We start from the raw sequence: 57,671 nt of genomic DNA, 5'->3' as shown, positions 1-57,671 counted from the left end.
GTCGGACGGGTCGTAGATGCCGTTTCGGTAGCCCGGCAGCGACACGTCGATCGAGACGTCGACGTTCGTCGGTGGGGCAAGCGCCGCACGCGTTCCCTGCGTCACGAATCGGTTCGATCGGACGCCGTTCCGGCTGATCTCGAACCCGGGATTGGCGAGCACGACGACGTCGGCTTCGTCGCCTTTCGCGCCGTGGATCGTGCGGAATTCGACGTCGTGATCGGCGCCGGTAACGCTCGGCTGGGACGGGCCGAGACGCGGGCTGTCGCGGAAGGGCTCGACGAGATCCGTGAGCTCCCGGGGCGGGAGATGGTCGTCCGCCTCCCACTCCGCGATCGTCGCCGTGAGGGCGTCGAGGTTCGCAACCCGTTGTGCGGCGTCACGATCGGGGGCCAGATCGGCCGGGTCCGCCCGGAGCCCCAGCGCCTCGATGACGTCCTCCACGTACGTCGATGCCGGTCGGGAGAGGACGGCGTCACGACGCCCTCGAAGCGTCGCGAGCCCCTCGAGAAGGTGTCCCTGTGCCGTCGAGAGATCGCACGCATCGATCACGCGGTCGAGATCGCCGTCGTGGGCGTCAACGGCGTCGGCAAGCGGCCGTTCGTCGATCGGATCCTCGGCGAGGAGACGGCGCGTCCGTGCCGGATCGGCAGGCGCGATCAGCCACTCACAGACGGCGAGCACCGCGTCGACGGCGTCGCACGCGAACAGGTTCCGGCTCGCGTTCCGCACGCGGAGCCCCGCCTCGTCGAACGCCTCCTCGTACGCCTCCATCCTCGATGACCACCTGAACAGCACGTCGATGTCGAGCGGGTCATCGTCATCGTCCGTGAACGTGCCGTCGCCGAGTCCCTTCGAGATCAGCGTCGCGACCGCCTCGGCCTCGCCGCGCCCCTCGACCGGGCGACACCACGTGTACGAGTCCGGATCCGAATGCATCGGATCGAACGCCGCGATGTGGACGTTGGTCTCGGCGGTCGGCTCCCGGAACGCGTCAAGGCCGGGGTACGTCACGTCCAGGTCGCCGAGACCCCCGCGATCCGGGTCCGTGAGCACCGGGTCGGCGATCGCGGAGATCGCGGCGGCGACGTCGGGACGACATCGGTACGTCGTCGTCGCCGTCCGGTGTTCGTGCGTCCCCCACTCGAGGCCGAGATATCGGCCGTCCCGGATCGCGGACTCGAACAGCTCGGGGTCGGCGTTTCGCCACCGGTAGATGCTCTGCAGCAGGTCGCCCGAACAGAACACCCGCGTCTCCGGCGTCACGAGGTGTGCAAGCGCCGCGTGCTGGATCGCGGACACGTCCTGTGCCTCGTCGATGATCAGGCTCCGCATCCGCGTTCGGTACCGCTCACGAACCCGGACCCGATGCTCGTCGTCCTCATCCCCGATCCGTCCCTCGAAGTACGCGTCGATCAGGGCTGCCACGTCCGTGTGCGACACCACACCTCGATCCCGGATCGCCTCACGATACGCGTCGCGGTACGCTGACAGCACGACGCAGAAGTCGTCGACGCGAGCCATCCACTCCTCGTGAAGCCGTGCGTCGGCCGCGACGACGTGCCGGCGATCCGCGTCCGTTGGTGCCGCATCGCCAGCACCCTCATCGACGCCATCCACGTCCGCATCAACCTCTCCGGCGGCGACTTCGTCCGCATCGACATCCACGTCCGCATCTGGATCTACATCTGGATCTACATCGACATCGCCGCCGACGAATCGGCGGATCGCGTCGAGAACGTCGTCACACGATGCCGGCCGCCCTCCGGGATACACGCTCTCGATCGTCCGTTTCAGCTCGCGTCGGATGTCGGCGCTGGAGAGCCCCCTGTCCCGGCAGTACGCGACGGCGGTTTCCAGCAGGTCGGGAAGGCCGTCGCGATACTCGTCAACCGGATACGCCGCCTCCAACCTGGAGAGGCGGTCCGTAAGCGCCGGGTCGCGCCGGATCGTCTCATAACACGCGGCGTGCACCCGTCGCAATCGGGCCTCGGATCCGACCGCGGGCATCCCCTCGAAGCCGACGGCGTGAGCGATCTCCTCGAAAACGGTCCGCAGGATGCCGTCGATCGTTCCGGCGAAGGGGGCTCGTTGCACCCGCTGCGCCAGGTACTCGAGTTCGCGATCCGAGATCCGGTCGGCGGCCGGGACGAGCTCGTGGTCGACTATCGTCCGGAGACGATCGCGGATCGCCGGGACGATGTCGGCCGCCTCCCCACGGGTGAAGGACACGACGGCGACGTGCTGTTCGGGCGTGCGATCCCCGTTCACGTACCGGGTGAGAAGCTCCTCGGCGGCGAGGTGATACGCGACGACGGACTTGCCCGACCCGGGAACGCAATCGAGCGTGAAGAGCCCTGCATCGTGGGCGACGTACGCGTCCCGAATCGCGCGCTGTGCGCCCCGCAGTCGGATCGGCTCGTCGGTCATCGATCGCCTCCACTTCGGGTCACGGTCATCGATCGCCTCCGTCCCCACGACGACTCTCGGCCGTCGCCCCTCGATCCGCGACGAGTTCACGAAGGGGCTCCGGAAGCCTTCGATCCGGACCCACCAGTCGGCGCAGTGCGTCGTCGTCGACCGCGGTACAGTCGAGCTGGTCGAGGAGCGGCGACCGGCGGCGCGGATCGCCGTCCATCGTCTCGGTGTGTCGCGTCAGGACCAGCCCACGGCTGGCTGCCCGGCAGGCGTCGTCGAACTGGTCGCAGTCGCGTCCGTCCGTCCAGGCGGTGCGCGGGGCGAGCGTGCTCGTGCCCTCGGCGCCCGCAAGAACCACTTCCTGTAGCTCCGGCGGGACCGGGCTCTCGCTCGTCCGCGGCCACTCGCCGTCGACGAGGCCGACCACGACCACGTACGGAACGTCGAGCAGCCAGACGTCGTTCGCCTCGAGCACGTCGACGGCACGCGCGTTCGAGTGTTCTCGCCGCCCGGGACGCTGCGTGGCGATCAGCCGGGCGAGGTCCGCGACGTCGTCCCACGACTGCGTGAGCGTCCCCTCCGCGATCCGGTCCGCGTATTTATACGGGAGCTGCCGAACGAGCGCTTTGAGGCGGACCACGGCACGGGCGTCACGCTCCGTCTCGATGAGCGCCGGCGAATCACGCGCCTTCGTGGCGGGAAGCCCCGCCCGCTCGGAGGCATCGACGACGTCTCCGAACACGGCCCCGACGGCGTCCGGCGACGGGTCCGGACACGACCGTACCCACTCGACGTACGTCCGGATCCGGGCGTCGACGGAGGGCGTCTCCAAGAGCGTCTCGGCCCACTCGTCGATCGTCCGCCGTCCGTCCGGAAGCGCCGCGATCCCGTCCCGGATCGTCCGCGGATCGAGCGGCCACGCCGTGCTCGAGTCGGCCCGGATCTCGTCCGAGTCCGCGGCCGAAGCCGGGTGGGGGATGTCCGGCGGACACCATCCGTGTTCGAGCGGGCGACAGAGCGCCTCCGCGTCGAGGTCGGTTGCGGCGAGGACCTCACACACGGCTTCGAGGAGTGCGAACGGCGTGGTTCGCGTCACACGCAGCTGGGTCCAGAAGACGGGTGTGACGCCGTACTGTACCGCGGCGCGGTACAGCGGTTCCTCGTACTCGTCGAGATCGCGTGCGACGACGGCGACGTCACGCACGCCGACGCCCGCATCCCGGAGGGCGGCCACGGTGGCCATCGCGCTTCGGGCTTCCGCCCTTCGCGTCGTCGTCACCAACTCCACGGCGGGGACGTCGACGCCGGGAAGTGGGTCCGTCAGGGCGAGGCGATCGGTCGACGTCACGGCTCGAACACCACCGCTCCGGGCGCATCGACGTCGAACAGATCCGGCAGTCGCCGGGCGAGGTACGGCCCGGTGCCGCGACGGAGATGGAGGTGTACGTCGACGGAGGACCGCTCCAACAGCACGTGTAGCAGATCGGCATACACCGCCGACACGCTACTCACGCCGACGAACGAGACGCACGTCACGTCGGGGAACGCGCTCCGCCAGGCCACACCATCCGTTTCTCGAAGCAATCCGATCGCCCGTCGAACGAGCGCGACGTCGGAGACGTGTGAATCGGTCCGGTTCCGAAGGGCCCGCTCGATGTCGACGGCGGCGTCGATGCGTTCGCGCGCGTCGGCGTCGATGGGTGTCGCGATCGCCCCCGCCGCATCACGGAGGCGTCGAAGGCGTGCCGGGTGAAAGCCGGTCACGTTCTCGATCTCCGTTCGGAGCTGTTCGATGGCCCGTGGATCCTCGGGGACTCCCGGGCCGATCGACGACCCGGATCCGTCGGCGTGGACGGACCGAATCATCGAGAGCCGGTCGATGCGGTCGATGCAGTCGATGGACGGTCCCACGCCGTCGGCGTGGTCGAGGAGCCGCACGCCGACGTCGGCCGGATCCGCGAACTCGATCCCGTCCTTCGGCGCGTGTGCCTCCCGCAGCCGTCGCTGCACGTTTCGTCGATGGAGTTCGACCGGCGTGAGGACCAGCTCGGTCCCCGGCGACCCGTCACGGAGCCGCTCCAGGAGCGACTCCTCGTCCCCCACGTGGAGGGTGAGATCGGTCGGGAGTCGTGCGTGTGGGATGGACATCGTCTGGAACCACGTATCGTTGTCAGTTACCGCGTCGTATCGTCAGTGATCCGGGCGTCGTCGTGGCCTGCAGGTCACCGACCCGCGTTACGTGCTGGTCCCGCCTCCTCGTACATCAACCATTGGTGTGCTGGTCGTGGTCGTGCTGGTCGTGCTGGTCGTGGTCGTGCTGGTTGATGGATCGTCGAACCGGGACACGTCACCGATCGGAGACGGGACGGAGTAGTTGAGACCGAGCTCTCAATGCATAGGTGGCAGAGTTTGGCTGACCACCCACACTAGTTCACCCTATTCCGCCATCTCGAACTCGAACCGTGCTCCACCATCTGTTCCCTCGGTCACGGACAGCTCCCAGCCGTGAGCTTCCACGATTCGTTTCACGATGCTCAACCCGAAACCAGTGCCACCACTAGCCGACGAATGGCCCGGTTCGAGAACGTCTTCCCGCTTGTCCGCTGGAATTCCTGGCCCATCGTCTTCGACGTACAGTCCCTGTTCGCCGTAACATCCGACACGAACGGTTACGTCAGACTCGCTGTGTTCGACAGCGTTCCGGAACAGGTTCTCGAACACGTGCCGTAACCGGTCGGGGTCGCCCTGGAAAGTCATCTCGTCAACGATTTCGATGGTCGCGTTTTCAGTGTCTACTGTCGACCAACACTTCCCGACGAGATCAGTCAACTCAATTGACTTCCACTCATCAATCGTCTCGCCTTGGCGAGCGAGCGTCAACGTGTCCTCGACGATGGCTTCCATCCGGTTGAGGGACCGCAAGATCGGGTCGATATGTTCGCTTTCTGCTTGCTCGGCAAGGAGCGCCGCACGACCCTGTGCGACGTTGAGCGGGTTACGCAGGTCGTGTGAAATGACGCTTGCAAACTCGTCGAGCCGCTCGTTTTGCTGACGTAACTGTCGCTCCCGTTTGACGCGATCGGTGACGTTCCGAGTGACCCCGATGAGGCGGGTTATCTCATCACCGGTGACGACCGGCGCAAGCTTTGTCTGCCAGAAACGTGCCTCCTCGTTGACCCGTAGCTCCTCTTGGTACGAAATTGGCTCACCAGCGTTGACACAGCGGTGGTAGTTTGCTTCGAGGTCGGCCCCCGATTCGTCTCCGAATACGTCTCGTGGCGTCCGGCCCTGCACCTCTTCGGTCGTGAGACCGGTTTGTTGCTCGTAGGACGGGCTGAGACGTTCGAATTCGAATCTCACATCATCTGTCTCTTTGACATCGACGAGAAAGATCGCGTCCTCCACGTTATTCAACAGGGCTTCGTACTCTTCAGCGAGTTCCCGAACTTCGATCTCGTACTCTTTTCGCTCAGTGATGTCTCGACTGCTAAGGAGAATCCCATTGATGAGGTCGTCGTCAACTCGATTCCTCATTGTAGCCTCGATCCAGCGCCACGACCCGTCAGCATGCTGGAAACGGACTTCGACAGTCTGAGGTGTAGACGGGTTCGATAGAACGGTCTCGACTGTCTCGGCGTTTCGCTCTTGATCGTCGGGATGAACGAATTCGTATCCCTCGTGGCCAATCAACTCGTCGGGTTCGTAGCCAAGAATGCGTGTGACGGCTGGACTGACGTAGGCTATCGTCCCGTCGGTATCGACGACTGTTACAAGATCGTTCACTTCTTCAACGATCGTTCGATACCAGTCATCCCCGTGTTTATCATCCTCTTCGAGGGTCGTACCGTCTTCCATTGATCTTAATCTAACCAGTACATACAAAAAGAGTCCCCAATACCGATAAGTGTCATCGAATAATTCGACATCCCTGTACGGGCGAAGCTTTCTCAACGAGCTGATATCCAGTATCTAGACAGTTTTGTAAATTTGGTTCAAATACGATCGTCATGGATCGGCTGAGGCCCTCTGGTGGGTCCACGAAACCGCGCTAATAGGTGACGACGGCGCGTGTCTCCACGATCTCGGGACCCAAGAGCCGTTCGTCTCTCTGGATGAGGTGGTATGGACCCTGACGCCACACTTACGCATATACAACACGGAGAACAGATATGACCTCACAAAGAGTTCCAACGGGCCTCCCAGGATTAGACGACGTTCTCAGTGGCGGGTTGCGCAAAAATCATAATGCACTGATTCGGGGGCCACCAGGTGCGGGCAAGACGATCTTCGGCCTACATTTTCTCTCCGACGGCGTGGACAACGGGCAAACGGCGTTATATATCAACCTGGGTGAACCAGGCGAGTACGTCAAAGAGACGGTCGAACATTTTGATCTCAACCCGGACGGAATCCATTTCCTCGACCTTTCTCCATCTCACGAGGATTTCGACGAGGGCGAAAACTATTCCGTGTTCTCCTCAGCTGAAGTCGAACAACCCTCGTTTATCGAAGAACTCCGTAGCACCGTCGAAGACCTCAACCCGGATCGAGTACTGCTCGATCCGATCACCGAATTCCGCTATCTGACGACCGACGAACGCCAGTTCCGGAAACAGATATTGAGTTTCCTTGATTTCCTCCGGGACAACGGCGCGACAGTGATATTCACGTCCCAAGCGTCCGACTCGCTGTCTGACGATGATCTCCAGTTCCTCACTGATACGGTCATCAACCTGGAAACGGATATCGAGGGATCGACACTCCACGTCTCGAAATTCCGTGGCTCCTCCTACCAACGGGGAAAGCATTCCTACGAGATCACGGACGACGGAGTCACCGTCTTCCCGAAACTCCAGCCGGGGAAGTGGGAGCCCGAACAAATGGCTGTGACATCGGACAAACTCTCTTCGGGGATTCCCGAAGTGGACGAACTCCTCAAGGGCGGAATTGATGCCGGGACCGTGACGTTCGTCAGTGGTCCCACCGGGGCAGGCAAAACCACTACCGCATTACAGTTCATCAAAGAGGCCGCGGGTCGGGGGGAGCAAAGTGTGATGTATTCGTTCGAGGAATCACCAGGAACCATCCAAAAACGCTCCCGATCGATCAATCTCCCCATCGAAGCGATGCTCGAACAGGGAACGCTCTCCATCGAAGAGATCGCCCCGAACGAGTACACACCGAACGAGTTCACATCACTACTCAAGACTGCCGTCGAAGATGATGAGGTACGTATCGTCCTGATCGATGGCCTCCAGGGGTTCAAACAGAACCTTCGCGGGTACACGACGGACCCGGAAGACGTGCTGCTCCGAATCGTGCGGTATCTTCGGGCCGCCGGCGTCTCGACCATTATTACGAACGAAGTCACCAACATCACTGGGGAGTTTCGCGTCACCGAAGAGTCGGTGAGCAACCTTGCGGACAACATTCTCTACATCCGATACGTGGAAATGGAAAGCGAACTCGGCAAGGTCATCGGCGTGTTGAAGATGCGAACGGGCGATTTCGAGCGGAGTCTCCGAGAGTTCGAAATCACGGAGTATGGGATCCGCGTCGGCGAACCGCTCGAACATATGCAGGGGATTCTCACCGGAACGCCCAGTTTCCAAGACCACCAAAACGACGAACGGTCCCGCGATGGAGACTGAATTCCCCCTCACCGAGGACATTCGCCCAAATCGGGGGAGTAGAATCTCAACCGTTTTGGTTCGAACCGCAGACGAGGGGAATCGCCGCCAACTAACCAGGTGGCTCACCGAACAGGAATCGTATGACGGAGTGGAGACGGAAATTCGGACCGGCGAGTTCGATTGCTGTATTCTGGATTGGGCGACACTCCTCGACAATCAGGGCGCCATTCGAACTCGAAACCAATCGGAGCGAATTCCGCGTCCGTTCGTGTTGATCGTCCCGGAGCAACGGGCAGACGAGATAACCAAAGCGCTTCAGGACGATGCCCGTGACTTGCATTCGCTGGTTAACGAACTACTTCGAATGCCGGTCTCGGAGCTTGAATTAGAGCAACGACTCGAATCGGTTCTCAGAGCGCGTCATCAAACGGTTGCCCACGATGAAAAACACGAACAACTGCACGCAATCCGCGACAACCACCGCGGGCATGGGGTCATCGTCACGAACACGGAAGGCGTCATCGAGTACGTGAACCGTGGTTTCGAACAACAGTCGGGATATTCGGACGAGGAAGTGCTCGGAAAGACGCCGAACGTTCTCAACTCGGGCAAGCACGACGAGTCCTTTTTCGCAGACCTCTGGGAAACTATCACCTCGGGGGAGAAGTGGCACGGGGAAGTGATCAACGATCGCAAAGACGGGAATCAATATGTTGTCGATCAAGTAATCGTGCCGCTTACGGGGCCGGAGGGTAAAATCGAGCAGTTTGTCGCGGTGAACCACGAAATCACGAAATTGCGGGAGTTAGCGAACTCGCTGAACGAGCAGCGCGACCAACTCGAACTCCTCAATCGCGTGTTACGACACGACGTTCGCAACGATATGAGCGTGATTCTGGGATGGATGGAAATGCTGGATGCCCACGTGGATAGCGACGGCGAGGAGATGCTCGACCGGGTACTCACGTCAGGACAGCACGTCGTCGAACTCACGGACATTGCCAAGACCATCGTCGAGGCGATCTTCGAAGGAGAAGATGTTTCGCTCGAATCGGTAGAGTTGGGACCGTTTCTTGAAACCGTCATCGAAACCCGAAAAGAGACGTTCGATCAGGCGACGATACGGATGGACGGCCGACCACCGGCCGCTACTGTCGAGGCCAACGAGATGTTGTCGGCCGTCTTCCGGAATCTGATCAACAACGCCGTTCAACACAACGACGCGGACGAACCGAGGGTCACGATTTCCTCGCAAGTGGACGATGGCTCGGTTCGTATCCGAGTTGCAGATAACGGGGCCGGAATCCCTGACGACCAACGAGACCACATCTTCGATAGCAACGAGAAGGGACTGGACAGCACAGGGACGGGAATGGGGCTGTATCTCGTCACTAATCTGGTCACCATGTACGATGGCTCGATCTGGATTGAAGACAACGAACCGCATGGGGCGGTGTTCGTCGTGGAGCTCCCCACGAGTGACACATCCAGTGGTGATGCCAGTGAGTGAGAATACAGCAGATCTGTTCGGAAACTCCAGCATCCCGTCTACGCAAGTGCCACCGAACCGCTATGTCTTCGAAGAACGAGGTGACGGTGACTAATGGAGCAACGCACGGATTCTGCGGATGAGGTCGACTCTTGTGACCGGATTCTTCCGCTCCTATCCGAGTCGGGGGACCGACGGTTAGTCACTGAGTGGATCGAAGGGCATCCCTCCTACAAGCCTGTGGACCTGAAAAGTAGTATCGAGGATACTGCCTTCGACGTGTGTATCTTGGATACGGGTGCCTTTCAGGAACATCTCCCAGCGCTGCGCGCGAAAAAATCGGCCGCATCACCCGTGGTGCTCCCGTATCTTTTGTTGCTCGACGAGTCCGATTCCAATATCATCGACGTTGATGGCGGTGACCTTGCGGAAAATGTGGTGACGGAATCGATTGATGAAATCGTCACGATGCCGATCCAGCAGGCCGAACTGCACTGGCGACTGGCAGCGTTGCTCCGCCTCCGAGAGCAGTCACTCACATTACGCCAACGCGAGCGTAACCTCGAACGACAGGTCGATTTCCTTGAGAAGGCGCAGGACATCGCAGACGTGGGGGCCTGGGAGTACGACGTTCGGACGAACGAGAGCACCCTGACCGAGGAAGTGTATCACATACACGACTTCCCGGCAGACCGTGAGCTGACGCCTGAAGAGAGCATCGAGCACTACCACCCGGATGACCAGGAAACGATCCGAGAGGCCTTTCGGGGAGCTGTTGAGGAGAACAAGTCCTACGATGTCGAGCTGCGGCTGATCACCGCCGAGGGCGACCAGCGGTGGGTCCGCACGCGCGGCGAACCACAGCAGGAAGACGGCGAAGTCGTCCGCATCCGCGGGACGGTCCAGGACATTACGGACCGCAAGGAGCGCGAGCGTGAACTCCGACATGTCAACCAGGCGGTTAATGCCTCAGAACACGCGATATTCATCACCGATACTGACGGGACGATCACGTACGCCAACCCTGCCTTCGAAGAGCTGACGGGGTTCACTCGGCAGGAGGCTATCGGTGAAACACCGGCCATCCTGGACTCCGGGGAAATGCCCGAGGGGTATTTCGAGGAGTTCTGGGAGACGATCCTCTCGGGCGAGACGTGGGAGGAAGAGGTGATCAACCGTCGCAAGAATAGGGAGACGTACACTGCCCATCAGACCGTCGCTCCGATCGCCGACGACGGCGACATTGAGGCATTCGTGGCGGTCCAGTCCGACATTACGGAACGTAAGCAGCGAGAACAACGCCTTCAGCGACAATCACGAGCGATTGCGGAAGCCCCCGTCGGTATTACTATCTCCAACCCTGACCTGGAGGATAACCCGCTGATCTACGTGAACGATGCCTTCGTGGAGATGACAGGGTATCCGCGCAAGGAGGTCCTCGGAGAGAATTGTCGGTTCCTTCAGGGTGAAAACACGGATTCCGAGCGGGTGGCGCGGATTCGGGAGGCGATTGACGATGAGAGGCCGATTACCATCGAACTCCGTAACTACCGGAAGGATGGCACCGAGTTCTGGAATCACCTCGAAATCGCCCCTGTCACCAACGACGAGGGAGAGGTGCTCAACTACGTTGGGTTCCAGCAGGACGTGACCGAACGGCGGCAACACCTGCAGCAGTTAGAGACGATCGACCGGGTGTTGCGTCATAATCTCCGTAATGACATGAACGTGATTCGGGGACGTGCTGAGCTGATCCACTCCAAGACCTCGGGCGAGGTTGCACAGTCTGCCGCGAACATTATCGATACGAGTGATGGACTGCTGGAGACAGCCGAGAAGGAACGAGTGATAACGAAAATACTCGTGGAAGACTCGGTGGAAATGGAGATCACTCTCAAGCCAGTACTCCAGAATATTGTTTCGACTGTCGAGTCCGACTATGCTGAAGCGACAATTCGGGTCGAGTGCCCGAGGGGCGTGACTGTGAGAGCGACGGAACGGCTCGAAGAGGCACTCATCGAGCTCGTTGAGAACGGGATCATTCACGATAACTCCGGTGTTCCGGAGGTTTCGATTACTGTTACCCGTAGTGACGGGGCGACGCATATCGAGATAGCCGATACCGGACCGCAGATACCCGAGGTGGAGCAGAACATCTTTGAAGAGAACGCGGAGCAAACACCGGTGTATCACAGGAGCGGTCTTGGGTTGTGGCTCGTCAAATTGATCATAACCCGTTCTGGAGGGACCACCACGATCAACGAGAACACTCCAACTGGAAACATCGTCAGAATCACGTTCCAACAGTGAGACTCGTACCACCCTACAGCAGTCAGTCACTGGATCTCTCCTCTTGTGAGCGTCCAGGACAGTAGTGGCACACGACGAATGTCAAGCTGGCCGGGTCAAACTGACGTGAAGACGGAAACCCGTGGACGGATCTGCTGTCGAACAGTGAGACTCCGAACCCTGGCGGAGGCAAAGCGTTGGAGTGGTTGGCCGTGTGACTCATACATATGGACCAGCAGTGGACGGAGATTACCGATTCGATACGATCAAGCGACCCGGATCAAGTCAACGACGTGATCGATCGGCTCAAGGAGATGGATCGTGATCACCGTCTCCAGCTGTTCGACACCGGATTCGACGACCTGGCTACGATATATTCCGAAAGCGACGACGGCTACGTCAGACAATCCGTCGTTCGCGTCGTTGACCAGGTGACTCCCGGTCTTGCCGTCGTATTCATCCTCGTCGACGAGGACGGAGCAACCCAAGAGACCAGAGAGACCATCAAGAAACGGCTCGATACGGCGGCTGGATTTCTGATCGAGACGCTCGAGGACGATGACGGGCGAGTCCGCCAGTCAGCCAAACGTGCACTGAAGGACGTATACAGGGGATACGAAGCCCTCGAGGAGACCGAAACCATCGCTGCAGTGGCGTCCGAACTCGATTCCAGGGCTGACGAATACGAGGACAAGCGCCGAGATCACCTGCTTGACTCCAAGGCGGACGCGGAGTTCTTCTGTGAGCCTGTCGGAACCCGGATGATCGAGAACATCCACCAGGTGGCTCGCTCACACGATCCGTCGAGCCGAGAGTGACCTGCGTCGTTCCTCTCCGAACCCCGAACTCGGCCTCAAACTCGGCGATCGACGTGGACCGACTCACTCCGACGGGGGCGTCGCCGCCGCCTCGCCGTCGTCCCGCTGTGTCGCAACCGCCGCGCGCTGCAGGTCGTCGATCCGGGGGACGTCGGTGACGTTCGAGAGGACGACGAGCGCTTCGAGCGTGGACGACCGATCGCGGGGGTCGTCGCCGGCCAGGATCTCGACGGTGTCGGCCTCCTCCTCGAGCCACTGGCGAGCGCTCTCGAACCCGCGTCGGGAGAGCGCCGACGGCGGCCCGGACAACACGACCAGCGCCCGTTCCGCGCTGGCGACGTCGCAGGGAACCGTCAACCGCGACGTGGTCGCCTGCTGGACGAGCGAGTTGACCTTCGCGGCGTCGGTCGTCCGGTCGGCCGGCTCGTCGGAATCGTACCCGAACCACGACAGCAGGCGGGCGAACAGCCCCGACGTCCCCGACTCCACGTCGGTCGTGGCGTGGCCGATCGAGACGATCCCGCCCGGCTCGAGGGTCCGAACCACGTCACTCGAGTCGACCGCGTTCTCGGCGATCGTGTTCGAGTCGCGTTCGCCGGCGGCGAACAGGGTACAGATACGCCGCGCGAGCGCCCGCGTCGCGTCCTCACGGTTCTCGGCCTCCGGTTTGAGCCAGGCGTCGTGATCGAAGGTGATCGTGCTTGCCGCCGCCGGAACGATGGTCCGGATCGCGCGGGCGGCGTTGAGCGCCGCCGCGTCACCGTCCTCGTCGGCCGGCAGAACGCCGAGCGCGTAGACCGGTTCGTCGTAGGTCGCCTGCAGCTCCTCGACGAGCACCGACCCGGCCCCGCTGCCGGTCGCGCTTCCGAGTCCCGCGGCGACGAGGACGCCGTCGGCGTCGTAGACGTCGATCGCATCCAGCGCACGGCGGATCTCCGGCAGATCGCCCCGCGTCACCTCGGCGGCGATGTCGGGACCGCCGTCGACGCCGTCGACCGTGACCTGTGGATGGGTGTCGCCGATCAGGACGCGTCGGTCCTCGGGAACCGTCTCGACGTCGTCGGTCGGCGACCGGGAGATGTCACAGACGATCGCGTTCCCGCCGGTGAACGTGCGGCCGGTTTCGGCCTCGATCTCCCGGATGCAGTCGACGACCCGACTCCCGGTGGCGCCGACGCCGACGAGTGCGAGCTCCATCGGTTAGACGACGGGGTCGAGGTCGTTGTTCTCGTCGGTGATCAGGTCGTTGATCTCCTCCTCGCGGACGGCCTCCTGCTCGGCGATCTTCTCCTGGGCGTCGACCGCCTGGTTCTGGATCTCGTTGATCCGCGGGGTCTCCGTGACGTTCGAGAGGAGCACCGCCGCCGCGAGCTGGGGGGATTTCCCTCGCGGATCGTCGCCGACGAGCACCTCGACGGTGTCCGCTTCCTGTTCGAGCCACTGGCGCGCGCTCTCGATACCCTTCCGGGAGAACTCGCTTGGCGGCCCCGAGAGGACGACGAGCGCGCGATCGGCGCTCGAGATCTCGGCGGGCACCGTGAGCCGGGAGTTGACCGCCCGGCGGACGAGCCCCTGGATCTTCGTCGCCTTGCTGCCCTCATCCGTCGACTCCGCCCGGTCGGTGCTCCAGCGGTCGAGCAGGCCGCCGGTGGCGGCGTCGTTGTCCACCTCGGTGGCGGCGTAGCCGATCGTCGAGACGCCGCCGGTGTCGAGCGTCCGGATGATGTCGCTGGAGTCCATCGCGTTCTCGGCGACCTCGGAGTCGTCCGTCTCGCCGGCCGCAAGCAGGGTCACGAGCCGGGCCGCGAGCTCGCGGTTCATCTGCTCGTATCCCTCCTCGATCGTCTGTTCACGGGCGCGCCAGGCGTCGTTGTCGAAGCCGATGAAGTTGTCGACCTTGGTGACGAACGACTGCAGCGACCGGGCCGCGTTCAGCGCCGGTCGACCGCCCTCGTACTTGCCGGGCAGGACGCCGAGCCCGTAGACCGGCTCGTCGTACATCTCCTGGAGGGTGTCGATCACGACCGGGCCGCCGCCACTGCCGGAGCCGCCGCCGAGTCCCGCGACGACGAGGAGGGCGTCGACCTCGTGTATCTCGACGTCGTCGAACGCGCGGCGGATCTCCTCGATGTCGGCCTTCGCGACCTCGGCGCCGACCTCGACGTCGCCGCCGACGCCGTGGCCCTTGGCCTTCTGGTTCGTGTCGCCGATCAGGACGCGCCGGTCCTCGGGGATGTAGTCCGGCTTCGCGAGGTCCGTCCGCGCGGTGTTGATCGCGTGGACGTGCTGACAGAGGTTCCGATCGGTTTGGGATTCGAACTCGAGCATCCGGTCGACGATCTTGCTCCCGGCGTTCCCGACGCCGATCGTGGCGAGCTTCATACCCCCCGTTCACGCTCCAGGGGTTTTAAAGCCGATGTAATTTACATTTGATATGTTTGGTGACGAAACGATCGATCGATCCGGCGTCAAGTCGCCGCCCGGCTGGTGAGGTTCCGGTAGACCCTCGGGAGCGTCCCCAACTCGGGAGCGATGGTACGGCCCGTTCCGGGGATTGTGGTTCACACGCCGGGACCGGTACAACTACTGACTGCATATTGATACGTTTGGGCGACACGGGCGAATGATCAGCCGCGCTCCCGTCGGAACCCCTTTGGGGGCGGCTGTCCGACTCTCGCGGTATGATCGACGAGACCGTCGCGGAGATCCGGGCGATGCAGACCCACAGCTCCTCGGTCGCCGCGGTGAAGGCCGCCGAGGCGCTCGCGGACCTCATCGACCGGGAGTATTCCTCCCTCGAGGAGTTCGAGCGGGACCTCGAACACAACGCCGGCGTCCTCCGCCGGTCCGACACCTCCCACGCCGCCCTCCACAACGCGGTCCGGGACGTGGAACGCGCCGTCGTCGGCGGGGCAGACTCGATCCCCGAGGCGAAACACCGCCTGGAGACCGCGATCGACGACGCCGTCGAGGCGGTCAGGACCGGCAAGCGCCGAGCCGCGGAACACGCCGCCGCGACCATCGCGGACGGCGAGACGATCCTCACCCACGACTACTCCTCGACGGTCCTCCAGGCGATCGAGAACGCGACGGCGGAGGGCGCACATCTCTCCGCGTACGTGACCGAAGCGCGCCCGCGGTACCTCGGTCGGAAGTCGGCGCGCGAGCTGTCGGCGAATCCACGCGTCGACACGACGATGGTGGTCGACAGCGCGATGGGCCACGCGCTCCGGCAGTGCGACCGCGTCCTGCTGGGAATGACCTGCATCACGGACGGCACCTACTACAACCGGATCGGCACCTTCCCGCTCGTGACCACCGCCGCCGAACTCGGCGTCCCGGTGACCGTCGTCGGGTCGAGCGCGAAGCTGATCGAGTCGTTCCACTTCGAGAACGACTTCCGTGATTCCGTCGAGGTGTCGCGTGAGCCGATGGCGGACGTGACGATCGAGAACCCGGCGTATGACGCCACGCCGGTCGAGGCCGTCGATCGGGTCATCACCGACGAGGGTGACGTCCCGGTCGACTCACTGACCACGTCGTAGGAGAAACGGAACCGCTACGACACGACGGGGAAACACCCACGAGGATCGCCCTCGTGGGTGGGGTATGGCTGACCCCGATGACGGCTTCACCGCCCAGATCCTGTTGTACGACGGCTTCGACGAACTCGACGCGATCGGTCCCTACGAAGCACTCGCGATCGCCGGCGAGATCCTGGCGGAAGCCGATCCGGCGGACTCACCCGGCGCCGACGCGCCGTCGACACTCACCGTTGAGTACGTCACGCTCGAACCGCGCGAGCGAGTGGTCGCGAGCCACGGCACACGCATCGAGCCGGACGGCGTGCTTGCGGTCCCCTCGGAGGGCGAATCGGCGGCGTCGAATCCGGATATCCTCGTCATTCCGGGCGGCGGCTGGACCGCACGCGATCCGGACGCGAGTGCGTGGGCGGAGGCCCAACGCGGCGCGATCCCCGACGCGCTCGCAGCGATCGCCGGGACGGGCGTACGGCTCGCGTCGGTATGTACCGGCACGATGCTGCTCGCGACGGCGGGGATCACGGACGGCCGTCGGGCCGTCACGCACGCGAGCGCGCTCGATGACCTCCGGGAATCGGGTGCGACCGTGGTCGACGCCCGGGTCGTCGACGACGGCGACGTCGTGAGCGCCGGCGGGATCACCTCCGGAATCGATCTCGGGATCTACCTCGTCCGGGACGTTCTCGGGGAGACGATCGCCGACCGGGTGGCGACGCGGCTCGAGTACGCGCCACAGGGAACTGTTGCCGGTCGGGACGAATCCGCCTGACTGCGGCGTCGGGGAAGCGGCCTGACGGCGGTCGTCCGACGCCGTCACGATCGCGACCGCGGCGTGTGACACTCGGCAGGGATTCGCTTCGCCGGCAGCGATCGATCCCGTCACCGGCGGCCGATCCGATGTGAATGGCAACACATTTAGTATGCTACAGATGCGTTCACGGACTGATGCCGATTCGCCCAGCCGACACCGACCTGCTCGGGGAGATCGCCATCTCCATCGCGCGGGAGAACTACGGCTTTCTCTACGTCGACCGCGTGACCGAGGAGATCCGGGACCGATACGAGTCCGCGGACACCGGGCTGACGAAGGCGAGCAGCCTGAGTCGCTCGGAGATCAAGGAGTCGCTCCAGGAGATCGCCGGGCAGGAACACGAGGACTTCCGGCGGATCCGGTCGGGCGTCTACTACTATGACCTGTTCTCGACCGGTCACGACAATCGGGTCCCGAACCGACTCAAGGACCTGTTTCTGTCGACCCAACAGGTCGTCACCGCCGAGCAGATCCGCAACGAGTTCAACCTCGCCGTCGACGACGTGGAGTTCTTCGTCGACAAGCTGGTCTCGAACGACATGCTCTTCCGGATCGCGGCGGGCTCGCGGGAGTACTACTCGGTCGGGTCGTTGCTGAAAGAGCAGACGGGACAGAACCGGCTCGAGGACGAACTCAGGGAGCAGTCGCGCGGCAGCGAACCGCTGGGCATCCTGTCGCACGACGAGCTCGAGCAGATCATCTCGGTCAACGCGACCACCGACGTCATCCGATATCTGGAGGGCCAGCTCGGCTTCCTGGCCGATCTCGACGGCGAATACCTGGTGTGGGGCGCCCTCGAGGACTACGGCCGGTGGATGGCCGAGGAGGTCGCCGACGACGTCGTCGCGGAGTTCGACGACGTCGGTCACGCGATGCCCACGAGCGAGTACCGCGAGGTCGTCACCGCGCGGATCGAGGGACGGACGGACATCCTCGAGAACGTCAGCCGGGCGGAGCGCGACGACGTGATCGACGCGGTCGAGGAGGGCCTCCAGGCGGTCGTCGACGTCGACGTCGACGGCCGGATCGCGGTGCACCGCAAGCCACTCGTCGAGGAGATCGACGCCCACGCCGAGAAGATCGTCTCGCCGCTGCTTGCCGACACCGCCGCCGCGACCCCCTCGGTGATGAAGGAGGAAGCCGAAGCCGAGATCGAGGGGCTCCGGCTCGCCGACAGCGAGGAGGCGAACCGCTACCTGCGAGAGCAAGTCCGCGAGCGGGCCGACGCCAAGATCGAGGAGGCCTTTTAACCAATGCGAACCAGATTCAGCGACTTCACGACCAACGAACAGAACGGAACGACCTTCGTCACGGCGGTTCCCCAAAGCAGCGCGGACGAGCCCGTCCGCTTCGACGCGAGCATCGCCGATCAGGGCTCCGACGACGATCCGCAGGCCAACTGGGAGGAGATCATCGCCACGCTCGCCCAGGGACACCTCGGTAACGAACTGCTGATCGAGGGGGGCCGCGGCGTGATGGACAAGGAGGTCGCCATCGAGGCGCTCGTCGAGTCGGACGCCGAACACGTCCGGAACGAGCACGCCGCCCATGCCGTCCTCGAGTACCTCGACGACCAGGACATCGTCTCCATCGACGGCGAGGAGGTCGTCGTGTTGCTCTCCTACGAGCAGATCCGTGAAGAGGGCTCGAGCTCGATGCTCAACAACTGGGCGGCGACCCTCGACGCCTGCGTCGAGCGGATCGACTCCGCGATCGAGCGGGTCAAACAGAACCAGGAGACGCTCCAACAGCACTTCGAGGACCTTTCGGACACTCAGAACCTCGAGCAGGAGTACGCCCAGAAGGCCGACGAGCTGAAACAGGAGATGAAGGGGCTGCTGGCCGGACGGATGCCCTCCGAACTCGCCGACGACGAGAAACGGCGATTCGAGATGCTCCGCAAGCGGTACCACCGCTACGAGATGTTCGAGGAGAAGGCCGCCTCGCCGGTCGCCGAGACGCAGGGACCGGAGATCCTCGGAGCGGTCGTCGAGGATATGGAGAACATCAAGCTGCTGTTGATGGACCAAAGCCAGGAGTTCCGCAAGCTGGCGCTCTCGGAGAACTTCACCGAAAGCGGCGCGCTCCAGGACCTCGAGAACCTCGAGAGCTTCGTCGCGGAGTTCGGCGACGTCACCGAGCCGAGCGAGCAGATGGAGGAGAAATCCGACGACGAGTTCGTCGAGGATCTGTTCGATATGCGCGAATCGACGACCACCGAGGAGGTCCAACAGCTCGACGAGGACGCGACGCTCGAGACGACACGGTAAGGCGGGATGTTCGCTGCATCGTTCCTCGGGACCTTGCGGCACGCACGGAACCGGACCACGGCGGAGCTGCGGAAGCGACGGTATGACGACGCCGACGACGAGGCCTGGTACGTCGTCGAGGACGCCCTGGATGCGGTCTGTGACCTCGTCGAGCTGAGCCTCCACGGCGTTCCGCTGCCGCCGGCCGCCGCGACCGGCGGGACCGCCTCACGGGACGCCGACGAGGCGATCGCGGCACTTCTCGACCGGCGCTTCGAACGCGACCCCTGGAGCGACGGGGATCCCTCGCGGCCACCGACTGCCGCGGTCGAGACTGAGGGCGAGGACGTTGATGAGGCCGAGGACGGTGACGAGGCTGTGGACGGTGACGAGGCCGGGAGCGACCGTGAGGACCTGGCTCCCGACCGGACCGAAACGGTGGCGGGGACGACGATCGTCCCGCTATCGAGGACCGGCCCGCGGGCGGCAAACTGGGACGTCCTCTTCGATCGGCTGGTCACCCACGCGATCGCGGTGACGACCGAGTGTCGCAAGCTGGCCGGCAGACAACGCATCGACGGCGCCACCGATCTGGCGGCCGCCTGGGAGGGCGTCGCGGACCTGCTCGGCGATCTCGCGTCGTTCATCGCGTTCGTCCGCCGGGCGGCCGCCTGGACGAACGACCCGGACCCGGACACGATCGACCGCTCGGAGGCCGCGTTCTCGGCCGCCCGGGCGTTGACCGACGAGACGACGACCACGACATGACACGGAACAATCTCAACCCGATCAAGACCGACGACCAACCGACGTCGCACATCCGCGTCGGGGCGAGCAAGGTCGGCGCCGACGCCGAGCTCGTCGAGGTCATCCACAACGACCGGAGCGCGTACTTCCGCGTCGAGACCGAGGACGACCAGATCGTGAGCAACATCGGCAACAAAGCCTACATCAACGCCAACGTCGAGCACCTCTTCGGCGGGATCGACTTCTCGGGCGGGGACAAGTTCGTCGTGGACGGCAACGCGAGCCTCGCGTCGGTTCCCGCGGCGGACTCGGCGACCATCCACCCGAAGACGGTCGCACCGGACGTCCTCGAGGAGTATCTCCGGTCGGAGGAGTACCTCCTCCACCGGATCGAGGAGGTCGCCGAGATCCGGGGATCGCTCGTCCGGTTTACCGTCACCGAGGCGGATCCCGGTGCCTACTCGACGCTCCGGATCACGGAGGACACCGACCTGGAGTTCGTCGACGAACCCGCGGAGCCGCCCCAGCAGCCGGCCGGTGCGCGCGGCGGCGCGGGGCAACGCGGCGGTCCGGGCGCCGCCGGTGCGGGCGGCCCCGGCGGTGGCGGCGAGCGACCGGACGAGGGGACGACCGTCTCCGTCGAGCCGACCGTCCCGACCGTGAGCCTCGAGGAGGACGTCGCCGGCCTCGAGTCGGTCACGGAAACGGCGCGAATGCTGCTTGCCCTCTTCGACACCGAGGTGCGCGACCGGATCGTCGAGATGTACGGCGAGGAGTTCGCCGAGCGCGGCGGCAGTATGCTGTTGTACGGTCCGCCGGGCTGTGGCAAGACGCACGTCTCGGAGGCGATCGCCCACGAGGCCAAACACGAAACCGGGATCGAAGACCAGTACGGCGAGGTGGTCTTTCTGGAGATCCGCGGCAGCGACATCCAGTCGAAATACGCCGGCGAGGCCGAAAAGAACGTGAGCGCCGTCTTCTCGCAGGCCCACCGGATAGCGAAGGAGGAGGGGTTCGCGGTCCTCTTTTTCGACGAGATCGAGACGCTCATCCCCGACCGCAGCGACGACAACCTCCAGCGACACGAACGGGCGTTGACGAACGCGTTCCTCCAGGAGATGAACGACGTTGAGGACAACCTGCTCGTGATCGGCGCGACGAACATGCCCTTCACGATCGACCCGGCGGCGACCCGGCGGTTCCCGATCCAACAGTTCATCGAACAGCCGGACGAGCGCGTGATGTCGGAGGTCTGGCGCACGCAGCTCTCCTCGCTGCCGAACACCGACGACATCGACTTCGATCGGCTCGGCGAGGCGTCCGTCGGATATACCCCGGCGGAGGTGGCCGACCGCATCCTCGGCAGCGACCTCCAGCGTGAGCTCATCCGCAGCGTGATCGAGGGCGATCCCCAGGAGGTGACCACGGAGTACCTCCTCGACCGCCTCGAGGGGACCGAGCCGAAGACGGTCAGGCAGTACGTCTCGAGCGTCCGCGAGCAGCTCGACGACCTGGAGGGCTATCCGGAGATGCGCGATTACGTCCACGAACAGGCCGACGATCTCGGGATCGACCTGCAGGGTGGTCCCGGCGCCGGCGGTGGCGCGCTCTCCTCGCTGCTTGCCGACCAGGACGGGGGGACAGGCGAGGACGAGGGAGGGAGCGCGGCCGCGGGGTCCGGCGGTGGTGATGCCGAACCCGGTGACGGGTCAGCCGGGGATGGTGCGATCGGGGCCGAATCGGCCGAATCGGCCGAATCGGCCGGAGCGGGGTCACCCAGCCCGACCGGAGATGGTCCGGTCAGCAACGCGGGCACGGGCACGACCGATCGGGGTGACGAGTGATGCCGGCCGGGACGGCCGAGTACGTCCGGACGTCCTCCTTCGAGGTCGGCGAACTCGACGCGTGGGCGGTCTCCGGCGATCGCGTCTGCATCCTCGCCAACGGGACGGAGGTGTACGTCGTCGGCGAGGAACGCGATCAGATAACTCTCCCCGAACCCGCCGAAAGCGTCGCATTGAGCGACCACCTCTACGCCGTCACCGACGACGGCGTCGACGCCTACAGCCTGTCGGGGACGCGACTGTGGCGGGTCTCGCTCCCGGAGGCGGTCCGCGTGGCTGCCCCCGGGGAAAGCGGGTTCGCGGTCGTCGTGACCGAGGACGACGAGCTGGTCGGCCTGGACGCGACGAGCGGCCAGGAGCGGTTCCGCGTCGACCGTCCCCACTCGGACGTCTCGGCAACGCCGGCGGTCGTCTGCACCGACGACGCGCTCGTGTTGGCCGCGTGGTCGTTCCTGTCGGTGTTGGGGCCGACCGGGGAGAGCCGGCTGCAGGAGCGCGTCGACGGCGCGATAAGCGACCTCGGCGTCGTCGGCGACACGATCGTCTGTGTGATGAAGGACGCCCGCTGTGTCGGGATCGACATCGAGACCGGCGAGCGGAAGTGGAGCCACGACTGGCAGGTCGACCGGATCGATCCCTTCGGTCGCGAGGAGATCATCCTCCGAACCGAGGGGGAAATCCGCGCGATCGACGCCGACGGCGAGTGGACGCCGCTCGGGCTCGATGACGGCCTCCCGGTGACCGCCGCCGGCGGCGAGCCGGTCTGTGTGATCGTCGACACGGTCGCGAACGTCTACCGCCGCCTCTCCGGGGAGTGGACGCTCGATGCGACCCTGCTGTCGGAGTCGCTGACCGCCGGCGCGGAGGCGATCCACGCGGAGCTGCACAACGTCGGCGACACCGCCGCCTCGGCCACGATCGCGATCGAGCTGTCCGGCGCTCGGTGTTCGGATCCGTCCCACCGGGTGACGCTCCTCGAGGACGACTCCGAGCGGGTTCGGTTCCCGCTGTCGTCGATCGACGAGGAGACGGTCGATCTCACGATCACGGCGGACGAGGAGGTGATCCTCGAGGAACGACTCCCGGTCACCGGCGGCAGCGAGTCGATCGACGTGACCGTCGAGCCGACGCGGTTGACCCCGGAGGGACTCCGCGTGTCGGTGACGCTCGCGAACGAGACGAGCGTCCCCGTCGAGGACGTTCGGATCAACCCGATGGGTGAGCGCGTCGACCGGATCGACCCGAACGACGCGGTCACGCGAACCCTCGAGGCGCCGGCGGACGGAACGCTCACGATCGCCGATGCAACCGGCATTCGTCGGACCGTCGACGTCCCCCGTCCGGAGGATCCGCTCTCCGCCAGCGGGTCCGTCGAGGAGGACGTCCTCGCGGTGCGGGTTCGCAACGACTCGCGGGCGACGGTCGTCGACGAGCTGACGATCGACGGCGACGCGCTCCCGACCTCGGTCACACGGACCTTCGAGGGCGCTCCCGAGAGCGTGCTGGAGCTGATCGCGCCGCCCGTCGAGGACGGAACGAGCACGGTGTCGGTGGCCGGGCACTTCCTCGACGACGACGTCGACCTCGAGGTCCCGGAGTCGGCGGTCCTGAACGCCGCCACCGGAACGCACGCGCCACCGGCAGCCGCTCCCGACGGGAGTGCTCCCGGCGGAACGCCCGGAGGCCACAGCGCCGGCGGCGCCGGCGGCGCTCACGGCGACGCCGGGCCCGGAACCGGCGACCTCGAACTGGAACGCCGGATCGATCCCCTGCCGCCGGTCGTGGGCGATCTCTGCATCGAGCATATCGACGTCGAGAACGTCGGCCACGGCCCCGAATCGGTCACCGTGACCACGCCCGACGCCGCGCCGGTGACGGAGACGATCCGGCCCGGGGAGTTCCGCACGTTCACCCGACTCCACGCCTTTACCGGCGTGGGCGACGACGTCGTCCCGCCGGTTGCCGTCGAAAGCGGCGGCGTCGAACGGACGGCGGGCAAGCTCGACACCGAACTCGAGATCCCGGAGTTGTACTGCCGGGGACTGCTGCTCCCCGACCGTGACGGGTACACCCTTGAGGTGACGGCGGTCAACACCGCCGAGAGCCGGCTCCGCGTGCGCAATCTCGACCTCGAGCTCTACGAGTTCCGTGAACCGCCCGCGGAGATCCACGTCCCGCCCTACGAGGAGGTGACGGCGACCTACCGGGTCGATGGTCCCGACCCGAGCACCGTCGGCGGCTACGACACCTTGCGCTACGTCGCCGACGGGTCGGTCGCGCCCGCCCGCGACCTGGAGGTGCTCGTCGAGGCTCCGGTGGACGGGCCGGACGGGCTCGCCACGCTCACGTTCGCGGTCGATCCGGAGACGGCGCTCGATGCCGAGGGCGGGACGGTCGCGATCGCCGTCGAGAACGACGGCGGGGCGACGGTGACCGATCTGTCGATCGCCGCACGCGGCGATCAGGTCCGGACGATCCTCTATGAGGCCGACGACGTTCCCGAGTTCGGTCCCGGGGAGACCCACGTCCACTACGTCGACATCGAGACCGCCGAGGACGGGCTCGACGTGGCGCTCGACGTCGCCGGGACCGTCGGCGGCGCCGACCACGAGGAGACGCTCACGGTGGTCGGAACGCCGGGGTCGGTCTCGATCGACCGCGAGACGGGCCGGAGCGGGCCGGACCACTCCCCGCGCGTCTCGACCGACTTCGCGGTCGAGTAGGGATCCTGCACCGATCGCCGGCTTTCTTCCCCCGTTTCCGGTGCGGTGAGGCACTGGGATGTGCGGGATCCCATATCGATGGTATCAACCACAACACATATTATGATGTGGTGAACAACAACAGACGTCGACGGAACCCGATGGCGACGTGCGCGTGTTGGAAGACACGGAACGGCGCTTTGCGGACGGCACCGTTCTCCGTGTCCGCGTGCTGGCTGTGCCGGAGTCGGAGAAGTTTCCGGACGGCGTCAAATACCGTCTTCATTACGGGACCGAAGACGGCAAGACCCTGATCCGGTACGACAACTCCCACGGAGTGCACGAACGACACACGCCCGATGGGCTCGACGACGACTACGGCTTCCCCGGCTACGACGCCGTCCAAGAGCGCTTCTGGGTCGCGGTCGAACGGTTGCACGGGGAGGGAAGCCACCACAGGACGACAGCAAACCATGACACCGAACACGCTCATCGTGACGGTTGAATCGATCGGCGCCATCCAGCAGCGCACTACCGAGGCGTTCCGGCAGGCGCTTGCCGGCGACGGCCCCGAGGAAGACGCTCCACACCGGCTGAGCTTCGAAACCACCGACCAGCTGGCGACGGTCTTCACGCCGCGCGCGATCGACCTCCTCCAGGCGATCGCGCAAGCGGAGCCCGCGAGCATCCGCGAGGCCGCCCGGTTGGTCGATCGGGACGTCAAGCAGGTTTCGGAGAACCTCGAGCGGCTCGAAGCATATGATGTCGTGGAATTCGTTGACGAGGGGCGGGCGAAGCGCCCCGTCGTCCCCTACGACGAGATCGATATTCGGCTTCCGCTTCGGGGGACTGCGGAACGGGACGTTGCCCCGGCGTGAACCACCTCGGCCTGCGCCGCCTGTAGATGCAGTTGCTGCACATCTGACCGTCGGTGCTGGCGAGGAGACCGGTCGAGCGATCCGGCGAGGTGGATCGGTCTCCGTGCCGGCTGTGCTCCGTCCCGGCACTCGATGGAGCGGCCGTCCGACCGATTTCGGCGATCGAGTGATCGGGGAGTTCGCGGTCACATGACCGACGTCGATAGCCACCCGTCCGTCCACGAGGACGGAGAACTGTGAGGAACCGGACGCCCGTCCGGTTGCGAGCGGTTCGAACACACCCGTACTCGGTAAATACTGGCGCGCGAACATCCGCGGGGATGTTCAGCCGCCAGTATCTAGTACTCGATCGCGCCGGCGTACCGGTCCAGCAGGATGACGGCCGCGCCGCCGAGGACGGCCGCGAGGCCGAATCGCGGCGCGGCGGCGCTCCAGGAGGACCCCGTCTCCGCGAGAACGCGTCCCACCTCGACGATCGGCGCGCGCAGCGCGCCGACGATCAGGCTGACGAGGAACGCGACGGTGGCGGCCCGGTTGGCCGCGAGCGCGCGGCGGACCGCGTGCGCGACCGTGAACAAACCGACGATCCCGCCGCCGCAGAAGACGACGACCGGCGGGGCGGCCTCGACCAGCGCGTCCGTCCCCGCCCCGGAGACCGCGCCGAGGGCGGCGTCCGTGAACGTCGAGAGGGCGTCGGTCATCCGTTCGTACTGGCCGAGGATCACGAGCACGAGCGACCCCGAGACGCCGGGCATCACCATCGCGCTCACGGCGAGTGCGCCCGCGAGGAAGACGACGGCGAGCCCGTCGCCGAGCGCGCCCGCGGCGTACCCGGAGACGAGGAAGGCCACGAGGAAGCCGGCGAGTGCGGCGCCCTTCCGACCGGGCGTCGAGAGGTCGACCTCGTGGCGAAGGACGACCGCGGAGGCGGCGATCAGTCCGAAGAAGAACCCGAAGGTGGCGACCGGCGCCGTCTCGAGCAGGTGTTCGACGACGCGCAGGACGGTCACGATCGCGGTCCCGATCCCCGCCCCGAGAACGAGGAGGAACGGGCCGTCCATCTCCAGGAACGCCGCGCGGGCGTCCGGGAGGTTCGCCGGGCGGACGCCTGTGAGGACACGGCGGACGCGTCCGGGGCCGATCGCGGTCACCGCGGCGATGAGTCGCTCGTAGATGCCCGTGATCAGCGCGATCGTGCCCCCGGAGACACCCGGAACCGCGTCCGCACACCCCATCGCGACCCCGCGCAGGTAGACGCCGAGCCACTCGGGGGCGTCGACCATCTAGGGTGCGGCGGGCGCGGGAGCGGCGGTTGACTCCCCGAGCGCGGCCGGGGCGACCCGGGAGGTCGTCGCGTTCCCGTCGTCGGTGGTCGATCCGCCGTCGTCGGTGGTTCCGTCGGTCGTGGCGCCGTCGTCGGTGGTCACGCTCTCGGTGGTGTTCCCGTCGGTCGTGTTTCCGTCGGTGGCGTTCTCGTCGGTGGCGTTCTCGTCGTCCTGGAGCAGCGATTCCTCCTCGAGCTCGACCGTCGAGACTGCGTCGTCCTCGCCGACGACCTGGCCCTCGGTCACGGTGACGTTGCCGGTGGCGTAGGTGAGGCTGCCGTTGCTCGCGGTCGGCGCGGTGCCGATCTGGTAGGGGCCGGTCGCGCGGACGCTCACGTTGGTGTAGCCGTTCTCGGGGCCGTACTCGTCGTAACCGGTCGTCGAGTAGGGGACGTGGAACGAGAACTCGCCGTCCTCGTCGGCGGTGGCGAACTGCCGGTAGACGAACGTCTCGTTGGAGTGCGGATAGCTCATCTCGACGGCCGCCTCGACCTCCTGGCCGGGTTCGGCGCCGGAGCCCTCGATGGTCGCGCCGGGGACCTTCTCGAAGGTCTTCACCCAGTTCGCGGGGGTGTCACGCAGCTGCGCGTTGAAGTACCGGTCGACGTTCGACTCGGTGGCGTGGACCAGCCGGTACTGTTCGAGGGCGTCGACGCGCTCGGTGGGCACCGAGCCGATCCCGCCGATCTGCGCGGTGCCGCTCTGGTTCTCGACGAACGATTCGGCCTGGGCCATCGAGCCGAAGGCCTGCGCGAACTGCGCGTTCTCGCCCTCCGGGATCGTCCGGACCGTGGTCTGTGAGCCGTCGGCGGTCTGGACCGGCGTCTGGTCCCAGTTGAGCACGACCGGCTCGGGGTCCTTGGCGCTGCCGTGGTACTCGTAGAGCCGGACCATCAGGCTCTCGTAGTAGCGCTGCTCGCGCACCTGCGTGGCGACGCTGAAGCCGCCCTGCTGGTTCTGCCGGTAGATGGCGCCGAGGAAGTCCCCCTGCGTTTCGTTGCCGTCGTCGTAGAACGTGACGGGCGCGGTGAACTTCGACTGCGGGTGGACCATCTGCCAGTCGACCATCACGTAGCGGGTGTTCTCGCCCTCGGTGCTCTGGCCCGCGAGGACGTCCTGGGCGCGCTCCTCGCTCGGGGCCAGCAGGAAGTTGGCGGCCTGGACCGCGTTCTGCTGGAAGGGGTTCGCGTTGGGGATGCGTTCGGCCCGGGTGGTTATCCAGTGGCCGTAGTCCCACCACGACTGCACGCCGTAGGCGCCCGCGGGGTACTCGAAGTCGCCGTCGTCGGGGCGCTCGTAGGTGCCCTGGTACTCCATCGCGTTGTCGTGGCCCTCGAGCTCGCCGGGGTGGGGCGTCTCCTCGTTCATCCACTGGAGGCTCTCGTCCCACTCGACGACGCTGCCGGGGTTGGTGTTGGCGCCGGCGGCCCACACCGGGGTGACCATCGCGACCAGCGGCGCGAACAGCACGAGCACGACGGCGCCGAGGATCATCACCTGCCAACCCTGCACGGAGCCCGAGATCTCGGTGATCGACTTCCCGCGGACGTCGAGGGCGTCGAGCGCGAGCTGGAACGTGTAGCCTGCGCCGACCGCGACGACGACCGCGAGGTAGTAGTTGAACCGGCCCTGGGTGAACGCCATCGAGAGGATGAACAGCCCCCAGACGACGACGTAGAGCTCCTCGGCGTCGTAGCGCGCGAGGTAGGTCGCGCCCACGAGGAACGCGGTGGCAAGCGCCAGCCCGATGACCTGCCAGCTGAGCCCGACGACGCCGCCGATGGCGTCGTAGACGCCGGGCACCACGTAGACGCTGCCGATCACGACCGCGGCGGCGACGACGTAGCCCGTCTCGCGCGTGTCGTCGCTGCGGATCAGCGGGCGCGCGAGGATCGCGAGGATCGCGACCAGCGCGAAGAAGAACGCGAAGCCGTACTGCGAGAGGACGAAGGGCGCGAACTCGGACTGCAGCAGGGGCGGCTGTGCCTCGCTGATGGTGCGCGTGGCGGCGGCGGTGGAGAAGGCGATCGTTCGGAGGAGGTTCGTGGCGATCGTGTTCCACGCCGAGGGAACTGCGAGCGCGAGGATGCCCACGGAGGCGGCGATCAGGCCGCCGACCGCGGCGGGGTAGGCACGCGGGTCGATGTCGCGGGCGTTCCACTGGCGCGCGAGGAAGGCGAGGAACGCGCTGCCGACGGCGACCCCGAGCGGGAGGAACACCTGGGTGAGCGAGTAGGCGGTCGTCCCGAAGGAGTAGTCGTCCAGCGGGATCACCATCAGGAGGCCCGCGACGCCCATCGAGACTGCGCCGACGAAGGCGATCGGTTCGGGACTGTCATCGTGAACCACGTCGCTGGTGATCTTGATGACGAGGAAGATCCCGGTGAACCCGACGAGCATCACGCCGGGCTGCCAGGTGGCCATATATAGGGTGATAGCGAGGCCGGCGGCGGCTGCGACGCCGACCGGGCGCTTGAGCGCGTCCCAGTCCTGATCGACGACCAGCTCCCAGACGGGCTTGTCACGCTCGGCGACGCCGATCGCCGCGAGGAACGCGAGCACCGCCAGGGTCGAGAAGAAGATCTCGCCGGCGTGGTGGTCCGGGAAGCCGACGAGCGTCTGGCTGAAGAACGTGCCGGGGATGAGGCCGAGCACGGCGACCGCGACGACCGCCGAGAGACGGTCGACGAAGCGGCGGGCGATGAAGTACGTCGGGATCACGACCGCGGTGCCCACGATGGGCGCGATGACGAGCATCGCGCGCATCAACCCTTCCTCGCCGCCGCCGGTTATCGGCGAGGACGCGATTGCGAAGAGCGCGATGACGTGGTCCCAGAGGGTACCGAAGTGGCCGACGTCTGCTCCGTAGGGGAATCCGGTCCACACCTCGAAGGGCATCGTGTTCGGCCAGTTCTCGAGGAGGTACGAGGTCTCGCGGAAGTGGTACCATCCGTCGTTGCCGCGGAAGTAGGCCTGGCCGTCGACGATGAAGTTGTCGTACGCGCGAAGGCGCGAGTACAACATCACCGCGACGACGGCGACGATCGCGGGGACGTGATACCACCGCTCGAAGATATCGAGGACGGAGGACTCCCCGAGACCGTCGGGATCGGTCTGATCACTCATTGTGCGTTGTGACTCGGAAAACGCGCTTAAGGCTTGTTATATATCGTTCGACGCCGGCGTGACACCTTCGTCGCTCACTCCCGAAGAATCAAAGTACACCAGCGGTGACTGCACCAGTATGGACCTCAAACGGAAGCTGATACACACGCTTCCGCCGTGGGCAAAGCGAGCGCTTGCCGTCCCGTACGATATGTATCAGACGACGAAGGCAGATCGCCAGTTCGCACGAAAGTCGCTCCCCAACACCGGTCCAGAGCCTGACGCGCCGGACCACATCGTCTGTATCGTTGTCGACGCGCTGCGGGCGGACCACGTTGACGAATCAACGACCCCATATCTCGCGAGTCTCAACGGGACGGATGCGATCACCCCCGGTTCGTGGACCTTTCCGGCAGTCTCATCCGTCCTATCCGGACAGTATCCGCACGAGCACGGAGCGATGCGACGGACGGACGAGATCGACGACTCCGAGGGACTTCGACTGCCGCCGCGGATGGACGATGACCTCATTACGATCACCGAAGCGTTAGCCGGTGCCGGATACGACACCTACGGCGGCTTCGGGCACGATACTCCGTTCGTCGCGATCTCCGGGCGGTTCCAGACACACAAGTTGTACCACACGGTGAACTCGGATGCGGACGACGTGTTGTCGGAGTATCTCCAGTGGGTCGATGGCCGGGATCGAACCTTCGCGTTCCTCCATCTCGCTGACCCCCACATACCGGTCGATCCGCCGGACGAGTTCTGGGAGGCGTACGAGGTCGATCGCTCCATCGAGGAACTGCGGAACTGGCGGTACCAGACCGAGGTAGACTGCGATGAGACGTGTGAGACGTATCGCGAGCATCGACGTCGACTCTACCGGGCGTCGGTCGAGTACGTCGACGACGCGATAGCACGGTTCGGGGATCGATTACAGTCGAAACTGTCGGACCCGCTTCTCGTCGTCACCTCGGATCACGGGGAAGCTCACTGGGAGCACGTGGCCTTCGACGTAGAGCATTTCGACGGAACCGGCTGTGTCGACCATGGGGGTGCTCCGTACGAAGAGATCGCACGTGTGCCGCTATTGACGAACAGGGACTGGTCGTTCGATGCGCCGGTCTCGTTAGTCGATCTCGCGCCCACGTTTGCGGATGCCGTCGGGATCGATTTCGAGGGCACAACCGGGACGTCACTACGTGAAGAGGAACAGCCGGATCGGAGTCTGCTCGTCGAAGGGAGTCTGAGCGGCTACGAGAAGAAAGCGGTGTACGACGGGGAGTATAAACTGATCGCTTCCAGGGGCCACGACTTCGAGAAGGGGTTCATTCTCCCGGCCGAACGGGAAGTACGGGTTCCGGACGATCGGCTGACGGAGATGCGAGACGCACTTCCACCCTGGCCCGAGGAAAGCACCGAGGAAACGGAAGTGTCCGGGGTCGTCGAGGACCGGCTTGAACAGTTAGGATACACATAGTATCGCGTTACCTGTGTCAGTGTGGTACTGTATGACTGTGCTTCCGATCACCAACGGTTGATAACGCTCCTCTTGAAAGTGAGGTAAAGGTACCGCGAGAGTCCACGAGAGAGCCTCGTTCCGCTCAACGATACTCAGACAACATTACACAATCAGCGTACACGGACCGCTGAAGTTTTGGTCCCCGTCAGTGAAGGAAGGGATATGCGACGACTCGTTCGGGGACTGTTTCTCTCGATCGCAGCGTTGGTATCGCTGACGGGGCTCCCCTACGCGATCTATCTCCTGCTTGCGAAGGTGTGGAATCCGCAGGGTTCGCCCGCCGACAAACGGTCCGCCGAGCCGACGGTTAGCATCGTTCTCCCGACCTATAACGAGGAACGGATCATCGAAAACAAACTCCAAGATATCGTGTCACTCGACTATCCGATGGACAAGGTAGAAGTCGTGATCGTCGACTCCAGCGACGACGACACACGGAAGATCATCCGATCGTTCTTCGCGGACCGGCAGACGCCAGCGCTAACTCTCATTGAAGAAGACGAGCGCCGGGGACTGGCTCCCGCGCTGAACGACGCCTACGCGGCCGCCTCGAACGAGATGGTCGTCAAGACCGACTGCGACTCGAAGCTCGCGTCGGACGTCCTTCAGGAGGCGGCCGCGAACCTGGCAGATCCGGATGTCGGAGCGGTGACGGGCCGAAACGTCGACGTCCTCGGCGGGAGCGACGTGGAGGAAGGATATCGAGGCATCCAGGCGACGATTCAGACGCTTGAGTCGCACATCGACTCGACGCTCATCTTCCACGGGCCGTTCTCGGCGTTCGAGAACGACGAGATCGTTCCGATCGACCCGGACTCGATCGCGGACGACACCGAGCTGGCGATGAAGATCCGAAAAGGAGGACAGCGAACTGTGTTCGATCCCGAGATCAGATACAAGGAGGCGTCGCACTCGGCGTTCGGCAAGCGGCGGACACAGAAGGATCGACGGGCGATGGGACTGATTCGGCTGTTGATCCGGAACCGGGAGGTACTCGGTCGGTACGGGCTGTACGGGGGTGTAGTAATACCGTTCAACTGGTGGTTTATGCTGGTGTCACCGTGGCTGGTGGCAGCCTCGCTTGGACTGACGACGCTGTTGGGCGTAGTCGTTGCGGGACCGTTCGGACTGGCTGTGCCCGCGGCGGTCGGACTGGGTACGTTCCTCGGGTCGCGTGACCGTCTCGGGCCGTTGCAGTCCATCTACGCAGTGTTCGATACACAGGTATCGCTGCTGTTCGCGGCGGTGAAGCTGTGGCGTGGTGAGGGGTCAGCAGTGTGGGACATCGACGAGGAGCTGCGGGACGCCTACGATAATTAGAGACATCAGTTCAGTTAATCTCCCCAAGTGTTGACTAGATCGCTCCAGGAAGCTTACTCGGAAATACCAAGTACAAGTTTCGAGGACTTATTCAGGTCGCTCTTGTGTAGCACATTGTTGATGAGGGGTAGTCCGGCGATTCTGCGTCGATCAAACCCATCGAGAACAGACGGACCAGCTGTTCTGACAGCCGGTTACTGTGCGCGATTACAACAGAAGACTGTCTCAACATCAGCCACAGAAAAGTGTTCGAACGTTTCAGCTCCGCCGTGAATCGTTCCGAAAGCCGTGTGAAGAGTGCCCAAAACCATCCTCGAAACTGTGATGTGACTCACGAGCAATCTACCAAGAGCGTCTAAGTAAAATAACCCCCATTAACGAATGGATACTTATATGCACAGAACGGCCCGAATAGATAGATATTCGAATGTACAATTGATATATAGATTGTGTCTATCGGAGAAATAATTTAATACTATCACTAATTGAAATATGTCTATCAAAGATAAATATACGAAGACGAAAAGTAATGACGAGATCAGTGTATTGTGGCTTCGACCATCGACTGGAGAAAATGTTAGTACGCGCAGGGCACGTATTGCCGATCACTTAGAGGAGTCGTTTGTTTCAGTCACATTTTACAATGTAAGCCTTTCAAATCCATTTAACGGACTTAGATCGATTATTTTTGACGACTATGATGTTATAATAGCGAATGTTAGGTTTCCACTGTATATGAGCTATCCAATTAGCAATATTTTACAAAACCCATTGGTTGCGGATGTGAGTGATCCGATTTCACAGATCGATGACCTCCCAAAGCCAATATTTGATATGATATCTAAATACGAATGGTGGATACTTGAACATACAGATATGGCCGTATTTGCAGAGACGGAATCTTATCAGAAAGCACGCAGGCAGGGTATAGCTTCCGTATTAGCTAAGAATGCGGTTAATTACGATATGTTTGCGAAACCATCTACTGATTCAAAAGAATTTGCTCAAAGTGAACTTAAAAATGCAGGTGTTAATATAGATTCCCCGATCGCGATTTATCCGGGACGCTTCTCACCATCCTATCATATAAAAGATATACTTGGCGCAGCAGAGATCGCCAACGATTGGGAATTTGTATTTATTGGAGAACAGATGGAACAGAAAAATATAGAACGTGCAGCTGAAGAGAATGCCAATATATATTACCTTGGATCATATGAGCACGATCGAGTTCCTGGATTTCTACACTATGCTGATGCTGGACTCTGTCTTGTAGACGCTGAAAGACCATTGAAGATTCTAGAATATGGGGCCGCTATGCTCCCAGTACTTGGAATTCCAGGCGATCTCGAGGAGGAATTTTCTGAAAGTCAGCTATGGTTTGTTGATCCTACTCCTCAAAAGATTGTAGCAGGGTTAGACCAAATAATAAATAATCCAGAGGAAGCGGATCGCCGATGCAAAAACCTCAATCAAACTGCGCGAGAAAACAGCTGGAAGGAAGTAGCGGAAACCTACTTAGGGATTATTCAACGCATACTTAACGAACAGTAACATTAATATCTAAAGTATAATTAATATTTAATAATGATCATATGATATATCTAAGTCGACACCAGTATATGAAAGTATGAACAAAGGGGATTGTTAACATCAAAATGACGGAAATAAGCCAAGGAAACGGTTGTGAGATTGATTCAGGAGCTACCGTGGGCTATGAATACTCCGAAGATACAACGCCAACTGAATTTGGAGACGATGTTATCGTTCGAGCGGGTAGTATAGTGTACAACGATGTTGAGATAGCGGCTCGAACTCAAACGGGACACAACGTATTGATTCGAGAGCACACCAAAATCGGAACCGATTGTGTCATCGGAACGGACACAGTTATTGATGGGCATACACAGGTCGGTAACAATGTGAGTCTTCAGACGGGTGTGTATGTTCCTTCTCACACCGAAATCGGGGATCAAGTGTTTATCGGCCCCCGTGCTGTTCTGACAAACGATCCTTACCCTGTAAGACAAGATGTCGATCTAGAAGGGCCAACTGTCGAATCGTCAGCGTCAATCGGAGCGAACTCGACGATCCTTCCAGGAACACACATCGGTGAACGGTCGTTCGTCGCTGCGGGGGCTATCGTGACTGAAGACGTTCCGCCGGAAACGCTAGCAGTCGGCGCACCCGCGACATTCAAACCGCTTCCCGAGCAATTACGGGACGAGAACGATATTTGATGATCCCGATCGCTGATCCACAGTTGGATGACGCAGAACTCGAACGTGTTCGCTCCGTCGTCGAGAGTGGAATGATAGCTGACGGTCCGGAAGTACGTTCCTTTGAAGACGAGTTCGCATCTTTTTGCGGTACGGAACACGCAGTTGCGACCTCAAACGGGACCACAGCACTCCATACCGCGTTGGAAGCTCTCGGACTGGGGGAGGGAGACACCGTCCTCACAACACCGTTTTCATTCATCGCAAGTGCGAATGCGATCCGTCTCGCTGGTGCAAATCCGATCTTTGCGGATATCGACCCCGAAACATATCTTCTCGATCCTGAAGCCGTTCGCAACGCGATCGAAAATCACGGTGATGTTGATGCGATCGTCGTGGTTCACCTCTACGGTCTGGCCGCCGATATGAGCGAATTCCAGTCGATTGCCGACGAGTACGACCTTTTATTGATCGAAGATGCGGCTCAGGCGCACGGAGCAGAATACGGCGGATCCCGCGTCGGTTCGTTCGGAGACGTAGCTTGTTTTTCATTTTATCCCACGAAAAATATGACGACTGCTGAGGGAGGGATGATCACGACGGATCGCTCTGACGTTCGTGATAAAGCAAAGCGTTTCATTAATCACGGTCGTTCTGATAACTACGAGCACATTGAGATCGGTCATAACTTCAGAATGACCAGTATTGCCGCAGCAATCGGCCGTTCTCAGTTGGAGAAGCTCCCCCGATTCACTAAATCCCGTCGTCAGAATGCAGCGAATCTGAGTGACGGATTGTGTACGACTCCAGTCGATACGCCAACGGAGCCGGAAGATCGAAAACACGTCTACCATCAGTACACCGTTCGTACGCGTCACCGAGACGCTCTCGCGGACCACCTCGACAACCGTAACATCGGATCGGGAATATACTATCCGACGTGTATTCACGAGCAACCCGCATATTCACACGTGTCGGCTCAATTCCCAACAGCCGAAAGAGCGGCCGAAACCGTTCTCTCACTACCCGTCCATCCGGCAGTGAGTGATTCAGACATCGAAACAATCACTACCGCCGTAGAAGAGTTTTATTCCGATGACTGACTCGTCTCTCTCAGTCGGAGTAATCGGCGTGGGAAGTATGGGACAACACCACGCCCGCGTCTACAGTGAACTCGCGAATGCAGACCTGATTGGCGTATCGGACGTAGATCCAGATCGGGCAGAACAGATCGCTACCGAGTACGGAACCGATGCGCTATCTATGGACGAACTGATCGGTGCTGTTGACGCGGTTTCGATCGCTGTTCCAACTGAGTATCACTACGAGGTTGCCCGCAAGTGTATCGAAAACGGAGTTTCAATCCTCGTCGAAAAGCCATTCGTTTCCGATGTAGAAGAGGGGGAAGAACTGATCGAACTCGCCGAGCAGCACGGTGTACAGATACAGGTCGGCCACATCGAACGATTCAATCCCGCTGTTGAAGCGTTAGAAGAGATCGTTCCACACTTGGAGGTGACCGCAGTTGATGCCCGTCGACTCGGCCCGGATCCCGATCGCGAGATCGACGACAGTGTAGTCTCTGATCTTATGATCCACGATGTCGATATCGTGCTGTCGTTGATCGACTCTGATATCGACTCAATCCAGACAGCTGGAACCGCCGAAGGTCGATACGCCACGTCGACGCTAACGTTTGTAGACGATACTATATCCTCACTCACTGCAAGTAGACAGACCCAACAGAAGGTGCGAGAACTGACGATTACGGCGGACGACCGATACGTCAAGGTTGACTACTTGGATCAATCGATCGAAATTCACCGACAGTCTGCTCCCGAGTTCATCACGGATGATGGCAGCATGAAGTACCGACACGAAAGTATCGTTGAGCATCCGGTTGTCGAGAACATCGAACCCCTCAAGAACGAACTACAGTCGTTCTTGGAGGCGGTAGCAGAAGACAACACGCCTCCGGTTTCAGGAACAGATGGCTTAGAAGCCGTCAAAATCATTCAGGAGATTGATGAACAGGCGTTCAGTACGGAGGGACCGAATGAAACCGTACAATAACCACGAAGAAGACCTCCGAGAAGCGTTTATTGGTGGTGACGTTCCAGTTGCGGTCTACGGTCTCGGAAAGATGGGACTCCCTCTTGCCGCGGTGTATGCAGACGTTTGTGGTTCGGTTACCGGCGTCGACATTGATGAGACGATTGTCGAATCCGTCTCAGCCGGAACCGCACACGTGGACGGTGAGCCGGGACTGGATCAGCTCGTCCAGCGAACCGTCGAAGCGGGTGAGCTTTCGGCGACGACTGACGGACAGCACGCAGCAGCGACCGCCAGTATTCACGTTATCATCGTTCCAACGCTGGTCACGGACGACAACGAGCCGGACCTGTCGGTGGTAGCTTCCGTTGTTTCGGATATTGCTGCAGGTCTCGATCCGGGTGACGTCGTGGTCATCGAGTCGACCGTACCGCCGCAAACGTGTCGAGAGGTCGTCGAGCCCCTTTTGGCTGAGGAGAGCGGCCTCGATGTTGACGAGTTCGGTGTTGCCTTTTGTCCAGAGCGAACGTCGAGTGGTCGTGCTATCGAAGACATTCGTGGCGCCTACCAGAAGGTCGTCGGTGGGTCCGATCCTGAAGCGACGCGTGTTGCCCGGATCGTGTATGAGGCGATCAACGATGCCGGCGTGGTATCCGTCTCGGACGCGACGACCGCAGAAGCGGTCAAAGTATTCGAAGGGGTCTATCGGGACGTGAATATTGCCTTGGCCAACGAGCTGGCCAAACTCGCTGACGATCTGGAGATCGACGTTTTGGAGGCGATCGAGGTCGCCAACACGCTCCCGATGTGTGATATCCATACGCCCGGTGCCGGCGTCGGCGGGCACTGCATTCCGTATTATCCGTACTTCCTCATCAACCAGTTCGACGGGCCGACGCCGCTTATCGAGACCGCTCGGAACGTGAACGACTCGATGCCCGAATTCGTGACCGAGAAACTGATCGACGGGTTGACCGAGCGAAATACAGCACTTTCGGACGCAACCGTGGTCGTGCTCGGTCTCACGTACCGAGCCGGAGTCGCCGAACTCAGGCACGCACCGTCGATCCCGATCGTCGAACGACTCGTCACACAGAACGCGGAGGTGTTCGTCGTGGATCCGGTGTTGGAGGACTTCTCCGCGTTCAATGGAGCGACACCCGTTGAACAGTCGGAGATTTACGGGGCCGACCCCGACGCCGTCGTACTAGTCACCGGGCACGACGAGTTCGAATCAATCGACTGGGATGGATTTGACAGATCACTTGTCGTGGTTGACGGACGGCAGGCTCTCGACTTGGCGGAGACGGACCACTGGGTGTATACGATCGGACGTGGACGGAATGTTCAATAATCGGCCTCGAATATATAGTATCTCTAATAGTATTAATCAACTAATTTATTGTGAAATTTAAGAAGATTTCTATTCCATTTCTCAGGAATATTCATTCTCGACTCGTTGTCAACCTACGGTTTCCATTGCTTCTCAAAGATTGCTATTTTCGTCGCGTTAGGTTTAGCGTGAATTGTGGGTGATTGCGAAGGATTTGAGCCAATTTTGAGCTGTCTTTAACGCGCATTGCTAAAGATATTTGCAAACGATGATGTTGATCGTTCTATTTCCTAAAAGACACGTTCGATAGTATTCTGATTTCCATAGTGAATCATTCGAAATCGATAGCTATCTTCAGCAAGCACTGGATCGAGATAATCTGCATCATCGATGGAAAAATTCTACATCATCAAGCTGGTAGCACCGGTGGAGCTCGATGAGAAACCATCGCATTGTCTATTTTGTTGCGGTTAGATAGAGGCTTAGGTGGTGGCTTTTGTTGGTGTATAGATCAAAGATATCGTACAGCTAGGTCTGCTAGCTGTGGAGGCGGATCATTGTTTCGTTAACCGCAAGTTGATCCACAGAAACCACCGAGATTGGCTGTAAATCGGATTTCTGAACTCAGTTACGAATAGCGATGTGATTTCGATTGATCTCGGAACTTTCGAGAAATGTATTCACATCACGTAGCGACAGACTGGACAAGTGAAAGCGGATCCCTACTTTAATCGCCCAGCGTGGAGTCCGATCTCGCTTCACTAATGACAAGTCGATCCACACGGTGTTCGCTGAGGCGGTTGATTTCGGCCATAGATACCTAGAATCGAGCTCTTCATCATCTAACTTAACGCGACTGATGAACGAACTATACAATATAAGTGTCTTCATACCCATAGAGATACCAATCTGCGGAAGAACACAGATGATATAAATATATAAGAAATAGCATTTAACTATTCATTCAGTAACCTGATGGTTTAATATGGCATTAAAAGAACTCGCAAAAAAATATTGAGAAATCGTATTTTATCGACTATTGTCCGGGAGATCCACAATAGTTGGTATCATAATCAGTATGAACAATATCGTCAAGATTATCAGATTCACGAAAACTTCCATTTCAATGGGAATGGCATTCTGTTCTATGGCGATGGAGATATTGTTGCTAAACAAAACTCATATATCGGAAGATATTCACAGATTCAATCAGCCGAGGGTTTAGAAGTAGTTATTGGAGAAAATTGTTCAATTAGCCATTTTGTTAAGATGTATACTTCTAATAAGATAGCAGACCAAGATTTGAGCCAGTCAGATATAAAAAATTCTAAAGGTGATATTCATATTGGAAATAATGTTTGGATAGGAGCAAGTGTATTCATAACAGAGGGGGTAGAGATCGGTGATAATGCAGTAATTGGTGCTAACTCGGTGGTTACAAGAGATATCCCACCACATACAATTGCTGCAGGAGTTCCTGCAAAAGTTCAGAAATTCAAATCATATACCAGTGATGGTTTTAGAAAAACTATTATTCAGGAGCAATCAGAATCGATAAATGAACAACTATTCTGAGGATATGACTTTTCTTTCATACTAAACTTGTATTACGATGGATAAGGCTAAATCAGTTGTTGCTAACCCGGCAAACTCGCCGACTCCGAAGGGATGCTTGATTCGCCGAGTAAACGATGCTCACTTTACATAGACTTCGAATCGAAAATCCGCCGCAATGCGGTGTATTCTGAGCAATATACCGGCCACGCCGTCATCGACTCGATCGGCTTTAACCACGACCAGCCAAATCGTCACTATGCCAACTGCACTAACTACCGCGTTCGAGTGCTGAAAGTCACCGCCTTAGTGGATGTCGAAACGTTACTCAAGTTCCGAGAAATTACTGCTGAAAGCCACGGTTTACAACTTTTGTCGGAGCGTCCGATATCCAGAAAATCAACCGCTGTGTACCGAAACTACAAAGCTGATAGTAAGTTATGGCAATCACAAAGGTGCTTGGAGAAACGCTAGTGTAATCTCATCTATGCTGGCCTATATGTTGTTCCTTCATTTTTCACTTTATTTATCTCTTCTATCGTGTTATCTATAGCATTTTCTTTGAATATGTCCCCAATATTATCCCCATTTCCGGGTTGATCGATTAGTGTTAATAACTCCTCTAATGAGGAGATGCCCTGAGCAGGCCCCTCATTTACTAATCGTTCAACACGTTTCCACCCCGAAATTTTATAAATATAGGTTTCTAAGTCGAATGCTATTCCCTCAAATAATGCGGTTGAATATACACCTACTTGAATATCGGATTTCGAGAAGAGTTCGTATATACTGGACCCACTATCCCCAACTACATCGATATCCGATTCTAATAATTCTGGATATTTGGACATCCACCCACTATATTCTTTTGGATGTAATTTATATATAATATCGTGTTCAATATCGGTGTCTTTTTCCATAGAAAGTGCTAATTTAGACAATTCTATTCCAATTGTCTCCTGTGAGATGAATATAATTTTTTCTCTACTATCTCCACTCTCTAATTTCCTTTTCTTTTGATCAAAATATGGGTAACCAGTGGGTATTATCCTTTCATCTGGCAATGGAATATCTGCCCATCGTTTCCAAAACTCTCCCCAGACAAATAGATAGTCCGGAAACATTTCTTTACTCGAATTTTCGTAAGAATAGCCAAGATTATGATTATGTATGGTTCCATGTTGTAGTTCGATCACGGGTATGTCTAAAGATTTAGATACTTCAATAAGTGTTTCCTTCCCATAACTACACTCAATAAGGAGTATCTCCGGCTCGATTCTATTCATTAATCGTTTATAGAACCCATACCTTATCTTTCTTAAGTGTAGTTCTCTGTGTACTATAGCACAGAGATCAATTTTGACGTTAAATTTATGATTCAATCGCTTTTCGATCGCGACTAACTCTTCTTGGACATCATCAGAAATTGATGGTTTCTTCAATCCTAATTTCATCAACACGTATGATAGATATATAATTAGATCATTATATTTCAAGAGATCAGTCTGTATTGGACTATAATGCGATGCATTTTGGGGTGGTTCTAAATGAATATAATTATTCAATCCTGATTCATAGAGGGGATCAAAATAGATATCCCACCACTTGTTGTTTGACTCTAACTGTCGTCTACCGGTACCGTACACAAGAATTTCATAATTTTTAGATAAATATGGATTCTTTAAAAAAATATTTCTGATCATCATATATATTCTTTTAATATCTTTAATCGATCCGCCACTTGTGTTCTGGTTTCTCGTTGTACTTTCAAACCTTATTTCATCAAAAATTCCCTTTCTCATCCGCTCCCAGATAGGTATTTGATCAACCTTAAGGTCAAATACATTATTATTTTTTTCAAACTTCTTGAATTCTGATAAACTATTTTTATCCATATTTTAATCACCCATCATTTAGAATCTGTTTTATATCCGAGTGCTCTAAGTCTATCTTCGACAATAGCCTCGTCAATCATTGTGGATTCTGTTGGCTTGTCGCTAATAATATCTGGTCTATTATGTGTATTGATAACCAACCAGGGTACCTTCCTTAATTCTTTATAATATTTATATTTTGGGTGACCTATAGTGTCGTGCTCACCTAATAACTCGCCGTGATCTGCCGTTACTACTATTTTCCCATTTAATTCATCAATTAGGAGTCTCACATATTGTAGGGCGATCTCTAAGTTCTCATAATATACGCTTCGAAGCTCATCATTTGATATATATCCTTTTCTTGCTGCTCCTCCTAAGGTACTAACCACATTACTGTTGCTTGTATCGTACTTCTTGATATTCTCTGAATCACGAGCGATGACTTTCAATCCCTCATCCGCAACTCGGTTCCGGAGATCCTCCGCTGTTGAACCTAGGTAAGGACCATGTGGCTGCATAAAATGAATAATCATTCGTTTATTTGGATGTTTACTGTAAGCGTCCAAAGCTGCATTAGCTACCGTTCTTGGTGCTAGCCCTTCTGAAGACGAATGTAACACATCTACCTCAGGAACAGCGTCGCTTTCGTCGGTGAATATTAAGTCATAGAATACGTTCTGCGAGATCTGTGCGCCGTATCCATTTGCCGTAACGTAGACTGTATCATAGTATTCGTTCCCGGCAAAATTTTTCTCGCAAAACTCGATGCTATGAGAACCTTTTGATATAGCATACTTGAGATTTCCGCCAAGATCAGCCACCTCTGCAAAAGCATCATACCGACAGGCATCGAGAATAATTAGATAATCCCAATCCTGACTCATCACCTCTAATCCCGACCCATATTTTTGTTTAAAAGACAGTTTTTGGGGTTGATGTTTTATATATTGCAATAGTCGTTTTATTTCGTCAGTGACTAAAGATGGGTCTTTTATCGCACGAATCAGATTCTCTTTATCATATCTTTCAGGAATCATATAAATGTTTCAGGATCGTCGTTAAGATGTTTACTTTTAATCACCATATCTGCGGGAAGCGATGTTGATACCCTCTTACCTACTATGTCAAAAAAACGTTGAGCAGGTATTCCGGTTTGAGGGCGCTTCGTTGTGATATTTTTTTCCGTCAATTTATCACCTTTCTCAATATACTCCGCCGTGACAATACTGTGCTGTGCCCACTGTTTGATTTCAACTTCTTCGTCATTTATTCCTTCTTTTTTAGTGGAAGTTTCATCGTATAGCGTTGCAAACTCACAGAGGTCAGTTAACTCGTCAGGTTCGATAGATACTTCCTGGTCAGGACCGGGAAGGCGGCGATCAATGGTAAAGTGCTTCTCGATAAGTGCGGCATCGTTCCCGATAGCAACTTTTGCTGCCTCAACCCCTGTCGAGTGATCTGAAAATCCAACAGGCACATCCGTCATCTCTTCTAACGTCTCGATTGTTTTAAAATCAAAATCGGCAGCCGTCGTCGGATAGGCTGAAACACAATAAAAGGGTGCATACTGGCTTGCTACGTCATTTAGAAACTCACAAGTTGCTTTGATCTCATCCAGGGTATTCATCCCTGTTGAGACTAACAACGGCTTGCCCGTACTAGCAGCACGTTCAAGCAACTCCCGGTTGTTCAGTTCACCTGATCCGATCTTAATTGCTGGAACGTCGATCTCATCCAGTATATCGACGGCCTCAGTCGAAAACGGTGTGGAAAGGAACGTTATATCGTGTATTTCTGCGTGAGACTGAAGCTCTTGATGCTCGTCGAGTGACCACTCATTGACTGCAAGTGTATCGTATACCTCGCCCGCACCGATTGACCTCATTTCCGACTCAACCATTTCTGCATCCACGATGTGCGTCTGAAACTTGACTGCATCCGCCCCAGCATCCGCAGCCACCTCTATGAATCGCTTCGCAAGGGTCAGATCGTTTCGAGCATTAATCCCGACTTCAGCAATAATGTATGGACGGTTCCCTGCTCCAATCTTCGTACCCTCAATTTCAATCATATGATTCCCACCCCATTAGAATTTGTTCGGCTAACCATAGGTCAAACGGTGTATCAATATCTACTGACTCCCGCTCAGCCATCTCGTACAATTTCGTCGTGCCTGTGATCGTTTCCTCTGTCTGCAGGAATTGATCAACATTCGTTACATAAATTGCACCGTTAATTACGTACTCTGGGTCCCGATCTTGTCTCCGTTTAGCTGCATCAGTATAGTTCAACTGCTTGGCACCCTGGGGCGTACGTTCCCAGCGGGTATCACACGTCGGATACACTGAAATAACAGAGTCCGCATTAGAGTCTTCGTAAAGCGAGTACGCCTCCTCAATATGTGTTACTGTCCGAAGTGGTGACGTTGGCTGAAGTAACATAAACGCATCGTACTCTTCACCCACGTCGTGAAGCGTTTCCAAGGTATGAGTGATTACAGGTGCTGTCGGAGCCTCATCCGTTGCTAATTTCGATGGACGTATGAAAGGAACCCTCGCGCCGTGCGAGTCTGCCACTTCAGCAATCTCTTCATCATCAGTAGAAACAACGACTGAATCGATTGCAGTAGCATCACGTGCGGCTTGGATCGAGTGGGCAATAAGTGGCATTCCGGCCAATTCACGGATATTCTTTCCCGGAATCCCTTTTGACCCACCACGAGCAGGGATGAGACCGAGGACGTTAGATTCCATCAGTAGTATCACTCCCCGTGGTATCCTAGTAAATCTGGCGTCATAGGGGGCTTCAACTCAGGGTTGAGTTCAGCAACCGTATCTGTTATTTTTTGTCCAGCATCCCCATTTCCGTAGATTGTTGATTGAGGATACGATCCCTGTTGTAGTTGTGTTTCGATTCCATTAGCGATCTCCTCGGCGTCGCAAGCAACGTCAAGCACGTTTGGTCCACGCTCGCGCGACTGTTGCCGCTCCCCAATGTTGACGGTCGGAATACCGAAGTATGAGCACTCTCGAATGCCGACACTCGAATTACCAACCATACATACGGCGTTCTTTACCAGCGTCAGGTAATCGTGCGGATCTAGACTGATGAAGAATCGGACCCCGTCAGGGTCTTGCTGCTCTCGGTACTCTCGCATCGCTTTCGAGACCTGATCAGTCCCGGCATCCATATTTGGCCAGAACCAGAATGCCTGCACATCAAGCTGCTCATAGGCCTTGATCAGCTCTTGTGTTTTGTCATAGTTTGATTCATATTCGGTTGGGAGCGGATGATACTGAATCACAATATAATCCTGAGAAACATCCACAGTATGTCCGACACCACCGTACTCAGTTTGAGGGTCATACTCATCTCTTCCTTCCTGTAGGATCTGTTCGGCCAATTCTATTGAAGGACAGCCAGTCCGATAAATCCGATTGGCGGGTTCACCGAGCAGTCGGACAATTTCTTTGCTTCGATCAGTTGAAACCAGATGGTAGTCCGCCATTTTTGTAGTAGCGTGGCGAACCTTGTCATCAATCGAACCGGTGATCTCTCCACCCTCTAAGTGAACTACAGGGATGTTAAGATACGATGCTGCAAGTGTACTCGCCATTGTTTCGTGACGATCCCCACTAGTCAGCATCACATCAGGATCAAACTCTTTGAATGCAGTCGCATATTCGACGAGTCCCATTCCCGTTGTTTTTGCTTGGGCGACCGGTTCGCCAGCTTCCAATAATGTGTGGATTTTTTTGTCGATTTCTAGCCCTGCCTCTTTCATAATATCTGAAATATCCCCGAAGCGGTGAACTAATGCTCCCCCAGAGACGATAAGATAAAACTCAATTCGGTCATCGTCGTTTAGAGCTTGAAGTGCTGTCTTTACTCGCGCATATTGTGATCGAGATGTAACAACTGCTGCTACGCTGTTAGCCATTTTCGAGAAATCGGCAGCAGAGAATACTAAGGTTTGCCATACTATCCTGAGCAACAATCATTTGGAGAGACTGTATAAACAGGAGCAATCTATCTTGATTTTTTGTAATGATCGGATTAACCCCGTCAAAACGTAGTGCTAATGCTGACTAGACATATCATTCGGTTGACTGGGAAAGCCCCCATAGAATGCCACTACGGGACATCCTGAACGACATTTTCATTAACCACTCGCAAGTCAGTATCAGAGATATAGTTAATCGCGGTTGCCGCATCGAGAATGTAGTCGTACTGTACTTCATTGTAGACCTGAGAGAAAAGTCGGTAGTCATCGGCCACATCCATCGTGAGCCGGAGAGAGGAAAAGTTTGGCACGTCGTTTATTAGGGTTTCATTAAATATGTCTATCGCAGAGATATCTTCCCATCGCAAGCGGTCGAGAGAGTCCCGAAAGTACGCTCCTGCGTGTTCTCGGTAATAATCGTCGGAGACGGTATCGTTCGCCCGCTGGAGAGCCTGAAGGGTAAATGCACTTGCGCCAAGTCCAATCGGAAACGTTCCGTCAAGTTTGTTTGAGACATACTCGACATCGCAGTTCTGGAGTAGATCTGAAAGGTGGGTCAGTACTGCCGGTTCAACCAACGGGTTGTCGGCGGTGACACGGACTACACCGTCCGCTCCTGCGGCGTCGGCCGCCCGGTAGATTCGGCCGAGGACATCGTTCTCTGTCCCACGATATACCGTCGCTCCGAACTTCTTGGCCACCCACTCCACAGTGTCATCGCAGGGTCGATCAGTCGTCGCAACTAACACATCTTCGGGATCAAATCGGGACGCAGCCACAATCCGGCGGAGTTCGTGGATGAGAGCGGGGTCGCCATCAAGTGGGTACATAGCCTTGCCCGGGAGTCGTGAGGAGCCTAACCGGACTTGTAATATGACAATTATATCCATACTAATTAATTATATGAATTTTGACAATATCCAATTATATATAGCCAAGTTCTTCTAGTCGTTCACGTACTACGTCATCGTACGTTAACTCACGATCGCCCATTAGAACAGGTTGAGAGAGGATTTCCTCGCCGCGCTCTCGGAGCCGACTTACTGTGGATGCCTTGCCCGAGGACGTCCACTCCCCAGATACATAATCGACACGGGCGCCGTTCTGGATTAACACGATATCTCGCTGGAGTTCCCGATCGTGGTGGTTTGATTTCGTCACATCAACCCGTCCAGTTCGCTCGTAGACATCGTTCGAGTGGTGGATGATTTCGGTTACCGACATCTGATTTGATTCGACATCAAGCAACGACACACCGTTGAATTCGCTCTCATCGTTCACCCATTGATCTATCGTCCGAGGAAGGGATCGAAGATTGACTGTTTGCGTGATGGTACGGGACTTCTCGTCCGGTGCGAACACAAGCAACGGGACGTGAAGCCGACTATCTTCGTAGGCCGTATTCCGGTTCCAAATGCCGTGATCCGACGTGACGACAACAAACACGTCGTCCAAGACTAGGTCGCGAACGAGGGGAGCGAGCGCTCGGTCGAAATCCCAAATCGCAGCGCGGTACAAGCGTTCCATCGCTTCCACGTCGTAAGATTTCTCTGCATTTTTGATGTGTCGCTCCGGAGAAACGTCAATAGGTAGTTCTACCTCTGGAATGTCGGAGGCAAACCTCTCAAGTGCCTCCTCGCTAGCGGATAGCGGCGGGTGGATATCCATATAGTTAGCAAAAACATAGTCGTCGCCGGATGTCTCAGCTCTCGTTTTCCGGATTGCGTCATTGATACGGGAAACGTGACGGTGAGCTTTGTCCACATCCGATTGGCGGCGGTACGCGGCGTAGTTGAGAAGCGACCGGATCGGCTTGCCATCGCTTCGGAGGAATCGCCAGATTGTATATAGTTCTGGAACTGCGCCCGCATCAAAGTAGTCTTCTGGGTTTGTAGCTAAGGGATAGGGAAGATCAGGACCACTAAAATTCACCTTCGTCTCGAATCCACGTTCTAGCCCTTGGAATAGCCATATGTTTGCTGAGAATAATGACGTGTTGTGGGTCTCTGCCATACGTTCGGTGATCGTCGTGATGTTCTGATCGAAATAAGGATACGCCTCATGCATACCGACGGCGGACGGCAATTCCCCGGTAAACATAGATGCGTGAGATGAAGGGCTCAATGGCCCGGGGACATATGCATTAGTGAATGTTACAGCGTGTTCGTCAGCGAGTGTCTTTAATTCGGGCATCGTATCAGGCCCATCAGACGCAAACGACGTGGTCGAAAAAGAGAGCGAATCGACGAGGAGCCAGACGACATCCATACTAGTTTGCCTCAATGATGAACGACGAAGCCATAAAGTATCCTCGCCAGTCGTGGGGATCTTCAAACTCCTTCGCAAGTTGGTCATACGCCGCCTCATCTACGGCTCGGAACTCTGGGGGAATCGGATGATAGTGATAGAAGTAAATTTCATCCACATCAAAGCCGCTCTCGTTGAATGTTGAATGGATCGTAAGCGGGTTGTGGAACTGCCCCTCACTGTCAGTCTCCGGTGTCTGTCCAATCCCCTCTTCCCCAACGCGACAGATGTCACGTAATCGCTGGTCGAAGGCGGAATGCAGGTCCACAGGGAGATTGGCGTCAGTGAGTATGGATTCCATAATATAGTGGTAAGTGTAACTATTCATCGAGTAGAGGTTGAACAGAGCGTTTCGAAACTGGATTAGTGCCACTCCGTCGGAGCGCAACGAGTTACACACTATCCGGAGATAGGCCGCCGTCTCATCAAGATGTGGGAAAAGCCCAACACCCATAATGACATCAAAGGTCCCATCAAATGGGATACCGTCCTGCACATTTGCCCGCTTGAGCCGCTCAGGATCGAGACCATCAGACTCGAAGACTGTCTTCCCAGACGTTATCATCTCCTCCGAAAGGTCGAAGCCGACTGCGTCGATGCCATTCTTACAGAGCGTATGTACCATTCCACCGTTGCCACATCCCATATCGAGGACGCGGTCGGCGTCAAGATCTAAGATCCGTTTCAGGAGAATTTCCTCGGCAACGAGAGCGGGTACGTAGTCGTCGCGGTCAGAAAAGTACATCCGATCATACTCATCGACCTTGGAATCGTAGTGAGAGCGTACCTGAGAAATATCGGACGGCTCTGTTAGTTCGTCAACCATATTGGGTCTTTCGAACTCAAACAAACTATTGGTTACGCTTTGTGAACAGCATCAACGATCAATCGCGGTAGGAACAGCGATGTGTGATCCTGGGCATTATTGGGGTCCGTAGAAGGCGACGGGATTGATTGTTTGACAGCTTGTTCAACGTTGTAGACGGCAGCGGCGAGGGTAAGCTTACGAAACTGGCGGGTACCATACCCACGCTCGCACGGATCTACCGATACAGGATGGACGATCTACATCAGCGCAGCATCAGTAAGTTTTCGTGCTATCGAGACAGTTTGTTTAACGAAGCGGAAGAGTACCTTTTGCACAACTGTACTCTCCCGCTTCATCTCCAGCGTTCTGACGGACTATCGCTACGCAGTCAGTGGGTTCAATAGAACCGTTTGCAGCGGAACAATCGTTGTATCCATCTCTGTTATCTTCCTACATATTACTCACGCTCTTGTGTAGCACATTGTTGATTTCAGAGAGTGGCTTTGATAGCGTGTTTGAGCGCTTCTCGTCCGGGTTTGCGGTAGAGTTCTCGTCTGAGTTCGAACGCTCGGAGATACTGTGTGAGGCGATCTTTTGAGATGCCTCGATGCGGCGAGAGCCACCGTCGCGCCAGCGACGCGTGGCTCTCGCAAGAATTCACGTGGACCGTGTCGTCGGCGTATTCGCCGTCGCCGTGAACGACGTATTCGCGGTCGAATTTTTCGTCTTGCCCAAGCGGATCGTACGCGCAAAATCCGTCCGTATAGACGGTGAGTGGCTCCTGCTGGCTGACCGCCAGCAGGAGCCGGATCGTCGATTCGTCTGCGGATTTCGCCGGCACGATGTACCGCTTTTCGGTGCCGCGATCCACGAGGACGAACACGGGCGGCTTGTCCTGTTCAAATGTCGGTAGTTCCCATCGAGTCAGAGGATAGTCACAACTGATGAGGTTAGAGTCTTAGAGAGCGTCTGAATGGGTGTATGAAGTTCCTCTACCATCCAGACACTGTTCTTACGGCCTCTGACCTTGAAACCTTAGCGGAGGGTCTCCTCGCAGAGATACCGATCCCCGGAGTCGAAGGCTGTGGCTTCGACTCCGGGATGATCCGTCAAACGCTCCTCCAAGCTGCCGTCGATCAGAAGTCCATCAAAGCCGTCACCGACACCACTCGTGGAACCTACTCCGACGACTACACACTCACTCAGCTGCACACCGTCCCACCTGACGAACTCGAAGTCATCGTCAACCAGCTCTTTGTCCAGCAGGCGGCGATGATCCTCGGCCCCAGCCCGAGGATCATCTGTCTCGACTTCGTCGATATCCATTACCACGGCTGCCCACACGCCGAGGCTGGCGAACTCTGTCACACGAAACCACGCGATGGCACCTCTCAGTGCCATCGCTACCTCGCTGGATTCGTTCTCTGTCGAGCAAAACCCCTCGTCATCGCGGTCACACCTGCCCGGAGTGACGAACCCAAAAGCGACGCGGTCGAGCGACTGCTCGACCACGTCGCGGCCCTCCCATTCGAGATCGCTGGACTCCTCGCTGACCGTGGCTTCTACGATGGCTCATCGATCGAGCGACTAGATGCAGTTTCACCAGTCGCTCTCCCGGTCGTCCGCCGTGGGAAACAGATGGCCGAAAAACTGGACACGACCGTTTCCTACTGGTCGGAGTACGTGATGTACGAGGGAAGCGAGCGGGAACTGCGCTTCCCGCTCGCGGTCTGTGTCTCCTATCAACAGGGGAATCGAGGCAAACACGGCTTGCTTGTTCGGGCATACGTGGCGTGCGATCTGGCCGATCGCACGCCGAAGGAAGTCGAAGCCCTCTACCAGAAACGCTCAGCCATCGAGACAGCCTTCCGGACGATGCGCCAAGCGCGTGCGCGGACGAGCACGACTGATCCGGTCGTGCGGTTGTTGTTCGTGCTTGTGAGTTTCTTGCTGCGGAATCTGTGGGTGATCGTTCGATGGGGCGTGCTCGCCACGCCGCGGCGCGGCGGGCGAGCACTCCCTGCTTGGTTCCGCTTCGAGGTATTCAGAGAGTGGATTGACCGTGCGCTCGACGACACGTTGGGACGGAAGTGGGAGGCACCGACTAACCGTACCGGAATCCCGCCGACCTATAGCAAGCTGGACGCGGGCTGAAACCGCCCGCGTCCAGCGCCACCCCTCTGAATGAGCGACGGCTCCGCGTCTTAGGCAAGTTGACGGCGCTCTCACCGGAGTGAGATCGCCGTCTCTGTTCGACTCAGTGGATAGGTCGGTCTGATCTCTCTCACCCTCCTCCAGAAATTGGGTCAATAATCAGGAACGATGGGAACTACCGAATGTTCCGCGCCCGCGTCGAGAGAGGCCGCGAGAGCGCGACCAGCGATCGCGCTTGCGGCCTTTCAGGCCGGCAGGGACGTAGAACTCGTCAATTTCGATCGGGCCACGGAGATCGAGTGACGGCGCGTCGAGTGCTTCCGCGAAGTGCTCGACACGCCTGTAGATGGTTTTGTAGGTGACCTCGATTTCGCACTGTAACTGCCTGAGACTGGTGTTAAACCGCAAAAACGCGTAGATCGAGAACAACTATTCGCGGAGCGCGATCTTTGAGTGAGCGAAGATCGTGCCGGTCCTATCGTTGAACGTGCGGTCGCAATCCTTACAGAGATACCGCTGAAAGTGCCCGTAGCAGCCGTTTCTGACCGTTCGGTCAGAACGGCAGCGAGGACAGGAAACGCCGTCACGCCAGCGAACCTGTTGGAGCAGGTCCGCTGCGGCCGATTCCGACCCAAACACATCGAGCGGAATCATCCGTGTCGGACACCGCTGACGCGGTGTCCTTGTCCTCTTCGACTCGACAGCCACAGCTCAACAGTATCAACAATCTCCTACTGAAGAGCGTATTACTCAAGTATGTTGTGGGGAAGCCGTAGAGATTGGGTAACTCCGTGAGAATCAGGGGGAATAACGTCCTGCTGATTGGGGTAAGTCGTTAGTATCTAACCTTGGTACTTCGAGTGGATTATCATTTACCGTATTAGCTACGCGGGGTTCTGTTGTGAATGCAAGATTGCAGCCATATCTTTTTAAAACATCAATTACCTTCTCGTTGTATCTGCCATATGGGTAGCACATCATCCACTCCTCAGTTGGACTGTTTATGCTATCAAGGAAGTCCAGTGAGGTCTCGATTTCATTGACTACCTCTTGACGTGAAAGTGTATCTAACCAGTAATGGTTCGCAGTATGACTTCCGATATACATCCCATTATCTACCATCACCCGGAGTTGGTCTTTAGTCATATACCATTCCTGTGAGAGTATCTCTTCGTCAACGCTCAAGTACTGATCAAAGAGATCGTCAATAATAGCTCCTCGTGCTTTGTCGGGAAGGGCATATTGAAGTAACCGCTTTACGAAAACGATCTCTTCGGGATCCCATCGTCCCTCTTCAGCTAGTTCATCGTAATACTGTCTGGGTGGTTTTAGCTCAAACTGGGACTGATACTGCTCAAGTATATCAAGAACCATATTAAGTAACTTCTCATCACTGTCTCTCTCTGCGAGAATGGTGTGGATTTTATGAACATCAAGTACAGTCTCGTTTTCTATTGGATCAACAGGTGGGAAGAAAGCGCCTTGAATTCCCCTCTGTGTGAGTATAGGAAATACTGTCTCATAATGATCTGCAAATCCGTCGTCAAACGTTAGTAGGACAGCGTTCTCGGGCAAGTCTTCATCGTTGAGCAGAGCTGATTGAAGCTCATCCACTGTGATGAAGGTATATTCGGATTCAAGATAATCAAGCTGATATCGGAATTCATCGACAGTTAGTGCATTGATGTCCGGGTACCGACTTTTCGAAAGGTCCCGAACGTAGTGGTACATCACAATCGTACATTCACTCATAGAATATGGATTTGCCAGGCTTGCACATCAAAATACTGCTATTGGAATACATTGTTCGGCATATCTACTTTGGGATATAGATCGATATATGTTAATGTGATCAAGCGCCTGCACGCTACCTGCGAGTATCGATCGTACTGATCTACCACGACTCGCAGTTGTAGGTATCCAGGTGCCAACAGATGGCAGCCACTCTTCCAATAGGATCGTCACATTCAACTGGCCGATACGGCACTGACGAACCCACAGACGTCCAAAGAACACGACGAAACAAATTGACGAAGCTTCGCTTCTTCCTATATAGCGACGCTATCCGTCGACTTCTGTGGGTTCAACAGCGTAGTTCCCGTTCATTTCGTGGGGAGACCGGAGACCGTAACGAGCGAGCGATCGCCGATCAATTGAACAGAACGATACCGATTTTCTCACAGGCCGGACAGACGAGTGCGTCCCATCCCTTGTGTTCGCCGGTCTCGAAGGGGCGATCACAGTTCGGACACTGCACATTCGGGAGAGCATCCACCGTTATCATCACACGTCCTCAATAGAAATTATGTATGTTTTGAGGCTACAAATCACGATCGTTTCGAGGCGGGAACGTCTGTGGGGTAGTATCCAACCGTCGGTCCTCGAACAACGGGTTAATGTCGCATCCGGTCGTCGACCGCATACGGTATGCGTATCGGCCAAACGTCGTTCGTCTATTTTCTTTCAAACATCGTTGTCTCAGTAACGGGATTTCTAGCAACGCTCTATTTCGCACGTGCTCTCGGAGCCGGGACGCTTGGTGTTTATTTCCTCATCCTTGCGCTTGTCTCCTGGCTCAAGCTGGCCGGAGAGATGGGCGTCGGCGGAGCCCTCTCGAAACGGATCAGCGAGGGATCCGACTCAGAGAAATATCTCGTCACCGGCGCACTTGTTATTTGCGTCTTGAGTATCCTTCTGTTGGTCGGGATCAGCTTATTCCGGACACAGATCACAGGCTACGTTGGCCATCCAGGTGCACCATTTATCCTGGCATTGCTCGTCCTCGTGGAACTTCTCAACGGCTACACGACCGCTGTCCTGAAGGGGCAACGGTTGGTACAGTACATCGCGGGCGTCTCCACGACGCGAACAGTGATCCGGGTTGTCTTGCAGGTCGCTGCGGTATACCTTGGGTACGAGTTACTCAGTCTTGTCGGCGGATTGTTCGCCGGGACTCTGATCGCCTCACTTCTCGGCCTTACGATCGTGTACCGGTCGCTTGAGAAGCACCCATCACTCGACGACTGGAGCTACCGACACGTCGAAAGCCTCCTCTCATACGCGAAGTACTCCTGGCTTGGCGGCATTCGTAGTCGCTCGTTCAACTGGGTCGACGTCGTCGTCCTCGGCCTGTTCGTTCCCTCGAACCTGATCGGGATCTACACGATTGCCTGGAACATCGCATCATTTCTCAACGTATTCGGGGCGTCGATCCGGACATCAATGTTCCCGGAGATCAGTAAGCGTGCCGCCGAGGACGACGCCGAACAGATCCGGACCCTCGTCTCGGATACGCTCGCGTTCGGTGGCCTCATCCTGATCCCGGGGCTCGTTGGGGGCGTGCTGATCGGCGATCGACTCCTCCGGATCTACGGCTCCGAGTTCGTCCAGGGAACGGCTGTGTTGGGTCTCCTCATCCTGTCGGTCCACATCTACGACTACCAGATGCAGTTCACCAACGCGCTCAACGCGATCGACCGGCCCGACCTCTCGTTCCGGGTCAACGCGGTCTTCATCGGCGGGAACGCGGCACTGAACCTCGTGTTGGTGTCACAGTACGGCTGGATCGGCGCCGCGGTCGCGACCGTCTGTTCGGCGGTGGTCGGGCTGATCGGCGCCGCCTACTACCTCCGGCAGCAGATCGACTTCGCGATCCCGATCGGAGAGATCCTTCGCCAGTGGGCTGCGGCCGCGTGTATGGGCGTGGTGGTGTCGGGAATCCTACGCGCCGATTCGGTATTCGGGATCTTCCCGAGAAACGACGTCTCGGTCGTCGTGATCGCGGGGACGGGTGCTGCCGTCTACTTCGTGGTACTGTACGCCATCTCGACCCGGTTCCGAACGGTCGTCCGAAACAACTCGCCAGTCGATCTTCCCGTCTGAGACGCCTGACCCGGGCGTGACCGCCGACCCTGTGTGGCCATCGGCTCGCCGAAACCACGACCGCAAGCAAGCGGTCGACGATTTCTCGAGGGTAACGATGTACTTACCCACCGTGTCACGTGTTCCGTGACCCCGGGATGCTGTGACTAAGTCAAGTGCTCTCGCGACACGCTCGATGCGGCCGATAACGAGGACGGGGCGTGTCATAACGGTTCGATCTCACTCACTGGTCGCGGCGCTCGAGGACGAGACGCCCGCACGAGTGCGGATCGAACTTCCCCCCGACCGGCGTCTCGCCGAACGCTCCGGCGTCGATCCCCTCGTTCGGCGGCGGATGCACGACCACCGCGCGGACCTCGCGATGCTCGGGATCCTCGATCGCCACGCGAGAACCGAGGGGCGGGCCGGCGGCCAGTATGACGAGGAAGAGCGCGTGACACGGTGGGGTGTGTCGGAAGGGGGGCAACGATCGACGGCTCCGAGTGAGTGGAGTCGGCTAGCGAGTCTCGAACGAGTCGATCACGTCGCTCGTCGAGTAGACCTCGACGACGTCCTGGTCCTCGAAATCGGTGTCATCACTCCAGAGAGCGGCGTCCAGCGCGAGGGCACACGCCACGTACAGTACGTCGTCGGGGTCCGTCCCACCGATGGCGTCGTCAGCGTCCTCGATGTGGGTATGGAAATCGTTCGCGGGGACGACCCTGATATACTGGAAGATGAGATCGACGAACTGCTGCACCCGCCGTGGCTCCATCCCGGACTTCTCGACGATCAGACCGTGGTAGTTCTCGAGTTCGTCGTGGACGAACGCGGGCGTCAGCAGGTCGGGGTCGAGCGTGACGATGAGCTCCCGGGTTTTCGAGTTGGCGATGAGTGCGGAGATGACGACGGTGGCGTCGACGACCAGCCGCATTCAGTTCGCCCGTTCGTCGACGCGCTCGCGTCCGCGCTCATTGATCTTGTCGGCGATTTCCGCAACGTCGCTCTCCGTGAGTTCGCTCTCCGACGTCAGTTCGTCCATCACGTCCAGCGTCTCGATCTTCTCCCGAATGGCCTGCCGCGTGACCTCGCTCCAGTTGATCTCCGGATGCCTCTCCATCCGGTCTTTGAGATCGTCGTCGACGTTGACGGTGATCGTGGGCATACAGATACCTACGTGTACACAGAACATTGTGTCTTTGGATGAGACCAGTGTCGTGAGCCAACGGTCAGTTCCGCCGCCGACACTGCGCAACGCCGAGCGAGGTCGGCCTCGACGACCGACGACTCACACCCGTTTAGTGACGAGGAAGCCCGCTATGCGGCGGTGACAACGACACGGTGGGCAGTCGCCATCCCATCCGGAGAGAGAGTGACTTCGTCTCCGGGGGATTCCCACGCGAGAGCGACGTGAACCCGTGGACCGTGGTCGTGATCCGCCACGCCGACATCGAAACGGCCGAGGGTCATCTCAGTGCGGCCACGACGGAGACGATCGCCAACGCGGCCGCCGGATACCTCGGCGTCCAGTAACGACGACTCCCGTAGACGATCACCGTCGATGGGGATCCACGCGATCGACGACGCGTCACGCGAAACGGTGGTGTATCCGCGTGCATATGGCGAGGCCGTCGATCGACACAGAACACGTGACAGGGTGTGGTGTGTCCCTCTCGATCGGCGTCGAGACCCCGGGTCGGTACTGACGATGTCGACGCTGACACAGCTTTCCGGACGGAGCCTGCATACGGCCACGGACGTGCATCGAAGCGGGTGATCGACCATCGGTTCAAGAGTATGTTCGGCTCATCCACAGCCGATGCCGAAGATATCGAGACGCGTCCGTGCGTTCCGCGATCAGCAACGGGAAACGGTCACGGCCTCGTCCACGCCCGGATCACCGTCGAGAGTGGGGAGGTAGCTCCGTCGCGTCAGTCCCGTCGTTCGAGATCGCCTCGACGTTCGCGCTGCATGATCCCGCCAGTGAACAGCCGGAGTTTCGAAACGAGTTCCGTCTCGGTTTCGTACGTGGCGACGCGGAGATCCCACCGTACCCGGGCCGAGCGGATCATCGCACTCGTGACGTCGTCCTCGTGGAGGAAGACCAGCCGATCGCCGTGTGTTTCCGACAGCGCTTCCAGGATGCTGCCGGCTTCTTCGCCGACGCCGAAATTGTGGCCAAGAAACGGAAGCACGAACGCGGTCGCATTGCTACACCGCGTGTACTCGATACTCTGTGTCGCTGCGTCGACATCGTCGGTGTCAACGTCCACATCGAGCGCGAGAAAGGCGTTCACGCCGGGGTCCACGCGAAGTTCGCCCTGAATCCGCCGCAGGAGTGCCTGTGCATCGTCGATATCGTCTTCGTTCCGAAAGAGTCGACGGAGCGGACCGGGGAGATCGTCCTGGTCGATATCGCGGCGTTCCGCATCGCTGAGAACGTAGTTGAGGTTGAACGACTTGTACGGTCCCATCAGATAGAACAGAAACCGATCGTACGGCACCTCTCCCAACCGGTCGACGATCAAGTCCCGTGTGATCGCTTTGACATCCTCCCCGCCCTGAAGGGGCGGGGATTCCTCGCGCTGGCGGTCTCGGCTCATGCCGAACCCCCACGGAGGCAACTTTCTCCTACGCCGACCGTAGGATACTCTGGTCTGTGCGCGCTTCTTTGGGACTTTCGTGAGAGTGTGGTACCTCCGACCAGTGGTGGTCGTCCCACTCGAATCGCACGGGCCGTGCCATCGGCCGTGGTACGTCTGTCTGCCGTCTCAGGAACGTCTCCGACGCCGTGAGGTCCGCGTGCCC

At 58.5% G+C, this 57,671-nt stretch carries 44 protein-coding genes and 6 pseudogenes (1 of these 50 running past the window's edge); 26 read left to right on the top strand and 24 right to left on the bottom strand.

Going from position 1 to position 57,671, the window contains the following annotated elements:
- From OQF70_RS10175 to OQF70_RS10160, 4 genes are all read right to left on the bottom strand, one after another.
- On the bottom strand, positions 1–2,430 hold the 5' portion of the coding sequence (locus OQF70_RS10175; RefSeq protein ID WP_280537401.1) for a UvrD-helicase domain-containing protein. Its footprint begins 1,191 nt before the window's first position; 2,430 of the gene's 3,621 nt are visible here — the first part of the coding sequence; the start codon lies at positions 2,428–2,430; the stop codon falls past the left edge of the window.
- 25 nt (positions 2,431–2,455) lie between these two features.
- Complete coding sequence (locus OQF70_RS10170) at positions 2,456–3,766, bottom strand: hypothetical protein (protein WP_280537400.1); 1,311 nt, start codon at positions 3,764–3,766, stop codon at positions 2,456–2,458.
- On the bottom strand, positions 3,763–4,566 hold the full coding sequence (locus tag OQF70_RS10165; RefSeq protein WP_280537399.1) for a hypothetical protein: 804 nt from the start codon (positions 4,564–4,566) through the stop codon (positions 3,763–3,765). Before OQF70_RS10165 ends, OQF70_RS10170 begins: the two co-directional genes overlap by 4 nt.
- A gap of 288 nt (positions 4,567–4,854) precedes the next feature.
- Positions 4,855–6,273, bottom strand: coding sequence for a PAS domain S-box protein (locus tag OQF70_RS10160; protein WP_280537397.1), 1,419 nt, complete (start codon positions 6,271–6,273; stop codon positions 4,855–4,857).
- A gap of 314 nt (positions 6,274–6,587) precedes the next feature.
- Between OQF70_RS10160 and OQF70_RS10155 the strand changes: the two genes are divergently transcribed.
- The 4 genes from OQF70_RS10155 to OQF70_RS10140 all read left to right on the top strand — a co-directional run bounded on the left by OQF70_RS10155 (position 6,588) and on the right by OQF70_RS10140 (position 12,647).
- Positions 6,588–8,069, top strand: a complete 1,482-nt coding sequence (locus tag OQF70_RS10155; RefSeq protein ID WP_280537396.1) for an ATPase domain-containing protein — start codon at positions 6,588–6,590, stop codon at positions 8,067–8,069.
- Positions 8,059–9,561: a PAS domain-containing sensor histidine kinase gene (locus OQF70_RS10150; protein WP_280537394.1), complete on the top strand. Its 1,503-nt coding sequence runs from the start codon at positions 8,059–8,061 to the stop codon at positions 9,559–9,561. The genes OQF70_RS10155 and OQF70_RS10150 overlap by 11 nt, the downstream gene beginning before the upstream one ends.
- Positions 9,562–9,654: 93 nt before the next feature.
- Entirely contained in the window at positions 9,655–11,850 is a 2,196-nt protein-coding gene (locus OQF70_RS10145) for a PAS domain-containing protein (RefSeq protein WP_280537393.1), read from the top strand.
- 206 nt (positions 11,851–12,056) lie between these two features.
- Positions 12,057–12,647: a hypothetical protein gene (locus OQF70_RS10140; protein WP_280537391.1), complete on the top strand. Its 591-nt coding sequence runs from the start codon at positions 12,057–12,059 to the stop codon at positions 12,645–12,647.
- A 63-nt stretch (positions 12,648–12,710) separates the two neighbouring features.
- On the opposite strand, the gene OQF70_RS10135 is transcribed toward OQF70_RS10140, so the two are convergent.
- Both OQF70_RS10135 and OQF70_RS10130 read right to left on the bottom strand, forming a co-directional pair.
- A complete protein-coding gene (locus OQF70_RS10135) occupies positions 12,711–13,844 on the bottom strand; it encodes a tubulin/FtsZ family protein (RefSeq protein WP_280537390.1) in 1,134 nt (377 codons plus the stop codon).
- 3 nt (positions 13,845–13,847) lie between these two features.
- Positions 13,848–15,029: a tubulin/FtsZ family protein gene (locus OQF70_RS10130; protein WP_280537388.1), complete on the bottom strand. Its 1,182-nt coding sequence runs from the start codon at positions 15,027–15,029 to the stop codon at positions 13,848–13,850.
- Positions 15,030–15,328: 299 nt separating this feature from the next.
- Between OQF70_RS10130 and OQF70_RS10125 the strand changes: the two genes are divergently transcribed.
- From OQF70_RS10125 to OQF70_RS10085, 9 genes are all read left to right on the top strand, one after another.
- On the top strand, positions 15,329–16,192 hold the full coding sequence (locus tag OQF70_RS10125) for a translation initiation factor eIF-2B (RefSeq protein ID WP_280537387.1): 864 nt from the start codon (positions 15,329–15,331) through the stop codon (positions 16,190–16,192).
- Positions 16,193–16,256: 64 nt separating this feature from the next.
- Positions 16,257–16,958, top strand: coding sequence for a DJ-1/PfpI family protein (locus tag OQF70_RS10120; RefSeq protein ID WP_280537386.1), 702 nt, complete (start codon positions 16,257–16,259; stop codon positions 16,956–16,958).
- Positions 16,959–17,134: 176 nt separating this feature from the next.
- A complete protein-coding gene (locus OQF70_RS10115; RefSeq protein WP_280537385.1) occupies positions 17,135–18,250 on the top strand; it encodes a hypothetical protein in 1,116 nt (371 codons plus the stop codon).
- A 3-nt stretch (positions 18,251–18,253) separates the two neighbouring features.
- Positions 18,254–19,270 (top strand): hypothetical protein, encoded by a 1,017-nt coding sequence (locus tag OQF70_RS10110; protein ID WP_092816002.1) that lies wholly within the window; start codon positions 18,254–18,256, stop codon positions 19,268–19,270.
- Between the two features lie 6 nt (positions 19,271–19,276).
- Positions 19,277–20,017 (top strand): hypothetical protein, encoded by a 741-nt coding sequence (locus tag OQF70_RS10105; protein ID WP_280537383.1) that lies wholly within the window; start codon positions 19,277–19,279, stop codon positions 20,015–20,017.
- Positions 20,014–21,840 (top strand): ATP-binding protein, encoded by a 1,827-nt coding sequence (locus tag OQF70_RS10100; RefSeq protein ID WP_280537382.1) that lies wholly within the window; start codon positions 20,014–20,016, stop codon positions 21,838–21,840. Before OQF70_RS10105 ends, OQF70_RS10100 begins: the two co-directional genes overlap by 4 nt.
- Complete coding sequence (locus tag OQF70_RS10095; RefSeq protein WP_280537381.1) at positions 21,840–24,563, top strand: PQQ-binding-like beta-propeller repeat protein; 2,724 nt, start codon at positions 21,840–21,842, stop codon at positions 24,561–24,563. Before OQF70_RS10100 ends, OQF70_RS10095 begins: the two co-directional genes overlap by 1 nt.
- A gap of 154 nt (positions 24,564–24,717) precedes the next feature.
- On the top strand, positions 24,718–25,047 hold the full coding sequence (locus tag OQF70_RS10090) for a DUF6516 family protein (RefSeq protein ID WP_280537380.1): 330 nt from the start codon (positions 24,718–24,720) through the stop codon (positions 25,045–25,047).
- Positions 25,016–25,420, top strand: a complete 405-nt coding sequence (locus OQF70_RS10085) for a transcriptional regulator (RefSeq protein ID WP_280537378.1) — start codon at positions 25,016–25,018, stop codon at positions 25,418–25,420. The genes OQF70_RS10090 and OQF70_RS10085 overlap by 32 nt, the downstream gene beginning before the upstream one ends.
- A 338-nt stretch (positions 25,421–25,758) precedes the next feature.
- Here the strand turns inward: OQF70_RS10085 and OQF70_RS10080 are convergent, their stop codons facing one another.
- Both OQF70_RS10080 and OQF70_RS10075 read right to left on the bottom strand, forming a co-directional pair.
- Positions 25,759–26,703: a DUF368 domain-containing protein gene (locus OQF70_RS10080; protein WP_280537376.1), complete on the bottom strand. Its 945-nt coding sequence runs from the start codon at positions 26,701–26,703 to the stop codon at positions 25,759–25,761.
- Positions 26,704–29,871: an oligosaccharyl transferase, archaeosortase A system-associated gene (locus tag OQF70_RS10075; protein ID WP_280537374.1), complete on the bottom strand. Its 3,168-nt coding sequence runs from the start codon at positions 29,869–29,871 to the stop codon at positions 26,704–26,706.
- Positions 29,872–29,989: 118 nt separating this feature from the next.
- Between OQF70_RS10075 and OQF70_RS10070 the strand changes: the two genes are divergently transcribed.
- From OQF70_RS10070 to OQF70_RS10030, 9 genes and pseudogenes are all read left to right on the top strand, one after another.
- A complete protein-coding gene (locus OQF70_RS10070) occupies positions 29,990–31,333 on the top strand; it encodes a sulfatase-like hydrolase/transferase (protein ID WP_280537372.1) in 1,344 nt (447 codons plus the stop codon).
- 204 nt (positions 31,334–31,537) lie between these two features.
- Positions 31,538–32,695, top strand: a complete 1,158-nt coding sequence (locus OQF70_RS10065) for a glycosyltransferase (RefSeq protein WP_280537370.1) — start codon at positions 31,538–31,540, stop codon at positions 32,693–32,695.
- Positions 32,696–33,187: 492 nt separating this feature from the next.
- Positions 33,188–34,249, top strand: a complete 1,062-nt coding sequence (locus OQF70_RS10060) for a glycosyltransferase (RefSeq protein WP_280537368.1) — start codon at positions 33,188–33,190, stop codon at positions 34,247–34,249.
- Between the two features lie 104 nt (positions 34,250–34,353).
- Positions 34,354–34,935 carry an N-acetyltransferase gene (locus OQF70_RS10055; RefSeq protein WP_280537353.1) on the top strand — a complete coding sequence of 194 codons (582 nt, stop codon included), beginning with the start codon at positions 34,354–34,356 and terminating at the stop codon, positions 34,933–34,935.
- Complete coding sequence (locus OQF70_RS10050) at positions 34,935–36,017, top strand: DegT/DnrJ/EryC1/StrS family aminotransferase (protein ID WP_280537351.1); 1,083 nt, start codon at positions 34,935–34,937, stop codon at positions 36,015–36,017. The genes OQF70_RS10055 and OQF70_RS10050 overlap by 1 nt, the downstream gene beginning before the upstream one ends.
- Positions 36,010–36,987 (top strand): Gfo/Idh/MocA family oxidoreductase, encoded by a 978-nt coding sequence (locus OQF70_RS10045; RefSeq protein ID WP_280537350.1) that lies wholly within the window; start codon positions 36,010–36,012, stop codon positions 36,985–36,987. The genes OQF70_RS10050 and OQF70_RS10045 overlap by 8 nt, the downstream gene beginning before the upstream one ends.
- On the top strand, positions 36,971–38,320 hold the full coding sequence (locus OQF70_RS10040; RefSeq protein WP_280537349.1) for a nucleotide sugar dehydrogenase: 1,350 nt from the start codon (positions 36,971–36,973) through the stop codon (positions 38,318–38,320). Before OQF70_RS10045 ends, OQF70_RS10040 begins: the two co-directional genes overlap by 17 nt.
- 1,281 nt (positions 38,321–39,601) lie before the next feature.
- On the top strand, positions 39,602–39,874 hold the full coding sequence (locus OQF70_RS10035; protein WP_280537348.1) for a DapH/DapD/GlmU-related protein: 273 nt from the start codon (positions 39,602–39,604) through the stop codon (positions 39,872–39,874).
- A gap of 168 nt (positions 39,875–40,042) precedes the next feature.
- Positions 40,043–40,180 (top strand): annotated as a pseudogene (locus OQF70_RS10030) (IS5/IS1182 family transposase); the annotation flags it as partial.
- A 158-nt stretch (positions 40,181–40,338) separates the two neighbouring features.
- On the opposite strand, the gene OQF70_RS10025 reads toward OQF70_RS10030, so the two are convergent.
- The 10 genes and pseudogenes from OQF70_RS10025 to OQF70_RS09980 form a co-directional block, all read right to left on the bottom strand.
- Positions 40,339–41,748: a hypothetical protein gene (locus tag OQF70_RS10025; RefSeq protein WP_280537347.1), complete on the bottom strand. Its 1,410-nt coding sequence runs from the start codon at positions 41,746–41,748 to the stop codon at positions 40,339–40,341.
- Between the two features lie 14 nt (positions 41,749–41,762).
- Entirely contained in the window at positions 41,763–42,614 is an 852-nt protein-coding gene (locus tag OQF70_RS10020; RefSeq protein WP_280537346.1) for a sulfatase-like hydrolase/transferase, read from the bottom strand.
- 149 nt (positions 42,615–42,763) lie between these two features.
- Complete coding sequence (locus tag OQF70_RS10015; RefSeq protein WP_280537345.1) at positions 42,764–43,801, bottom strand: N-acetylneuraminate synthase family protein; 1,038 nt, start codon at positions 43,799–43,801, stop codon at positions 42,764–42,766.
- On the bottom strand, positions 43,794–44,483 hold the full coding sequence (locus tag OQF70_RS10010) for an acylneuraminate cytidylyltransferase family protein (RefSeq protein WP_280537343.1): 690 nt from the start codon (positions 44,481–44,483) through the stop codon (positions 43,794–43,796). Before OQF70_RS10010 ends, OQF70_RS10015 begins: the two co-directional genes overlap by 8 nt.
- Before the next feature lie 8 nt (positions 44,484–44,491).
- Positions 44,492–45,670 carry a UDP-N-acetylglucosamine 2-epimerase gene (gene neuC, locus OQF70_RS10005; RefSeq protein ID WP_280537342.1) on the bottom strand — a complete coding sequence of 393 codons (1,179 nt, stop codon included), beginning with the start codon at positions 45,668–45,670 and terminating at the stop codon, positions 44,492–44,494.
- A gap of 194 nt (positions 45,671–45,864) precedes the next feature.
- Positions 45,865–46,623, bottom strand: coding sequence for an NTP transferase domain-containing protein (locus OQF70_RS10000; protein WP_280537341.1), 759 nt, complete (start codon positions 46,621–46,623; stop codon positions 45,865–45,867).
- 34 nt (positions 46,624–46,657) lie between these two features.
- Positions 46,658–48,001 carry a sulfatase-like hydrolase/transferase gene (locus tag OQF70_RS09995; protein WP_280537340.1) on the bottom strand — a complete coding sequence of 448 codons (1,344 nt, stop codon included), beginning with the start codon at positions 47,999–48,001 and terminating at the stop codon, positions 46,658–46,660.
- A 1-nt stretch (position 48,002) separates the two neighbouring features.
- Positions 48,003–48,866 (bottom strand): class I SAM-dependent methyltransferase, encoded by an 864-nt coding sequence (locus tag OQF70_RS09990; protein ID WP_280537338.1) that lies wholly within the window; start codon positions 48,864–48,866, stop codon positions 48,003–48,005.
- A gap of 242 nt (positions 48,867–49,108) precedes the next feature.
- Positions 49,109–49,204 (bottom strand): annotated as a pseudogene (locus OQF70_RS09985) (IS5/IS1182 family transposase); the annotation flags it as partial.
- A 134-nt stretch (positions 49,205–49,338) separates the two neighbouring features.
- Positions 49,339–49,755: pseudogene (locus tag OQF70_RS09980) on the bottom strand (IS1595 family transposase); the annotation flags it as partial.
- Between the two features lie 74 nt (positions 49,756–49,829).
- Here OQF70_RS09980 and OQF70_RS09975 point away from each other — a divergent pair.
- Complete coding sequence (locus OQF70_RS09975) at positions 49,830–51,002, top strand: ISH3 family transposase (protein WP_280537336.1); 1,173 nt, start codon at positions 49,830–49,832, stop codon at positions 51,000–51,002.
- A gap of 180 nt (positions 51,003–51,182) precedes the next feature.
- On the opposite strand, the pseudogene OQF70_RS09970 reads toward OQF70_RS09975, so the two are convergent.
- Together OQF70_RS09970 and OQF70_RS09965 are read right to left on the bottom strand one after the other, a co-directional pair.
- Positions 51,183–51,656: pseudogene (locus OQF70_RS09970) on the bottom strand (transposase); the annotation flags it as partial.
- A 144-nt stretch (positions 51,657–51,800) separates the two neighbouring features.
- Entirely contained in the window at positions 51,801–52,733 is a 933-nt protein-coding gene (locus tag OQF70_RS09965) for a polysaccharide deacetylase family protein (RefSeq protein ID WP_280537335.1), read from the bottom strand.
- Positions 52,734–53,429: 696 nt separating this feature from the next.
- On the opposite strand from OQF70_RS09965, the gene OQF70_RS09960 reads away from it, so the two are divergent.
- Positions 53,430–54,884, top strand: coding sequence for a flippase (locus OQF70_RS09960; protein ID WP_280537334.1), 1,455 nt, complete (start codon positions 53,430–53,432; stop codon positions 54,882–54,884).
- Between the two features lie 313 nt (positions 54,885–55,197).
- Positions 55,198–55,308, top strand: a pseudogene (locus OQF70_RS09955) (hypothetical protein); the annotation flags it as partial.
- Positions 55,309–55,380: 72 nt separating this feature from the next.
- On the opposite strand, the gene OQF70_RS09950 reads toward OQF70_RS09955, so the two are convergent.
- Positions 55,381–55,797, bottom strand: a complete 417-nt coding sequence (locus OQF70_RS09950) for a PIN domain-containing protein (protein ID WP_280537333.1) — start codon at positions 55,795–55,797, stop codon at positions 55,381–55,383.
- On the bottom strand, positions 55,798–56,028 hold the full coding sequence (locus tag OQF70_RS09945; RefSeq protein ID WP_280537332.1) for a hypothetical protein: 231 nt from the start codon (positions 56,026–56,028) through the stop codon (positions 55,798–55,800).
- 245 nt (positions 56,029–56,273) lie between these two features.
- Here OQF70_RS09945 and OQF70_RS09940 point away from each other — a divergent pair, with 245 nt between their 5' ends.
- Positions 56,274–56,396, top strand: coding sequence for a hypothetical protein (locus tag OQF70_RS09940; RefSeq protein WP_280537331.1), 123 nt, complete (start codon positions 56,274–56,276; stop codon positions 56,394–56,396).
- Positions 56,397–56,794: 398 nt separating this feature from the next.
- Here the strand turns inward: OQF70_RS09940 and OQF70_RS09935 are convergent, their stop codons facing one another.
- Both OQF70_RS09935 and OQF70_RS09930 read right to left on the bottom strand, forming a co-directional pair.
- Complete coding sequence (locus OQF70_RS09935) at positions 56,795–57,466, bottom strand: hypothetical protein (protein WP_280537329.1); 672 nt, start codon at positions 57,464–57,466, stop codon at positions 56,795–56,797.
- A gap of 28 nt (positions 57,467–57,494) precedes the next feature.
- Positions 57,495–57,671: pseudogene (locus OQF70_RS09930) on the bottom strand (IS200/IS605 family transposon protein TnpB); the annotation flags it as partial.

This window comes from Halopenitus sp. POP-27, from assembly GCF_029889855.1.
GTDB lineage: Archaea > Halobacteriota > Halobacteria > Halobacteriales > Haloferacaceae > Halopenitus > Halopenitus malekzadehii.
The sequence above is the reverse complement of the archived record's forward strand: the minus strand, read 5'-3'. Positions and strand labels throughout refer to the sequence as shown.

Coding starts and splice junctions, on each gene's coding strand:
- OQF70_RS10165 (WP_280537399.1), bottom strand. CDS start 4,566: ATGTCCATCCCACACGCACGACTCCCGACCGATCTCACCCTCCACGTG.
- OQF70_RS10160 (WP_280537397.1), bottom strand. CDS start 6,273: ATGGAAGACGGTACGACCCTCGAAGAGGATGATAAACACGGGGATGAC.
- OQF70_RS10155 (WP_280537396.1), top strand. CDS start 6,588: ATGACCTCACAAAGAGTTCCAACGGGCCTCCCAGGATTAGACGACGTT.
- OQF70_RS10150 (WP_280537394.1), top strand. CDS start 8,059: ATGGAGACTGAATTCCCCCTCACCGAGGACATTCGCCCAAATCGGGGG.
- OQF70_RS10145 (WP_280537393.1), top strand. CDS start 9,655: ATGGAGCAACGCACGGATTCTGCGGATGAGGTCGACTCTTGTGACCGG.
- OQF70_RS10140 (WP_280537391.1), top strand. CDS start 12,057: ATGGACCAGCAGTGGACGGAGATTACCGATTCGATACGATCAAGCGAC.
- OQF70_RS10135 (WP_280537390.1), bottom strand. CDS start 13,844: ATGGAGCTCGCACTCGTCGGCGTCGGCGCCACCGGGAGTCGGGTCGTC.
- OQF70_RS10130 (WP_280537388.1), bottom strand. CDS start 15,029: ATGAAGCTCGCCACGATCGGCGTCGGGAACGCCGGGAGCAAGATCGTC.
- OQF70_RS10125 (WP_280537387.1), top strand. CDS start 15,329: ATGATCGACGAGACCGTCGCGGAGATCCGGGCGATGCAGACCCACAGC.
- OQF70_RS10120 (WP_280537386.1), top strand. CDS start 16,257: ATGGCTGACCCCGATGACGGCTTCACCGCCCAGATCCTGTTGTACGAC.
- OQF70_RS10115 (WP_280537385.1), top strand. CDS start 17,135: ATGCCGATTCGCCCAGCCGACACCGACCTGCTCGGGGAGATCGCCATC.
- OQF70_RS10110 (WP_092816002.1), top strand. CDS start 18,254: ATGCGAACCAGATTCAGCGACTTCACGACCAACGAACAGAACGGAACG.
- OQF70_RS10105 (WP_280537383.1), top strand. CDS start 19,277: ATGTTCGCTGCATCGTTCCTCGGGACCTTGCGGCACGCACGGAACCGG.
- OQF70_RS10100 (WP_280537382.1), top strand. CDS start 20,014: ATGACACGGAACAATCTCAACCCGATCAAGACCGACGACCAACCGACG.
- OQF70_RS10095 (WP_280537381.1), top strand. CDS start 21,840: ATGCCGGCCGGGACGGCCGAGTACGTCCGGACGTCCTCCTTCGAGGTC.
- OQF70_RS10085 (WP_280537378.1), top strand. CDS start 25,016: ATGACACCGAACACGCTCATCGTGACGGTTGAATCGATCGGCGCCATC.
- OQF70_RS10080 (WP_280537376.1), bottom strand. CDS start 26,703: ATGGTCGACGCCCCCGAGTGGCTCGGCGTCTACCTGCGCGGGGTCGCG.
- OQF70_RS10075 (WP_280537374.1), bottom strand. CDS start 29,871: ATGAGTGATCAGACCGATCCCGACGGTCTCGGGGAGTCCTCCGTCCTC.
- OQF70_RS10070 (WP_280537372.1), top strand. CDS start 29,990: ATGGACCTCAAACGGAAGCTGATACACACGCTTCCGCCGTGGGCAAAG.
- OQF70_RS10065 (WP_280537370.1), top strand. CDS start 31,538: ATGCGACGACTCGTTCGGGGACTGTTTCTCTCGATCGCAGCGTTGGTA.
- OQF70_RS10060 (WP_280537368.1), top strand. CDS start 33,188: ATGTCTATCAAAGATAAATATACGAAGACGAAAAGTAATGACGAGATC.
- OQF70_RS10055 (WP_280537353.1), top strand. CDS start 34,354: ATGACGGAAATAAGCCAAGGAAACGGTTGTGAGATTGATTCAGGAGCT.
- OQF70_RS10050 (WP_280537351.1), top strand. CDS start 34,935: ATGATCCCGATCGCTGATCCACAGTTGGATGACGCAGAACTCGAACGT.
- OQF70_RS10045 (WP_280537350.1), top strand. CDS start 36,010: ATGACTGACTCGTCTCTCTCAGTCGGAGTAATCGGCGTGGGAAGTATG.
- OQF70_RS10040 (WP_280537349.1), top strand. CDS start 36,971: ATGAAACCGTACAATAACCACGAAGAAGACCTCCGAGAAGCGTTTATT.
- OQF70_RS10025 (WP_280537347.1), bottom strand. CDS start 41,748: ATGGATAAAAATAGTTTATCAGAATTCAAGAAGTTTGAAAAAAATAAT.
- OQF70_RS10020 (WP_280537346.1), bottom strand. CDS start 42,614: ATGAGTCAGGATTGGGATTATCTAATTATTCTCGATGCCTGTCGGTAT.
- OQF70_RS10015 (WP_280537345.1), bottom strand. CDS start 43,801: ATGATTGAAATTGAGGGTACGAAGATTGGAGCAGGGAACCGTCCATAC.
- OQF70_RS10010 (WP_280537343.1), bottom strand. CDS start 44,483: ATGGAATCTAACGTCCTCGGTCTCATCCCTGCTCGTGGTGGGTCAAAA.
- neuC (WP_280537342.1), bottom strand. CDS start 45,670: ATGGCTAACAGCGTAGCAGCAGTTGTTACATCTCGATCACAATATGCG.
- OQF70_RS10000 (WP_280537341.1), bottom strand. CDS start 46,623: ATGGATATAATTGTCATATTACAAGTCCGGTTAGGCTCCTCACGACTC.
- OQF70_RS09995 (WP_280537340.1), bottom strand. CDS start 48,001: ATGGATGTCGTCTGGCTCCTCGTCGATTCGCTCTCTTTTTCGACCACG.
- OQF70_RS09990 (WP_280537338.1), bottom strand. CDS start 48,866: ATGGTTGACGAACTAACAGAGCCGTCCGATATTTCTCAGGTACGCTCT.
- OQF70_RS09975 (WP_280537336.1), top strand. CDS start 49,830: ATGAAGTTCCTCTACCATCCAGACACTGTTCTTACGGCCTCTGACCTT.
- OQF70_RS09965 (WP_280537335.1), bottom strand. CDS start 52,733: ATGTACCACTACGTTCGGGACCTTTCGAAAAGTCGGTACCCGGACATC.
- OQF70_RS09960 (WP_280537334.1), top strand. CDS start 53,430: ATGCGTATCGGCCAAACGTCGTTCGTCTATTTTCTTTCAAACATCGTT.
- OQF70_RS09950 (WP_280537333.1), bottom strand. CDS start 55,797: ATGCGGCTGGTCGTCGACGCCACCGTCGTCATCTCCGCACTCATCGCC.
- OQF70_RS09945 (WP_280537332.1), bottom strand. CDS start 56,028: ATGCCCACGATCACCGTCAACGTCGACGACGATCTCAAAGACCGGATG.
- OQF70_RS09935 (WP_280537329.1), bottom strand. CDS start 57,466: ATGAGCCGAGACCGCCAGCGCGAGGAATCCCCGCCCCTTCAGGGCGGG.